We start from the raw sequence: 54,610 nt of genomic DNA, 5'->3' as shown, positions 1-54,610 counted from the left end.
CCTGTTGGATACAGAAATCATCTCCTTGATGTTGCCTAACTTTTTTCAAAATGTCCTTTACAAAGGGTACAGATTAATGAATCCACCGCCTTTTTTATATGCTAGTATTTCACGCTTTCATTTGTTGATTTTCTTCAAATGATTGAAAATCACGCCAAATCTCATTCATCTTTTGTCTACCAACACCAACCATCGGATTAAACTGAATCGCAGCTTTCTGACGTACAGTGTGAACATTTTGAATTGCTTGTTGTAAATGTTTTTCAACCGAATTAGATGTTTTATTAGCTTGTTTTACGATTGAATATCCAGCGACAGTACCTTGCGCCATCGCGATTTTCCCGCTTTCAATTCCGGTAATATTTCCAGCAACAAATAAACCTGGAAGAGGGGTATCCATTTCTTCTGAATGAAGCGGGACATGCCCACCAAGTTCAGGGATGTAATGGAACGGACAACCTGCTACAGCGGCAAGCTCAGCAAGTGGATATAAACCTCCGGCTATACAAACGAAGTCAGCCTCATATATCATTTCTGATCCATTAATAATATTTCCTTTAGAATCAATGTTAGCAACACGTACACCTTCAACTTGATCTGTACCGATAATTTCAAGTGCAGCTTTTCGGAGATGAAGTGGTGTTCCATTTATTTTCATTCCGCTATTTGGATAGAAGGTTAATCCAGCTTTTCGAATCCAATCATATTTCATAAAACGGCTACCGATACGCAGAAAAACAGAAGGAGCGAGGTGAGCTGCGTTTAAAAGGGAGTTCAAAACTTCTTCTGGTTCACCAGCTTTTTGGCTTAACTCACTTTTTTCAGGAAGTACAATATGTTCTACTTTAATTCCAGCTAATTGTAATTCATTTAAAATGGCGAAAGACAAAATGTTAGCGCCAATTATGATTCCTTTTTTCCCAACTTGAACGCGGTGAACATTTGTCATAACTTGAGCTGCTCCAATTGACATAACTCCTGGAAGTGTCCATCCAGGAAGGGGAATGGAATACTCAGCAGCCCCAGTAGCAATTAGTACGAACGGTGCTTCTAGCGTACCGATATTTGTATGCACGAACCAAGACCTCTCATCTTCATCTAAGTTATATACGGAAACACCGCACCGAATATCGACTGAAAGGGATTTTGCTTCTTCATGAAGGCGCTTTGATTCTTCTATTCCGTTCCACCATTCCCCAGTAGGCTCTTGATGCAACTGTCCTAACAATCTCCCGCCCGGCTTCATAAATTCATCAATAACAAGTACGTTAAGTCCAAAACGTGCACAAGAGATGGAAGCTGATAATCCTGCTGGTCCTGCACCAATAATAATTACATCGATCATCGCTTTTTCACCATCTCTCTCACGATATTTGGATGCTGTTTTCCGCTTTCAACAACCATATCGTTTTCAACTACAGTTAAGCAAGCTCGTACATTCGTTTGATTGTTTACAGTCACACGGCATTCAGAACAATGTCCGATATTACAATAAATACCTCGCGGAGTTCCGCTATCTTCATGCACTCTTAACGTTCTTATTCCGTTTGCAAGTAAAGCGGCCGCTATCGTTTCATGTTCATATGCTTCGTATTGTTGACCGTTAAATTGAAAAGTGATGTGCTGATTATTATTTAAACTACCTAAAATAGGGTGATTTGTAATTCTACTCATGATTTTCACCTACCGCTCCAAAAGTAACTGCACGCACGGGTGGCTGATATTTTAATGGAATTTCATTGGGAGTTATGTCAGGGTTTGTACTTTCAATCATTCGATCTATCATCATTCTACATGTGCGACCACCACAAAATCCCATGCCAGCACGTGTTCTTAGTTTTAATTCTCTTGCCGAGCATTTATATTCAGCAATTGTCGATTGAAGTTGTCCGTATGTAACTTCTTCACAACGACAAACAATTAAGTTCTCTTTATTCGTCATATGTATTCCTCCTCTAGTTCGGTTTACATAAATTATTATGCAAAAACTATGCCAATATAGAGGAGGAGAGGGATTATTGTAACCCCAGTCTTTTTAAACGGTTATATAAAGTGGCCCTTGTTACGCCAAGGTGTTTCGCACATTCTAATTTATTACCATCTAAAATGCGTAAAGCTCTTTCAATTACCTTTTTCTCGTGCTCATCCATTTCTTCTTGTAAAGAAAGAATCGTATTATTGTTGCTGAGTAATAGGGATTGAGCTGTATGATTGTCTAAAGTTTCATTTGTATGAAATGGTAAATATTCTTGTTTAATAATGCCGTCTGTCGCAAATACGACGAGTCTTTCAACTACGTTTCGGAGCTCGCGAATATTACCAGGCCAATTGTAATGAAGTAGTTCATGCATAATATTTGAAGGTAAGTCTCGAATAGGCCTGTTATAGTTTATTGAAAAATCGTTTAAAAAGTAGTACGTCAATTCGATAATATCCTCTCGTCTTTCGCGCAGCGGTGGAATAAGCAAGCTAACTACATTTAAGCGATAGTATAAATCTTCTCGGAAAGTTCCTTTTCTCATTTCTTCTTGTAAATCACGGTTTGTAGCAGCGATAATGCGGAAATCAATATTGATTTCTTTTTCTCCACCAACTCGGTAATACTTTCGTTCTTGCAGTACACGTAAAAGCTTCACTTGCATATCGAGCGGCATTTCGCCTATTTCATCGAGGAATAAAGTACCGCCTTGTGCAAGTTCTATTTTACCTTTCTTACCTTTACTATTTGCACCAGAAAACGCCCCGCGCTCGTAACCAAATAATTCACTTTCAAATAACGCTTCAGGAATTGCACCGCAGTTAATTGAAATAAAAGGGGCATTCGCTGTCTCACTTGCTTCATGAATTGCTTTCGCAAACACTTCTTTTCCAACTCCGCTTTCTCCGAGTATTAAAACCGTGGATTTCACTGAACAAACCTTTCTAGCTAATTGAATCGTTCTTTGTATAACAGGGCTTTTTCCATTCATCGCAAGGAAAGGATCGGATGTATCTTTATATTTTGCTACTTCTTGTTCTAAACGGTGCATTTCATGCGACATATTAAATAGTTTTTCATTTAATACGACTTGATTTGTAACATCCGTTTCTGAAACGACTGCTCCAATAATTTTATCGTTGCAATAAACTGGGTTTGAATTAATTAATACGAACAAATCTGGACGTGGCTGATGGAACTGAGCAATTATGCTTTTTCCGTCATGTAATGATTGCAGAATTTCTAAATCTTTATAATCAAAAAAACGGGTGATGGGTTGTCCGATAATTTCATTATGGTTCACTGAAAAAATCTTTTCCGCGCCATCTGTCCACGTACGAACGCATTCTTTCTCATCAATGACGGTAACAGAAGAATCAGTCGTTTGAATAACAGTGTTATAAAAAGCTAGTAGTTCATTGTAATACTTATAAAGAAATGGAATCATTTGCTGAGCAGTTATACAGCATAAAGGCTCTTGATTTTCTTTAATGATGACAACGGCTAGTTCATGAGAAAATGCGTCGATTAAAGTAGTGAAAGAGTCATCTTCATATATAACTGCGCACCTCCATTCCTCAGTAGGTGAATGGAGGTAATAAAATTTTTCACCTACCTGTTTCATGCGCTTAACGATACTTGTACAATCAATTGATAAAATTTTTATAAACTCTTTTATTGTTGGAAATGAAAATGTCATAGTGTCCTCCTGGTATGTATAAAAATTTAGACAGTGATAAAGAAATAATACACCTATTTACGATAAATTTAAAATATTTTTACAAATAAAAATTATTTCATATAAATAGTTCTGTATGTAGAGTTGGCACACCAATTGCATAAATAAAAAGTGAGAGATTTAGGAGAAAGGAGGAGTGCTATATATGAGGCACTGTGACGTTTTAATAATAGGCGGTGGAATTATAGGATGTTCTATCGCTTATTACACTTCAAAATACGGAAGAGACGTAACAATCATTGAAAAAGGGGAATTTGTCAGTGGGACGTCTTCACGGTGTGACGGGAACATTTTGGCGATTGATAAAGACCCAGGGTTTGATAGTCAAATGTCGTTAGTAAGTCAAAAATTAGTAACAGAATTAAGTGAAGAGTTGGAGCATTCATTTGAATATAGGGCACCAGGAAGCATTCTCGTTTGCGAATCAGACGAAGAGATGGAAGCAGCACAGCAATGGGTGAATCGTCAAAAAGCAGTGGGTTTACCGTTTCGAATGCTAGATAGGCAAGATATAAGAGAAGAATCACCATTTTTTGCAGATGATTTATTAGGTGGTTTAGAATGCGCAACTGATTCGACTGTAAATCCATATCTTCTTGCTTTTTCACTTCTTGCAGAGTCGAAAAAATTTGGTACAAAAGCTTTTAATCATACAGAAGTTAAAGAAATGAAAAGAGATATAGACGGCTCCTTTATTGTAGAAACGACAAATGGAACGTTTACTGCGAAGCAAGTTGTGAACGCAGCCGGTGTGTGGGCTCCTAAAATCGGACAGATGTTAGATGTGAATATTCCAATCGAACCGAGAAAAGGGCATATTATTGTAGCTTCAAGGCAACAGCACGTAGGTTCTCGTAAAGTAATGGAATTTGGTTATTTAATTTCTAAGTTTGGTGGAAAACGAAAAGTGGATGCTTTAACTGAAAAGTACGGGGTGGCACTTGTATTTGAACCGACAGAAAGCCAAAATTTTTTAATTGGTAGTAGTAGAGAGTTTGTAGGCTTTCATACGAGGATAAATAACGAGGTTATTAAATGTATTGCGAACAGAGCGATTCGTTTTTATCCGAAAATGGCAGATATGATGGTGATTCGCTCATATGCTGGATTACGCCCGTGGACAGAAGATCATTTGCCGATCATTTCACGAGTGGAACATATTCCGAATTATTTTATTGCAGCAGGACATGAAGGTGATGGAATTAGTCTTGCAGCAGTAACTGGGAAAGTAATTGAAGAGTTATTAAATGACAAAGAAACAATCATTCCTATTGAACAACTTCGTTTGAGTCGTTTTACAGAAAGGGTGTTAAACGGATGAGGTCACAAAGAGTCTTTACGACGATTGATACACATACGGGCGGGAATCCAACGAGGACATTAATTAGCGGACTTCCTAAGTTAATTGGAGAGACGATGGCAGAGAAGATGTTACATATGAAAAAGGAGTATGACTGGATTCGTAAATTGTTAATGAATGAGCCACGTGGTCATGATGTAATGTCAGGGGCACTATTAACAGATCCGTGTCATCCTGAAGCTGATATAGGTGTTATATACATAGAGACGGGTGGATATTTGCCGATGTGTGGCCACGATACAATTGGTGTATGTACAGCTTTAGTTGAATCAGGTTTAATTCCAGTAGTTGAACCGATTACTTCCTTAAAGCTAGATACGCCAGCTGGCTTAGTTGAAGTAGATATTTCTGTTCAAGATGGGAAAGCGAAAGAAGTCTCTTTCTGTAACATACCAGCTTTTTTACTGAAAAATATTTCTGTACACGTCGAAGAAGTTGGAACTGTAGAGGCTGATATTGCGTATGGAGGTAATTTTTATGCCATTATCGATGCGAAGGCAGTTGGTCTAGAGCTAGTGCCAGAAAATGCTTCTACAATCATTGATAAGGCGATTCATATTAGAAATACAATTAATGAGAAATTTGAAATCATTCATCCAGAGTATTCGTTTATTAGAGGATTAACACATATTGAATTTTACACAGATCCTACTCATGAAAGTGCGCATGTGAAAAATACAGTTGTTGTTCCACCAGGGGGAATTGATCGATCTCCATGTGGTACAGGAACATCAGCGAAGTTAGCTGTATTATACGCTCATAAAAAAATTGACATCGATGAAGAATTTGTTCATGAGAGTATTGTGGGTTCTCTATTTAAAGGGTGTGTCATGAATACAACATATGTCGAAAATATTGAAGCTGTAGTAACGAAAATTACGGGATCAGCTTGGCTTATGGGCATGCATAGATTTTTTTACAATGAAAAGGATCCACTTAAAGAAGGCTTTTTGCTAATTCCGCCGATGGAACATGAAACGGAGGATGTAAAATGAACATTCAAAAAATGTACACAGCAGTAGACGTACACGTAGCTGGCGAAGCATTTCGTGTAATTAAAGACCTACCATGCAAATACTACTACAGTTTGGAGCAATTAAATGAACAATTTTCAGGCGATTTAGCAGAAGAAATGAAACTCTTATTAAATGAACCACGTGGTTTTATCGGCTTAAATGGATGTATTGTCGTTCCTTCTATTCATAATGAAGTGGATGCAGCTGTATTATTTTTTAATCATGAAGGATCCATTCCTCTTCATTATGGAGGTATTGTCGCGGTAATAACGATGTTACTAGAAAGTGGATATTTAAAAAAGAGAGAGTCTAATCAATACAAAATTGAAACGCTATCTGGAATATTTTCAGTCCATGCCTATGTAGAGGATGATGAAGTTATATCTGTCTCGTTTGAAAGCAAACTATGCTATATGATTGAGGAAAATTTAAAGGTTGGTAATATAAGTTACGCTCTCATACAAGCAGATAAAGTATATGCAGTTGTAGACAAGGATACGTATTCGCCAGAAATCTGTATTGAAAACATCTCTGAACTAAAAAAATGGGGTGAAGCTACACTTCAAGCTATACAAAAACAGTCACTTATAAAAAGACTTATTTTAGTAGATTCTACGCAAAAAGAAAAGAACCATATAAAGTCGATTACATTTCATGAAGATAACTTTATAGTACGTTCGCCAGGTTTTGTTTCTACTATTGTGTCCTATGTTCATGCTTTATTTAAAAATGATTATATAACGGATAAACCTTTTAAAAACGAAAGTATATTTAAGAGTTTTATAACAGTAGAAAAAGTGAAGAAAGAAGAACTAGGATACATTTTTCGATTTGAAAGTAGAGGGTTTATTACAGGAATGCAGACGTTTCTATTAGACCCTACAGATCCGTTTCAAACAGGTTTCTTATTAAAATAAAATGTTAAAGGGAGAGATAAAGATGCAAAAAATTAAAGGGGCATTTCCAGTATTAATAACACCGATGGATGAATTTCAAGAGATTGATTGGAAAGGTGTAAAACAAAACGTAAACTACTTTATTGAGCAAAAAGTAGCTGGAATTATTATTAATGGAAGTACGGGAGAATTTGTTAGTTTATCAAAGGAAGAACGATTTAACATGGTAGAAACAGTATTAAAAGAAGTTGATGGCCGTATTCCAGTCATTGTTGGAACTGCTGCGGAGACGACGAAAGAAACGATTGAATATACGAAACATGCAGAAGCGCACGGAGCAGATTGTGCATTAATAATAAACTCGTATTATTGTAAACCGAAAGAAGAGGAAATCTATTTTCATTTTAAAGAAATCTCAAACGCTGTAAATATACCAATTATGCTATACAATAATCCATTTACTTCTGGTGTTGATATGAGTACAGAGCTAATGCTCCGTATTGGAAAAGAATGTGAAAATATTACACATATTAAAGAATCTAGCGGAGATATTCGAAAAGCGAGAGATTTAGTAAGACAAGGCGAAGGTGCTTTCCAAGTCTTCTGCGGATCTGAAGATTTAGTTATGGAATCTTATTTAGTTGGTGCAACAGGATGGGTTTCAGTAGCAGGAAATATCGTCCCAGGACTTGTTACGAAAATGTATGAGCATTTTCAAAATGGTGAATTAGAAAAAGCGTGGGAAATGAATGATGCTATTTTACCTCTTTGCGAGTTTCTTGAAGGATCAGGGAAATATGTACAAATTGTTAAACGCTCAATGGAATTACATGGGCAAGTCGGAGGACCTTCACGTTATCCGAGATTAGGATTAACGATAGAAGAAGATCAAAAGCTTCAAACTATTTTACTAGAAATTGCAGCTCATGCAGCTGTTTAAATAAGGAGGAGAGCATATATGTTAACGACAAATATTGAGCTGAAACCAAAAGTGAAAGCGTTTTTAAATGAAGAAATTAAAATGTTTATTAATGGTGAATTTGTTCCTTCTATTAGTGGGAAGACGTTTGAAACTTACAATCCGGCGACAGAAGATGTTCTAGCCGTCGTATGTGAAGCGCAAGAAGAAGACATTGATGCCGCAGTAAAAGCTGCAAGACTTGCTTTTGAAACAGGCCCTTGGGCGGAAATGACTACTGCTGAAAGAGCACATCTTATTTATAAACTAGCGGACTTAATTGAAGAGCATAGAGAAGAATTAGCACAGCTAGAAGCTTTAGATAATGGAAAACCATATCAAGTAGCAATTGATGATGATATTGCAGCGACTGTAGAAAATTACCGCTATTACGCGGGATGGGCTACAAAAATTATCGGGCAAACAATTCCAATTTCAAAAGATTATTTAAATTACACACGCCATGAACCTGTTGGCGTTGTAGGTCAAATTATTCCGTGGAATTTTCCACTCGTTATGTCTTCTTGGAAAATGGGAGCCGCTCTTGCGACAGGTTGTACGATTGTATTAAAACCAGCAGAGCAAACACCGTTATCTTTATTATATACAGCGAAGCTTTTTAAAGAAGCAGGTTTTCCAAACGGTGTCGTAAACTTTGTACCAGGTTTCGGCCCTGAAGCAGGATCGGCAATTGTAAACCATCATGATGTAGATAAAGTAGCTTTCACAGGTTCAACAGTTACAGGGAAATATATTATGCGTCAATCTGCAGAAACAATTAAACATGTAACATTAGAACTTGGTGGTAAGTCACCAAACATCATTTTAGAAGACGCTGACTTAGAAGAAGCGATTAACGGTGCGTTCCAAGGAATTATGTATAATCATGGTCAAAATTGTAGCGCAGGATCTCGAGTTTTCGTTCATCGGAAACATTATGAAACAGTCGTAAATGAACTTGTGAAAATGGCAAATAACGTGAAGCTAGGGGCAGGTATGGAGGCGGAAACCGAAATGGGACCGCTCGTATCTAAAAAACAACAAGAGCGTGTGCTAAATTACATTGAACAAGGAAAAGCTGAAGGTGCTACTGTTGCAGCTGGTGGTAAACGTGCATTTGAAAAAGGTTATTTTGTACAGCCAACAGTATTCACAAATGTTACAGACGATATGACAATCGTTAAGGAAGAAATTTTCGGACCAGTTGTCGTTGTACTCCCGTTCGATTCGACAGAAGAAGTAATTGAAAGAGCAAATCGCTCGTCTTACGGGCTTGCTGCGGGCGTATGGACACAAAATATTAAAACCGGACATCAAGTTGCCAATAAATTAAAGGCAGGAACAGTGTGGATTAATGATTATAACTTAGAGAATGCTGCTGCACCATTTGGTGGATATAAGCAATCTGGTATCGGACGTGAATTAGGTTCATACGCCCTTGATAACTATACAGAAGTGAAAAGTGTTTGGGTAAATATAAAGTAATAGAGAGTCTAACTATTAATAAATAGAGGGATGAAATAATGAGAGATGCGGACAACTGGAAGGTTTAATAATAGTTGTCCGTTTTCTTATATATAAAATTGCTTTTTCAAAAGAATGATAAGGGGGATTTGGATGGAGCAGTTAGTAGAATGGTTAGTAGGGCAAGTTTGGAGTATTGGCTTAGTTGTTTTCGCATTAGGAGCAGGAGTGTATTTCACAATTGCAACTCGTTTTTTACAAATTCGCTATTTTAAGGAGATGATTAAACTATTATTTGAAGGGAAGAGTTCGGAGACTGGGATATCATCCTTTCAAGCATTTTGTTTGGCGTTATCAGGTAGGGTTGGAATTGGTAATATCGCAGGAGTAGCGACAGCTATCGCTTTCGGCGGACCTGGAGCTGTATTTTGGATGTGGGTAATGGCTCTTTTAGGAGCAGCTAGTGCATTTGTTGAATCAACATTAGCACAAGTATATAAAAGTAAAGTAGGCAATGAATACCGTGGTGGTACGCCATATTTCATTGAGAAAGGCTTGGAAATGAAATGGTTTGCGGTCATTGTAGCGGTCGTTGTAACACTATCATATGGCGTTTTATTACCAGGTATTCAATCGAGTAGTATCGCAGTTGGATTTGAAAATTCTAATGGTATTAGCAAATATATAACTGGTATATTGTTAGTCGTATTATTAGCAGCTATCATTTTTGGTGGCGTAAAGAGAATTGCGGGCGTTTCTCAAATGCTAGTTCCATTTATGGCAATTGGTTATGTAATTGTTACATGTATCGTATTAATTGCGAATGTAACGGAAATTCCAAGTATGTTTGCTTTAATTTTCTCAAGTGCTTTTGGTGTAAATGAAATGTTTGGCGGCATCGTCGGCGCAGCTATTGCATGGGGAGTAAAGCGTGCTGTATTTTCAAACGTCGCTGGTGTTGGGGAAGCGACATATAGCTCCGCTGCTGCTGAAGTATCACATCCTGCAAAACAAGGGCTAGTTCAAGCGTTTTCTGTATATATTGATACCATTGTAGTATGTACAGCGACAGCTCTTATGATATTAATAACAGGTATGTATAATGTAATACCTGAAGGGAAAAGCGCTATTGTAAAGAATATAGGGAATGTAGATGCAGGTCCAATCTATACACAACAAGCAGTTGAAACTGTTATGACAGGATTTGGTCCAATATTTATTTCAATCGCAATCTTCTTCTTTGCATTTACAACTTTACTCGCGTACTACTATATCGCTGAAACGACACTCACTTATTTAGATCGTGACCTCAAATATAGCTGGTTAAAACCAGTTTTGAAAATTGGGTTTTTAATTATGGTTTACATCGGTAGCGTAGAATCAGCGTCGCTATTATGGAACCTTGGAGATTTAGGAATCGGTAGTATGGCATGGTTAAACTTAATCGCGATTCTATTATTAAGTAAAACGGCATTAAAAGTGTTAAAAGACTATGAAACGCAGAAAAAAGAAGGGAAAGATCCAGTGTTTGATCCTAAAAATGTGGGAATTGAAGGTTTAACATTTTGGGAAGAAAGAAGTAAAGAGGTTGAAAGGAAAAATTCTAAAGAAAAAGTGTCAGTAGATAATGGGCTGAAACTGTAGAGGTGCAAATTTAAAAGTGAAATAAACTGAAAATTCGTTCTATTTTTCAAAGTAAATATTTGTATATGTCCTTCATTTTATCTCATACTAAAGTAAGTGTGAATAAAATGAATGGAGGATATACGATGGAAAATCAACAATATGGCTCTATAAATGATGTATTACTTGATTATAAAGAAGGTATAGGGAATTTTACGCAACAAATCCCTGAAATTGCAGAAACATATAACGCTTTTACACAAGCATGTTTTCAGGAGGGTACATTAACTAAAAGAGAAAAGCAGCTCATTGCATTAGGGATTAGTTTAGCAACACAAGACGAATATTGTACGATTTATCATACGAAGGGCTGTATTGACCAAGGATGTTCTGATAAAGAAATTTTAGAAGCTTGTGGTGTTTCAGCCGCGTTTGCTGGGGGAGCTGCAATGAGTCAGGCAGTAACCTTAGTACAAGAATGTCTGGTGGAATTGAAACATCAAAGTCATTAAACAAGAAAAAGCCCTCCTTAAAATATTCTTTTAAGGGGGACTTTCTAGTTTAGTCTAATTTTTTTGAAAGAGTTTCAATTGTTTCATATAGTCGATAGCTTTTGTTTTATTACTCTGTTTAGAAACATAGTGTGCCTCGTTTAAATCTCTATAAAAACTATTAAATATTTCTTCAGAAAGTATGCCGTCAGAGATAGCTTTTTTTACTGCACAGTGTGGTTCATTTGTATGCGAACAATTAGAAAATTTACATTTCCGAGATATACCCGCAATATCTTCATATCCAAAATCAAAGTTACCTTTATGTTCTATCAAGTCAAATCCCATTTTACTAATAATTATTCCCTCCGATTTTGAAAGAGTTTTTTAGAATCATACATACAAATTCTATCGTTTTTAAGTTGTGTTTATTTTAATATTATATATTTTTATAAATCGATGTCTCTATATTAGGGAGAAGTGTGTATATGCTCTTACCAATTAAAGATTCTAATTCTTTCTTAATTGCATAGAATCCCTTCCAATGTAAAGAAGTATGAGAGGTTGTGCCATGACGTAAACCAACTGAAATCAATCTTTTTTCAAGAGTAGTAAAGCCTTCCGCATCAGCAAGTGCGTCACAAAGGGTAATCACCTTATTGTATAAGTCGTAGTCACTGTTTTCATTCAATATTTCAATTAATCGGCTTTCCATATAATCAGGAACAATGCTCCACTCTGCCGCGATATCTAAATGCTCATTTTTGCAAGGAAATGAATGCGTCACACATATAATGGCGTTTCCTGTATACCCTAAATCATTCATATACATATAACCATCATAGGAATGAATAACAGATTTAGTAAAACCTTTATATCTTCCTATGTCATGCAGGAGGGCAGCGTTGTATGCTATATCAGCATCTAGGTCGTACCCATTATTAATAAGTTCAACAACTATCTTTTCAGTTGCAAGGGCAACATTACATGAATGATCGAACCACGGACCTGGGTTTTGTTCATATGCCCACTGGAGTAATTCTCTTGCATATGTCCTATCTAATATATATTTCATATAGGTATCCTTTCTCTAAAAAATCATATATTTAATAATTTCATCTTAGAATTTCATTATTCCTTCTTTAAAAGTTGTTACAATGAAACAAAAGGGGGAAAAGGAATGCCAAGTATAGTAATAGAAGAAATTAAACGACTTGATGAAGACATTGAAGAGCTTTCTGAACTGTTGAAAACTGTAGTAAATGATGGGGCGTCAATTGGTTTTTTACCTCCACTGGAACAAAAAGAAGCAACAAATTATTGGCAAACTGTATTAGCACCAGAAGTGATATTGTATGTTGCTAAAATAAACAATGAAGTGGCAGGGAGTATTCAATTACATTTAGTTACAAAGCCTAATGGGATACATAGAGCTGAAATTTGCAAGTTAATGACTCATCCAAACTTTAGACGTAATGGTATTGGACGTTTACTCATGCAAAAAGCAGAGGAGCGAGCAAAACAAGAAAAACGGTCTCTTTTAGTACTAGATACGAGAGAAGGAGACCCTTCCAATAGATTGTATAAATCATTAGACTATCAAGAAGTTGGAAAAATACCTGAATATGCAATTTCTCCGAATGGTGAGTTAGATGCAACGGTAATTTATTATAAAATGATTTAGTTTTTTATTTGAAAAGAGGGATATTTTCAAACCACAAATTTGTTATTAGGTCTGAGTATTGATTTGTAAAAAGATTGATAAACCCCTGTATAATAGGGGTTTTCTTTTCATTCATTAACCTCATATTAAATGTTCAATTTGAGGGCCAATTTGTATAAGGTTTTAACAGGTTTTTTAGAGTTATTATTTAAATAGGGATTTTGAAGTATTTTGGTGAATATTAAATGTTAATCTAAAAGATGGAGGTTGCTGTGATGTTGAAACTGTTTCAATATAACTGGCAAGTTCGTGATGAATGGTTTACATTGTGCGAAGACATGCCGGATGAAGAACTATTAAAGAAACGGGTCGGTGGGTTCGGCAGTATCCTACATACTTTATTTCACATTGTAGATGTGGAATATATGTGGATCTTAGGTTTGCGAGGTGAGCCAGTTCCTGAGGAGCCATTGTTTGAAGAGTATGCCAGCTTGCAAAAAGTAAAAAATCTCTCAGCTCAATATCACGAGAAAGTGAAGCCATTTGTGACATCTTGGACAAATGAAATGGATTCTCGGAAACTTTCAGAAACTGATTTCAATGAAGAAACGATTAGCTCTAGAGACGCCCCAATCAGGCGCCGAGTCATTGAATGTACACACGGAGAGATAATACGTCATGTCATTGTCCATGAAATCCACCATATCGGCCAGTTATCTATATGGGCACGTGAAATAGGAAAGGAGCCTGTTTCCGCAAATCTGAGAGGAAGAGGGCTATTCGATAATTAGACTACCTTTGCCAATTTCGTAATTTATTTGTAAACGAATGGTTTAATTGAGTATATTTAACACCGTCTATATTTTTCTAGCGGTGTTATTTGAATGTATCAATAAACTTTATTTAATATACTAATTGAATTTGAGAAAGTTTTTAGAGGGTTCTTTTAGTAATGCCCTTCCACTTATAATGGTTGTAGAGAAGATGACTAGGCAACTATAGTTATTTTCGTTTCATTTTTGGGAAGGGGATGAAAGAATGAAAAAGACAAGTTTACAAAAGATGAAAAAGATTATGTTAAGTGGTGGGATATTACTTACGGGATTATTAACATTTGGATTTTCAGAAAAGGCTTCAGCTCATGGGTATGTAGAATCACCAGCGAGCCGATCTTTTTTATGTAAGCAAGGGGTAAATGTAAATTGCGGTCCAGTTCAATATGAACCACAAAGTGTAGAAGGAATAGGCGGCTTTCCGCAATTAGGACCTTCTGATGGACAAATTGCAGGTGCTGGTCATTTTCCTGCTTTAGACGCTCAATCAGTGGATAGGTGGAAGAAAGTTACGTTAAACGGCGGGACGAATACATTCAAGTGGAAATTAACGGCTCCTCATAGTACGAAAGAATGGAAATACTACATTACAAAGAAGGATTGGAATCCAAATATGCCTTTAACAAGGTCTAGTTTAGATTTAGTGCCGTTCTATGTGAAAAATGATGGCGGAGTTAGACCGGGGACAACAGTAATGCATGAAGCAAATGTACCAACTGATCGTAGTGGCTACCATCTTATTTTAGCTGTTTGGGAGATTGCGGACACTGGAAATGCGTTTTATCAAGTTATTGATGTGAACCTTGTGAATAATGGTTTAAATTCCAATTTTGCGTTTAACAATGTAGTGCAAGTTCCTACACTATTTTAAATTAAATATACATTTTGATCATCTAATTCATTTTAGATGATCTTTTTTATGAAAAATATAGAAGAAAGTACAATTATTTATAAAAAATTCGGCTTTAAATATTGTCATATTTGCTTCTTTAAGATATCCTTTTCATGAAGAGGTGGAAAACATGGAAAAAGTACTAGTTTTCGGGCATAAAAACCCAGATACAGATGCAATTTGTTCTGCGATTGCTTATGCAGAATTGAAAAAAGAATTAGGAATGAATGCTGAGCCTGTACGTTTAGGCGAAATCAGCGGTGAAACTCAATTTGCGTTAGACTTTTTTAAAGTAGAAGGACCGCGTTTTGTTGAGACAGTAGCAAACGAAGTGGACAACGTTATTTTAGTTGACCATAACGAGCGTCAACAAAGTGCTAACGATATCGAATCTGTTCGTGTATTAGAAGTTATTGACCATCACCGTATTGCTAACTTTGAAACAAGCGATCCTATTTACTACCGTTGTGAGCCAGTTGGATGTACAGCTACAATCTTAAACAAAATGTACAAAGAAAATGGTGTTACAATTCGTAAAGAAGTTGCTGGTTTAATGTTATCTGCAATCATTTCAGATTCTTTACTATTCAAATCTCCAACTTGCACAGAACAAGACGTAGCAGCAGCTCGTGAATTAGCGGAAATCGCTGGTGTAGATGCAGATAGCTACGGCTTAGAAATGTTAAAAGCTGGTGCTGATTTAAGCGGAAAAACAATGGAGCAATTAATCTCTCTTGACGCTAAAGAATTCCAAATGGGTAACGCGAAAGTTGAAATCGCACAAGTAAACGCTGTTGATACAAACGACGTTCTTGTACACCAAGTAGAACTTGAAAAAGTTATCACTACAGTAGTAGAAGAAAAAGGTTTGGACCTATTCTTATTCGTTGTAACTGATATCTTAACTAACGATTCTGTTGGTCTTGCGATTGGTAAAGCAACAAACGTTGTTGAGAAAGCTTACAACGTAACATTACAAAACAACACAGCTACTTTAAAAGGTGTTGTATCTCGTAAAAAACAAATTGTTCCTGTATTAACAGAAACATTCCAAGCTTAATATTATTGAGTATGGATAAAAGAAAGGACAAGTAGTCATATTGGCTACTTGTCCTTTTTATTATAAAATTACAGAAGAGCCTATTGGATGGAAATAAAAAAGGATAGCAATAGCTATCCTTCTTATCATTTATTCATAAGATCGTTTCTTATTTATATAAAATGTGATAATAGCTGCAATAATGAAAATAGGTATTGCGTACGCTTGCCCAACAAAGAATTTCCAACCTACAGTATTATAGCCCTCAGATGCTGGAATGATAATCGCGATGATACAAACAATAATATAAGCTAATAATGCTGGGAGTATATTTTTCATAGTTATTCACCTCCTTTTCATACTATATTTATATATTGTATTATTGAATAGGTATTGGGAGATTAAGTGTACTTGATTTTACGAAATCTTTACAAATTCACTAAAGGATGAGGAGTCTCCATGATGTATGAAAGTGACTTTAGTACGGTGTGTTTATGTAATAATACATATGCTTAATAGACTGTTCTGAAATAAATTAAACCAAATATAGGAGATAATGTAATTTTATCTTTCGAGATAAGTATATAGTATTCTGTAAAAAAATGTACTGGAAAATTGATATTTCATAAGAAATATAGAAGTGAGGTAAGAAATAACGATGAAAAGGTTATGCATAATTCCATGCGGAAAGAAGAAAATTTGGGATAATTACCCAGAGCGTGGAGAGGAAGAGGCAAAAGATGTATATATTAGTCCATTCGGAAAAGCATGTCAGGCGTATGCAACTGAGTTTTTCGAGAATTGGGTTATATTATCAGCAAAGCATGGATTCTTAAGACCAAATGATATCGTACAAGAAAACTATGATCTTGCATTTGATTCAAAGAGTAATGAGATTATTAGCATAGAACAATTAAAACAACAGATGGTTGATAAAGATTTACTTCAGTTTGAAGAGATCGTCTTACTTGCGGGAAAGAAGCATAAAAAAGTAGTGACGAAGCTATATCCAGAAGAAATCATTACATATCCATTAGAAGGGTGTAAAGGAATTGGGTATATGTTGCAGAGATTGAAGGGGGCTGTGGAAGCGCAGAAGGAAGTATAGGGATAAATTAGTAATATAGATTCAAATTATTCCAAATTAATACATTTAAAATAGACTAGTAAACAAGCATTTTTACCCTTTTAAACATAGAATATGATGAATTCTATTTTATATTAGGGGAGAGTCATATTCATGTGTAATAATTGTGGTTGTAGACGCAGAGATTGTAATAGATTTTGGGATGATTTAATGTTTGGAAGATGTAGACGCAGAGATTGTGATGATTGTGGTTGTAGACGTAAACGTGACTGTGATTGTAATGATTGCCGTCGCAATCGTAAACGTGACGACGATGATGATAAATGTCGTAAGTGGTAATATTTTAAAAAGAGTACTTTGAAGTAAGTACTCTTTTTGTGTATAAACCTTTTAAATTCCATCTTGAACAGATTTTTTTCAATTTCCCATGAATCCTGTTTTATAATCTTTAAAGCTACATTAGTACCATTAGATTCCTTATAAAAGATATATCCGTGGTTTGATTTAACGTAAGTTAAAGGTTCGCCAATGCAATCTTTAGAACAAGATGTGTTGATAAGTTCAATTAAGGATAGTTCGCTAGGATTGGTTTTACTAGCATCTATAAGTGTATCAAGGTTCGTTTTACGAAAACCTTGTAAGTTTACATCGAAATTCTTTTCTATTTCTCCAGTAACGCTAGTATTCATTACTTCAACTGAATTTTTCTTTTCTAGAAGAAAACCATTTCCATAAAGGAATTTTGTATATCCAAGCCATGCGATTAAAAATAGTATAAAAAACATACCAGTTGTTTTAAGTTTTCGAAGCCGTTTACTTACGATTGATTCTGAATATTTCATTCAGCCTAATCCTCCAATGTTTTTATTTTAAAGTATGCGTGGGTATATATATTTAGAAGGAGATGAAAGTTAGAGAGTTACTGATTCAAAAAAAGAAAGCATCTGAAGTTAGGTGCTTTCTTTTTGAATACTGTCCGCTATCTGTTAGTTACTTGTTTCATAAGCGGTCTTATTTCTTTAACAGGTGGTTTTTTATCATAGGCATCAACGTAAGAAAAGTAATAATTTAAGTTTCTAAGAAGTCCCTTTCCTATTTTTGCGCTTAAGAAGGGGAATACTTGTCCAGTATAATCATCGAGAGATTTACAATAGTATTTTTCATCTAAGTATATGCTGTATTTACATGTTAGTTCTACTAATGAGTTACCTTCATCATCAAATACTTCTTTAGAATCAATAATGTCTATTAATGCGAATTTTTCATTCAGATAAACTTTCTTCTTTTTCTCGTGCTTATTTGTGAGAATAAATACGAGACCAATTGCGTTAATCAAACTATTTCCTCCTATAAAAAACGGATATTAATAAAATATATCGATATACGTTAAATGTAAAGAGGAGTGGTGAAATATCATTGATAGAAAACTAAATAAGCCGATTTGTTTTTTCAAATCGGCTTATTTTTATTGAAATACTTGCGGAAATTGTTTTACGATTGCGTTTGTTATCATGTCGGCGATTTCTAATGCTTCTTTTTCAATTTTATCGTATAGTTTTACACTGGCATCATAATCTTTATTTAGGAAGGCAAGTGCTTCCGCTTTCGTTAACGCTAAATGCTCATAAAACATTTTTCTAAATTCTTCTTTTTCTATATATGGATTGATACTAGTTAGAAACTCAACAATTTCGTCTCCATTAGCGTACCATTTCTTTTCTATAGCGGCCGCTGCGTTTTGATCACCAGCTTTTGCGGCTTTAACAAGATCAGCAGCGATTGTTAAGTGGTCTTTAATTAATGCACTATATTTTTTTACTGCATTTTCTCCGTAGAATGGTTCAAGTGATAGCCCCATGTGTGTTGCATTTTGTAGAAGACGTCCAACGGTAACGTTTACGTCGGGCAAGTTAAAGATGATGCCTATAATGGCTAATCGTGTCCAAGCAACGTGTTGTTCCCATAAAGAACGCATATATCCTTTTAGAAAGTTTTCGTTTTTACTAACTCGGTAATTTCGTACAAATGAATCGAAGTTTCCATTAGTGATATGATAAGGGGAGTAATACGATTGCCAATAAGTATACATAAATAGTTACACTCCTTTGAACATGTATATCTCACAATATGATAAACGTTATTTTTAAGTTACGTGTCCAAGAGTTTTTTTGAGAGTTGGAAAAGGAGAAAGTTGAAGGGGAATAAAAAACACGCTTATGATATATATGAATAAAAAGAATTCTAAAATAATAGAGGTCCTGCAAGGGAAATTGCAGGACCTCAAAAGGGTATTGCCGAGATGTCGGACTCGACTACGTAATATTAACATAAAATTCTTTCAAAAAAACCTGGTAAATGTGTCCAAATGAGAAGGGTGCTTTTTAATAAAGTTAAAGGGATCTGCTTCCCGCGGCAGATCCCTTTAACTAGATAATGTTGATGAGCAAAAACTCATCTAGAGTACTTTTATAGTAACAAATGAAATTCACTTTGTGTATTGAGAAAAAATGAATTGCTTGTATGAATGTAGCGGATTTATATTTTGCTTTTTGGAATTACAATCATTTGTGGAGAGCGGAATAGGGTTCTAAAATGGAGAAAAGACTTTTCAGCCAGGCTACGATACATTGCAATATGTAAGTATAAAAAAAGACCTGCTAATTTAAGCAGGTCAACATAAGGGGTTTATCTAACAGATTATTATATATGGTAACAACTGTATTGTAGTAAGTCTATAAGTTATATGTTGAGAAAATTTGTTTGAATGATATATATTTGGCACATGTATTAACGTTTAAAAAGTTGAGAAAGGAAATTCATAAACCTGCTATAAGAAAATAAGGGCTGATACTTATAAAATGATTCATATTTCCACGCATCATTATTAGAGAATTGGAGTTGTTTATTTAATGCTTTAGGTTTGTTGGAATTATTGTAACGACTCTTCATAATTTAACCTCCTCAAATTCATATGTATACGATTAGTAGTATTCTAGGAAGGTAAATTAAATGAATATTTATTTTGAAATTCTTTCTTCTTGTGTACTAGATTTGTTTTTTTATGTTGGAAAACGTAGGAAGCAAATAGAACTCAAATACTTATAAAATTCAAAGTGGCGAGAATCAGTTTGATGATATAATGGGAATAGATGAAAGATAAAGAAAAGCAGGTGACTCTTTTTTGTTTACAAAAGCACAAGAACTTTTAGCGTCTTATTTCGGTTATTCGTCATTCCGAAGAGGACAAGATGAAACAATTAAAAATGTATTAGATGGGAAAGATACAGTCTGTATTATGCCTACGGGTGGTGGTAAGTCAATTTGTTATCAAATTCCTGCATTAGTATTCGAAGGAACGACATTAGTTATTTCACCTTTGATTTCACTTATGAAAGACCAAGTAGATACATTAGTACAAAACGGTATTTCAGCTACTTATATTAATAGTTCTATTTCTATTACAGAAGCAAATCAACGAATTCAATTAGCGAAACAAGGCCATTATAAGTTACTTTATGTGGCGCCTGAGCGTCTTGATTCAATGGAATTTGTTGATCAACTTATCGATATGAAAATCCCGATGATTGCAATTGATGAGGCGCACTGTATTTCGCAGTGGGGACATGATTTCCGTCCTAGTTATTTACATATACATCGCATATTAGATTATCTTCCAGAGAAGCCGCTCGTATTAGCGTTAACTGCTACGGCAACACCACAAGTTCGTGAAGATATTTGCAACACGCTTGGAATTAATCAAGAAAACACGATTATGACAACGTTTGAGCGCGAGAACTTATCATTCTCTGTCATTAAAGGACAGGATCGTAATGCTTATTTAGCGGATTATATTCGTCAAAATCAGAAGGAATCTGGGATTATATATGCAGCTACAAGAAAAGTTGTCGATCAGTTATATGAAGATTTAGGGAAAGCAGGAGTTTCTGTATCGAAATATCATGCTGGTATGAGCGACCACGATCGAAATGAACAGCAAGAACTCTTTTTACGAGATGAAATAAGTGTTATGGTGGCAACATCTGCATTTGGAATGGGTATAGATAAATCGAATATACGTTACGTTATCCATTATCAACTTCCAAAAAATATGGAAAGTTACTATCAAGAAGCAGGACGTGCTGGTCGTGATGGATTAGATAGTGAATGTATTTTGTTATATTCTTCTCAAGATGTGCAAGTACAACGCTTTTTAATCGATCAATCAACTGGAGAATCACGTTTTTCAAATGAGCTTGAAAAACTCCAAAATATGACCGATTACTGTCATACAGAACAATGTTTACAATCATTTATTTTGCAATACTTCGGAGAAGAGCCGAAGGAAGATTGTGGTCGCTGCGGTAATTGTACGGATGACCGTGAAAGTATCGATGTGACGAGAGAATCCCAAATGGTACTATCTTGTATGATTAGGACGAACCAACGATTCGGAAAGCAAATGATTGCACAAGTATTAACTGGATCTAAAAATAAGAAAGTCATTGAATTTAATTTTCATACTTTGCCAACGTACGGTCTTTTATCAAACCGTAGTGTAAAAGAAGTCAGTGAGTTTATTGAGTTTTTAATTTCAGATGAGTTAATTGCAGTTGAACATGGTACGTATCCAACATTAAAAGTAACGGAAAAAGGAAAAGAAGTATTACTTGGTAAAGAGAATGTTTTACGCAAAGAACGAGTAGAAACGAGACAAATTGTTCAAGACCATCCTTTATTTGAAGTGCTTCGTGAAGTGCGTAAAGAAATTGCACAAGGAGAAGGTGTACCACCGTTCGTTATTTTCTCTGACCAAACGTTAAAAGATATGTGTGCGAAAATGCCACAAAGTGACTCTGAACTCCTAACTGTAAAAGGAATCGGAGAACACAAACTTGTGAAGTACGGGTCTCACTTCTTACAAGCAGTTCAGCACTTTATTGAGGATAACCCAAACTATGCGGAAACAATTAAGACTGAAGTTGTTTCAGAGAGTAAAAAATCAGGAAAAGCGTCAGCGAATTCTCATTTAGAAACGTATGAAATGTATAAACAAGGCATTGATCTAGATGAAATTGCTAAAGAACGTAGCTTATCAAGACAAACAATTGAAAATCATTTAATTCGCTGCTTTGAAGATGGAATGGAAGTAGACTGGAACAGTTTTGTTCCTGCAGAATATGAATCACTGATTGAAACTGCCGTGCAAAATGCAGAGGGTGGTCTGAAATCGATTAAGGACCAACTTCCAAATGAAGTGAGTTACTTTATGATTCGTGCTTATTTACAAATTAGAAAGTAGAGACATATAAAGGGGATAGGGATTTATGCATCACGTTTTCGTGTATGGCACGTTAAGAAAAGAGCAAACGAATGCTCATTTTATGCAAGGTGCAATATGCATCGCAGACGAAGCATGGACGTATGGTAAATTATTTGATACATACGAAGGGTATCCTGCGATGATTTGTTCAAATGAGGACAAAGTATACGGAGAAGTTTATGAAGTAAATGATGATGTTCTGCAAAAGTTAGATGAACTTGAAGAATACACAGGTAATGCAGAGAGTGATTTATATGACCGAATCACCGAAACGATTTATTTAGGTGATAGAGAAATACGTGCATTTGTGTATATTGCTCAAGATAAAGAGATGCTAAAGAAAGTCATCATTTCTGGTGATTGGGTGGAGTATCAACAAGGAAAATAAAAGCAGCTATAGAGCAGATAGTGGAATCGATCATTATCTGCTTTTCATATTGGTAATTTCAAAATTCTTATTATTTTGATAAATCATAAATATAGAGAAATAAAAATGGTTTTTTTCATGGGTGTCAGAAATTTAGTTTCTCACCTGTAGCAGAAAAATCTAGTGCAGAAGGAGAATAATAATGAACGAATTAAATGTGAAGGAATTTTACCAAAAACAATTCGAACTGTCGAATTACGATATCAATACAGAAAGCTGGTTAGAGCAGGTTGCTAAAGAAGTTCAAGAACAAGTTGGTCATCCATTTCAAGCGATGTTAGAACTAGGAGCAGGAAATGGTAGATTTGCAAGGGCGATGTCTAGGTTACAAGTGAAAATGACTACGGTTGAACTTGTACCAGAGTTAGTTATGTTTGCAAAAGAACATTCTACTAATAATATAGATATTCATTGCGCTGATTTTTATAAAATTAACTTTGAAGAAAAGTTTGATGTTGTTAGTTATTTAGACGGTTTTGGTGTAGGAACAGATGATGAGCAATTGATTCTATTAAAACGGATTAAAAATTGGATGAAGGATGATGGATGTGCACTTATTGATATTTATCAACCATTGTATTGGAAAAAAATAAGTGGACAAGAAATGTCCTTAAGTGCAGCTATGCGAAAATACGAATATGATAGTATAAATGAAAGAATGTTAGATCATTGGTGGGACCCTAATTATCCAAATGATGTAGTAACACAGTCTTTACGATGTTATACGGTAGATGAGATTAGCAATCTATGTGCTGAAGCGGGTTTAAGTATTATGGGATTCTTCCCTGGGGGAGCATATGATTTTGAAAAACGAAAATATAAAGAATTGGCAACATTAAATGAATGTTTGGCATATCGAATTAAAGTAAGGAAGAGTAGGGATTAATCTCTACTCTTTTTTAATTTAGAAAATTCTTACTAAAACTATTGACTTTATGAATGGATTTTTAATACAATTATATTTCGACTGAAAAAATTGGAACGGACAGGAGGGAATCATCAAATGAACAACATTTTTGACGAAGAGTTACAAAAAATGAAAGATACTTTAAGTACGATGGATGATCAATTAGAACAGCTTGAAAAAATCCCGGTTTATTATGGAGAAAATTTTAAAGAGCAAATTCTTGAAAGTATGAGGGAGTCTAATAGACAAAGCTTACGTATTGGTGTACATGAGCCGTATTTTGGAAGATTAGACTTTCAGGAGGATGGCAAGGAAGACGTAATGCCGATTTACATCGGTAAAGTAGGTGTTTCAGATAAAGATACGATGAAACCAATTGTAATTGATTGGCGTGCACCTGTCGCAAGTATGTTTTATTCATTTACCGGTGGTGAAGAATTAGCATTTTATCATTCACCAGACGGATTAGTAGAAGGCGATGTTTATTTAAAACGAAACATTTCGATTCGAAAGAGAGAACTAGAACGTGTTGTTGATACATATGTGAAAGGAAATGAAGATGTCTCACATGCTGATGATTTTCTTCTATATCGATTAGGTGAGAATAAAGATAACAAATTGAAAGATATCGTTTCGACTATACAATCGGAGCAAAATGATATTATTCGTGCGGAAAGAAACTTACCGTTATTAATTCAAGGGGTTGCAGGGAGCGGAAAAACAACGATCGCTTTACATCGCCTTGCTTTTTTAATTTATGAATATCGTGAACAACTTGAAGCGGAGAGAATGATCGTATTCGCTCCAAACAGTTTGTTTTTAGACTATATTTCAAGTGTACTTCCTGAGTTAGGTGTAGGAAATATTAGTCAAACAACGTTTCCAGATTGGGCATTACGTACGTTAGATGGTTCGGTGAAACTGAAGCAGACAGAAGAAAAATTGAAAGAAGCTTTCTCAATTAATCGCGATGAAAAAAAGGTTATGCTAGGTAAATTGAAAGGCACGCTGGAATTTAAGTCGTTTATTGAAGAAAGAATGATTCAATTTGAAAAAGATTTAGTGCCAACAAAAGATTTTGAGGCATGGGATAAAGCTGTTATTCCAGTGGAAGACGTTAAAAAATGGATGCAGGTTGAATATAAACACTATCCATTAAAGAAAAGAAGAGAACGTTTAGTCGGCCGTATGAAGCGCTGGATTGAAATTGAGCTTAAAAAGTTTGGAGAAACGAACGAGAAAAAATTACTAAAAAAAGAAGCAACAAAGAGATTGAACACATATATGAATTTTTGGCCGAAAATGAGCCCGCTTTCACTATATAGTTCAATGATAAAGAGTAAAGAAATACTCGAAGTATTACCTGAAGAACTTGTTCAAGAAACAGAAAAGAATTGTCGTAAAAAAGAAGTGTATGTAGAAGACTTACCAGCTTTAATTTACATACAACATCGCATAACAGGAATTGAAATTGGACAAAAGTTCCATCACGTCGTTATTGATGAAGCGCAAGATTTCTCGCCATTCCAAGTATATGTATTAAAAGAAATTACACTAGGTAATTCTTTCACTATATTAGGTGATTTATCTCAAGCGATTTATGATTATCAAGGAATTGAAGACTGGGGTGCTTTTAAGGAAGTATTCCAGGAAACAGGTTATTATGAATTGACGAGAAGTTATCGTTCTACAAAAGAAATTATTGAATTCGCGAATGAAATAATTAAAAATGCAGAGATTCCAGTGGGACTGGCAACTCCAGTTTTCCGTAGCGGTGAAGACGTGAAAGTAATTCCAGCAGAGGACCAATTTACTGAAGTTTTAAAGACATTACAGCATTTGCAAACTGAAGATGTGAAAACAATCGCGGTAATTGGAAGAACAGATGATGAATGCCGTGATATATATGAGAAGTTAACAAATGCAGGGTTGACTGTTAATGTCATTGAAGCAGATCAAAGCAAATATGAAGGTGGTATTTCGGTAGTACCTGTATATTTGGCGAAAGGTTTAGAATTTGATGCCGTACTTCTAATCGACGTTGATGAGGAACATTACAAAAATACAAAACATGATGCGAAATTATTGTATGTCGGATGTACGAGATCGCTTCATGATTTATGGATTTTCCATAGTGGGGAAGCGTCGCCATTAATTAAGGGGATAAAATAAATAAAAAAGAGGATTTTCTAGTAATAAACAGAAAAACCTCTTTTTTCTATATAAGGATATAGGGGGAATGGATATGATTACAAAAGTAATAACAAAAAGAAATTGGGAAATCGCAAAAACAACTAGAGAGATTAATGAAGCCTCACTTAAAGAAGAGGGGTTCATTCATTGTTCATTATTAGACCAAGCTTTAAAAGTTGCGGAAACACATTTCAGTCATGAAGAAGATGTATTATTACTTACAATTGATCCATCCCTAGTAAAAGCAGAAATAAAATATGAACTTGCTTCTAACGGTCAAGAATACCCGCATGTATATGGAGTAATCAATTTTGGGGCAATTGTAGGTGTTGCTCCATTTCTTAAAGAAAAGGGAGATTTTTTATTACCAGAGGGACAAAGTTAAGAGTGTTATAGGTATTTAAGTTAGCTAGAAAAGCACAAATCATATCGTTTGTGCTTTTTATTGTCTATTTTTTGAAAAATCATTGTTTTTGTCACACTAATACTGTACGATACATAGTATAAAACACATACTGTATGACATATAGTAATGGAAATGAGGTGGGTGAATGGATACTTTATTAAATTCATTAATTACTGAGCTAAGGAGAGGGACATTGACATTAGCGGTTTTAAGTCAACTAAGAACGCCGCAATATGGATATTCGCTTGTCCAATTATTGGAGCAATCAGGAATCATGATAGATCAAAGTACTTTATATCCACTACTTCGCCGATTAGAAAAGCAGGAGCTAGTGACGAGTAGTTGGGATAAAACTGAGAGTAGACCTCGTAAGTACTATGTTTTAAGTGAATATGGATTAAATATATTTTTGCAGTTGAAAAAGGAATGGATAAAGGATTCAAAAGAACTTTATAACTTATTAAAGGAGGAGGACGAGAATGAGTTTGATTGATATGTACGTCCAAGAAGTTGCGAAGAGATTACCTGAAAAAAATCGTGAAGATATTACGCTTGAGCTACGGTCGACAATAGAGGATATGTTACCTGATGAGTACAATGAGGAAGATGTAAAGAGTGTCCTTGAAAAATTGGGGAGCCCAGTTTCATTGGCTAATGGGTATTTGGATAGACCGATGCATTTAATTGGACCACGTTATTTTGATGTGTATACGACATTATTAAAAATGATCATACCAATTGCAGCTGTTATCGCACTCATTGCAATGATTGCAGAAAATTTTATAGGCTATACTGGTGATCAAGCAGTATTAAATGTTATTTTACAATTGATAGGTAAAGGCATTGGGGAAATTGTCGAAGTAGGCCTCCATGTATTTTTCTGGTTGACACTTGTATTTGCTATTTTAGAAAGAACAGATAAAGACAAAGGTACGCAACCGTTGACGACAAGTTTAAAAAAATGGACTCCTGATGATTTGAAAAATATCTCGTATGTTCCAAAGAAAAAGTCGATCTCAAAGTTTGAAGTTTTTGGAGGTTTGATGTGGACAGCAGTTTGGGCTACCCTTTACTTTTATGCGAATCATCTTGTTGGCGTATATAATGGTGCAGCAGATGGACTGAAATTTGTCGCACCAACTTTCAATCAAGATGTTTTACTTCAGTATTGGCCAATCGTTGTAATTATGATCGTTTTCGAAGTAGCTATATCTCTTTATAAGTTAGTACAGGGACAATGGACGACAAGGTTGGCAATTGGGAATGCAATCCTACAGTTAGCTGCAACAATAGTATTCATTGTAATCGTAGTAAATCCTCATTTATTTAACGAAGGATTCATTACGTATGTGGCAAATGTGTTTGCAATTTCTCCAGAGGAATTTAAAACGTGGTTAATTGGTGGAGGGATAATTATCTTCATATTATCTGCGGTACTAAATGCAATTGATGGTTTTCGAAAATCTAGAATTCGGTTGTAGAAATAAGTTTGAATTATTATTAGGTAGATCAGTTGAAAGAAAGGTACAGAGAAAGATCATTATGAAAGGAAGAAAACAATGATAAGGGAAGCAATGAAAAAAGATGTAACATTTATTTTAGATATTTATAATGATGCAATCCTTAATTCAACAGCTGTATATGCGTACAAACCTGTAACCCTTGAAAATAGAATAGATTGGTATGAACAAAAAAAGGCTGATTGCTATCCAATTTTAGTCTACGAGCTAGATAATAAAGTAGTAGGATTTGCGACATTTGGCCCCTTTAGGGCATGGCCTGCCTATAAATATTCAGTTGAACATTCTGTGTATGTTGATAAGGAATATAGAAAAAATGGAGTTGGGTCCTCTTTAATGGAAGAATTAATTACAATTGCAAAAGAAAGAGAATATATGACCTTAATTGCTGGAATTGATGCGGAAAATGAAAAAAGCATTGCAATGCATAAAAACTTCGGATTTGTTTATTCGGGAACAATAAAAAAGGCTGGTTATAAGTTCAATGGATGGCTAGATTTAGCTTTTTATCAATTGGAGCTTAATGGTCCTAAAAATCCTACTGAAGAATAGCTGTATCTATTACTGTAAAAATAATTTTAAAAAGAAATTGTATATATTTCAAAAGATAGTATGAAGAAATCTCATGCTATCTTTTTCTTATTGTATTCATGATTATCATTTAACAAAAAAGGATTCTTATATTCTATATCGAATTTTGAGAAGATGATAAAACGATATAAGAAGAGGGATGAATATGCAGGCTGTCATTAGAAAAATAAAAGAAATACAAATTGGTCAAGTTGGAATACTTGTTTATTCAACAAAGAATGGAAATATAGTTGCTACCCATAACAATGAGCTATACGTTCCTTTAGCATCAGCAGCAAAAGTGGCAATTGGATTTACAGTAGCAAAGATGGTAAAGGATAAACTAATTAGTTGGAGTGATACACTTCATCACATTAAGTATAATCCAAATGAGGATAGTGCGCAGTTATATCCTCACTTACAAGACAGAGCTACATTAACACTTAGTAAAGCGGTTGAAGTGATGATAGGATGTCACGACAGCTATATTGCAAAGTCAATTGTTATGCACTGCGGAGGATGGGAAACTGTCAGAGAAAATATTTTAACGTACTTTTCAAAGATTCATATACAGGAAAACCCTAGAGATGAGCAAAATGTCGGAGAGTTAAATCAAGTTCTTTCACTTTTAGTACATATTTTTCAAGGGTATAAAGCAGAACCAGAATTATGGGAACCCATTATTAGTGGAATGGTAAGACAACAAGGTGATTATGAAGGGATACCGTATTATCATTTAGCTCATATGACAGGTGGTTTATCCACCGCTACAATAAATATTGGTATAATAGGAATGTTTCATGAATTTCCGTTTCTTTATGTAATTGGGGGAAGAGATTTACCTAATCGATTTGATAATAAAGAGGTTGATGAAACAATTCTAGAAGCTTTGAAGTGCTTATATAAAGAATATAAGATGACAAGTCAACCAAACGTTGTAACCGATAATTGAATAAAAACGTTATTTTAATAGCAGGGAGGGGAATAGTGCACCTAAAGGAGTATACCGTTTACAAAAGTGAATCGCTCATATGTATCGGGACTATAAAGGAATGCGCTCAGCATATGGGAGTGTCTGGTGATTTCTAACATAAAAAGAGAGCACAAAGGCTCTCCTTAATGGTTTTGTGATTCGCCAGTAAAACGAAAAGCTGCAAGTACTTCAATACATTAGAAATTTTGTGAACATGAAGGACAAGGTCCACCAGTAGGTTGGAATACAACATTATCAACAAAAGCTGTTGCACCTTCTCCACCTGTAGCAATATTTTGGAAAGCAACACATGCTGTAGTCACACCAGGAGGTATACACACAACAAGAATATAATGTTGGAAAAGAGATTGCGGTTGATTCCCAACAGGTATAATATGTGGAATATTTAATGAACCAAGAGTTGTAGCGAGAGGAGGACATCCGTGTCCAAGTTCTGGAAAAGATACAGAAGCTATAAGAAATGCATTATCCCTTACATCCGCAGCGAAAGAAAGTGTAAAACAACAACCTTCGCCAACATCAACCGATTGATTAATACTTCCACCTGGTTCAATTGACGCAGCTAAGAGACTAAGTGTCCCATTTGAAAGAATACGACCACTATGGGCATTTGGAAAACCTACCTCTGTAACATCCCCAGTTTGATTCCAACCAGGAACTGGATCGGTTATTATTGGTAGCTCATCAAATCCAGGGTTGTCAAGAACATTAGTACATGGACAACACCCTACTGCTGTTGGTCCTGTTGGTCCTGTTGGTCCTGTTGGTCCTGTTGGTCCTGTCGGTCCTGTCGGTCCTGTTGGACCCGTTGGACCAATTTCAGGTGGAGGTAAAGGGGGACCAAAACATTCGCACGGAATATGAAATTTCTTTTTAAATTTACTCATTTTTACACCATCCTTATCATTCATCCACTTACACTTTATAGTTTATGAACTAGCTAACACGCAAGTATAAGGAAAAAGCCTTTAAAAATAAAAATAAGCATATGCCCTTATGTCACAGGTATAAATCTATTCCATTAATTGCTAGTTATATCGTCATAAGTTATGCAAGAACAGGGTATGTATCAATGCCGGGGTTAATTAGTTTTTCATGTTTTGTTACATATGGTGGATTTGTATGGATTAGTCTATTGAAATGAAGAAATAAAAATATGTAAATATTATAAGAATTGAAAGGAAGAAGTACATATGAAACGTATAGAGAACGGTACTCGCACTGAAGGCGAATACATAAAAAATAAAGTAATTCAATATAACATGTCCACCTTAACAGATGAAGTAAAGCAACCAATGGAACAAGTAAGTTTCGTAGTGAAAGATGAGGAAGGGAAAATCTTTGGCGGGGTAACAGGAACGATGTATTTTTATCACCTTCATATCGATTTTTTATGGGTAGATGAATCAGTTCGTCATGGTGGATATGGAAGCCAATTATTACATAAAATCGAAGAAATCGCGAAAGAAAAAGGATGTAGACTAATATTACTAGATTCATTTAGTTTCCAAGCACCAGATTTTTATAAAAAGCATGGTTATCGAGAGTTTGGGATTGTTGAAGATCATCCTAAAGGTCATAGTCAGCATTTTTTAGAAAAAAGACTTTAATATAATTATATTATGTTTACTAGGAGAACGAAAAATGTACACTTATAAATCTCACCACGAACAGTCTATCTCTGCACAACAAATAAAAATGCTTTACGATTCTGTAGGTTGGTGGCCAGAAAGAAAAGAAATCGATATTGAAAAAATGTTAAAGAATAGCATAGCAATTGGGGTATGGAAAGAAAATGAGTTAATTGGGTTTGCTAGAGTCGTTTCAGATGGTGTTTTTCGAGCGTACATAGAAGATGTTGTCGTACATGAAAGTGTAAGAAATAAAGGCATTGGAGAGAATATGCTTACAATGTTACTGAAAGAGATATCTCATATTGATATTGTTAGTCTATTTTGCGGAGAGAAACTAATAAAGTTTTATGGTGAACAGCAATTTCAAGCGACGAAGCAAATTGTAATGCACCGCAATCAAATTGTGAAAGAATAAGAGGTGTCAGTAAGAATGAATGCAACAAGAGCGTACTGTTTATCGAAAAGAAAAGCGACAGAAGATTCTCCAGATGGCTGGAGTGCAACTTGTATGAGGATCAATAATAAAATATTTGCGATAGTGAACCATGAAGAGGGTGAAAAAGCTGCGATTACATTGAAATGTGATCCAGAACTTGCCTTGCGAATAAGAGAAGATTATCCGGAAACAATTATTCCTGGATATCATATGAATAAAAAACATTGGAATACTGTGTATATACATAAGGATGTAGAACAAGAACAAATTAATAAAATGATTGATTGGTCGTATGATTTAGTACTACAATCATTTTCAAAGAAAAAGCAGCAAGAGTTATTAGATTAAATAAAAAGTGAAGTCGACCATAAATAGCTAGTAAAATGATTATATTTTACTAGCTATTTACAGTTATAAATTATAAAATAGGGGATTTTGAAATGAATACGAAACGAAATAGATTACTATATGCAGTGTTTACTATAGTTGTTATTATTTTAGGTCTTAGTTCAAGAAAGTTTGCTTTTGCATTACCTGATTTATTAAATGACTACTTAGGTGATGCGTTATGGGCATTAATGATTTTCACTGGATTTGGGTTTTTGTTTCCTAAAATAGAAACGAAGAAATTAGCTTTTAATAGTTTGATATTTTGCTACGGGATTGAAATTAGCCAATTGTACCATGCGGAATGGATAGATAGCATTCGTGCAACGACTTTAGGTGGACTCGTATTAGGTTACGGATTTTTATGGAGTGATTTAGTGGCTTACACAATTGGTGTTGGAGTAGGAATACTTTTTGAGTTTATGTTACGGAAGAAATAAGGGATTTTAAAAAGGGGTCATTTATGAAAAAAATAATATTAATTGGTTCTGGTGGTTCAGGAAAATCTACATTAGCAAGGCAGTTAGGAAATAAACTAAAAATACAGGTGTATCATCTTGATGCGTTATTTTGGAAACCGAATTGGGTAGGTGTTCCGAGGGAGGAACACAGAACAGTTCAAAATGACTTAATTAAAGAAGAAAAGTGGATTATTGATGGGAATTATGGTGGGACAATTGACATAAGAATTAACGCAGCTGATACAATCGTTTTTCTGGATATTCATAGGACGATATGTGTTTATCGTGCTTTTAAAAGAATTGTGCAATATAGGAATAAAACAAGGCCGGATATGGGCGCTGGATGTGAAGAGAGGTTTGACTTGCAATTTTTTAAATGGATATGGGAATATCCTAAGTCAAAAAGACCTGCAATTGTAAAAAGACTAGATCAATTAAAAAAGGATAAAAGAGTTATTATTTTAAAAACTCCAAATGAGGTTCAACGATTCTTAAAGGAAGTGCAGTAAGTATAAATTGGTGCATTAAAAGAATTAAATTATGTTCTATTTTGAATTGGAGGGATAATATTGAATGAAATCATTCGCTCGATTGATTCTTATATGGTAAAAATCCCAGCAGGGGAGATAGTATTAAGAGACGATCGAATTAAAAGAGAATGGAAAGCACAAATTAAGCCGTTTCTTCTTGCACAATATACTGTAACGATGGAATTATATTATACTGTTATAAATGAATCATCAAATTCTTTTCTAGGCAATCATAAACCCGCTGTTAATACTTCTTGGAATGATGTGATTATATTTTGTAATTTACTTTCAAAAAAAGCGGGATTAAAAGAATATTATTCTATTAGTGATGGCGGTCAAAAGGTTAGTTGTAATGTAGAGTCCAACGGCTACCGATTACCTTCTGAGGCAGAGTGGCAATATGCATGTAAAGCAGGGACTACTGGGTATACATATGGAGAACTTGATAAGATAGCTTGGTATAATAAAAACTCGGATGGGAAAATTCATGAGGTCGGTAAAAAAGAACCGAATGCATGGGGAGTATATGATATGTTAGGGAACGTTTGGGAATGGTGTTATGATTTGTATGATGAAAAGGTATATGGATCGTACCGAATTTTTCGAGGCGGTAGCTGGGCTGAAGAAGCGAGAGGGTGCGGTGCTACTTGTCGCCGCCGTAGCCATCCTACATTTCATATAGATGATCTTGGGTTTAGGCTTGCTAGGTCAATTTAGCAGGAAAATGATACATATAACTCCGTAAAGAGTATGGAAAGTATCCATATTCTTTACAACATAGAAATTTTAAAATTTAAGGAGTGTTTTGAATGGCACGTGTTTTATTCATTAACACTGGATCAGAAGGACATATAAATCCAACATTACATGTTGTAGAAGAACTGATTTCTCGCGGTGAAGAGGTAGTTTATTTTTCAATAGAGGCTTTCAGGGAGCGTATTGAGAAGACAGGTGCTACTGTACGAACGATTGATGATCAAAAATTTATACAAGCATTTCTTTCCGGTGGTCGAAATTATTTACAGGAAAGAATAAACGGCCTTCTACATACAACGGATGTTGTAATACCTAGTGTTCTAGAACAAATTGAAGGTGAACATTTTGATTATATTATTCATGATTCGATGTTTGGCTGTGGCCGCTTAATTGCCCAAATTCTTAATCTTCCAGCCATAAATTCATGCACATCTTTTGCACAAGATGAAAAATCATTTAAACAAATGTTAGACCATCTTTCTAAAAATATCCCACTGGAAGTTCAGGATAGAATACATAATGATTTTGAAAACTTAACTAATGGAATTACAGAAAAATATGGTGTTGATATAAACTCACCGTATGAAGTTTTCTGTAATCCAGCTTCACTTACTATTGTGTATACAATTAAGGAGTTCCAACCTTTTGGGGATACATTTAATGAAACATTCAAATTTGTGGGTCCATCTATCTCTACACAAGTGAAAAATGAAGGTTTTGATTACACTTCAATTGAAGAAAAAAGCCTGATTTACATTTCATTAGGTACTGTTTTTAATGAAGCGCTTGATTTTTATAAACTTTGTATGAAAGCGTTCGAGAATAGTAAGCATAGAATTGTTATGTCTATTGGCAACAAAACGGAAATAAGTGATTTAGGTAATATCCCTAAAAACTTCATTGTGAAAAACTATGTACCACAAACTGAACTTCTCAAATATACGAAACTATTTATTACACACGGCGGTATGAACAGTACGCATGAAGGGATATATAACGGTGTTCCAATCGTTGTAATTCCGCAAAGTGCAGATCAGCCAGTAATCGCAAAGCAAGTGGAGAGTCTTGGGGCAGGAGTTAAATTGCAAATGCAAGGATTAACTGTGGATCAACTAAGTGAAAGTGTAGAAATAGTATTAAATAATCCGTCATGTAAAGAAGCTGCTTTGAATTTGAAGGAGTCTCTCCGAAAATCAGGTGGGTATAAGCAAGCGGCTGATGAAATTTTTAAATTTACAGGCTGTTATTAAAACTATACATGTGAAAGGGTGTCTATATTAAATGATATAGACACTTTTATGTTATATGAAGCGAGGAATTGATGAAATGGAAAGAATGAAAATACTAGATGTAAATTTTGCTGACATGACAGCTACACCATTTTTTCAAGTGGAGGCGAAAAATAGGATTAGATTCGATATAGAATTATTTGAGGGTAATTTGAGAGGATTAAGAGGGATTTTGACTGAACTTTTTAAAAGTCCTGATACAATTGATGTTTCATTTATTTCCGGTTACATAACATATGGTAAAAGTAAGAGAATAAATGAGAAAACAAAAATTGGAAGGTTCATGAAGATTAAGAATTGGGCAGAAACGAAAGTAGACGTTGATGATCTTGAAAGTACAATCATATTTACTACGATTAAAGGTACACATGAAGATGAAGTATATAAGTATTGCAAGTATGTCGTTAATGGTGGTCAGCAAGCGTATATTTCTTTTTATAACGATACTTATTTATTGTATATAAGTACAGACGTTATTGACATTGTTTCACCAGATACAAGTTTAATAGAAAAGTTAAAACTTCAATACAGTGAAGAATATGATAAGTTTTATGAAACTATATTGACGGATTCGGAAATGTTTACAAGTGATAAGTAATTTCAAAGTATTGATAGAAAGATATATGGAAACTGGAGATGGCACGTTGTTTTAAAATAATGTGATCTCACATTGCCATGCGTTTTAAGTTAACGATGAAGGGTTTCAAGACGACTTGGTGCAATTCATCCATATATATACCTAAAATTTTTCATTACAAGTACTACAATTTCTATTGCTCACTTTTACTTTATAAATTTAGGATGTAGTTTTACGTGTTAGTAGTAATTCCACTGTTTCTGCACAACTTCTGCACACATTTAGGTGATTTCTATGTCATGATATATTCCATAAGTGAAATATTTCACAAGAAATGAAATGTTTCTTTACGACGGTGTATGCATATTTACGCATACACGAAATAAGATTGACTCTTGTTATTCTTTTACATCAAAGCCCACATTACACTACGAAGTATAACAAGAAGGGGACAGGAACATGAATAATCGATTTTTAAAACAACTACAAAACTTGAAAATGAACAAAAAAAGTATAGGAGCTGTTGCATTAACAGCTGGAATTATCAGCACGACACTTATTCCTCAAAATGCATACGCGCACGGCTTTGTTGAAAAGCCTGGTAGCCGTTCAGCTTTATGTAGTCCAACTTATGGTGCTCTAAATGTAAACTGCGGAAGTGTTATGTATGAACCACAAAGTTTAGAAGCTTCAAAAGGATTCCCACAAGGTGGCCCAGTTGATGGGCAAATCGCTTCTGCAGGTGGAAAATTTGGCGGTATTTTAGATCAACAAACAGCAAATCGTTGGTTTAAAAATACAATCACTGGTGGGGAAAATACATTTACTTGGAAGTATACAGCACCTCACTTAACAAGCAAATGGCACTACTATATTACAAAAAAAGGATGGAATCCAAATAAAGCACTAACAAGAGCAGACTTTGAGCCAATTGGCACTGTACAACATGATGGTTCTGCAGCTTCAAATAATTTAACTCATAAAATCAATGTACCTACTGACCGTAGTGGATATCATGTGATTTTAGCTGTATGGGATGTAGCTGATACAGCAAATGCGTTCTATAATGTAATTGATGTGAATCTCATCAATAATGTGAAACCAGACACAGAAGCGCCAAGTATTCCAAATGGAATTCAGGCGCAAAAAGTAACAGCGAATAGTATAGAACTAACATGGAACGTTTCTACGGATAATGTAGGAGTAAAAGGGTACCAAATCTTCCGTAACGGAGAGATGATTGACACAGTACCAGGCACTTATTTTATTGATAAGAAATTACAACCAAGCACAGAATACACTTATACTGTAAAAGCAATTGACGCAGCTGGCAATGTATCGAAAGAAAGTACAGCGCTTACAGTGAAAACAACAGTTGAAGCTCCTGATACAGAAGCACCAACACAACCAAAAGGATTACATAGCATGGGAACAACAGCGTCAAGTGTGGATCTAATGTGGAGCCCATCTGATGATAACGTTGGAGTAGACTATTACGATATTTATAGAGAAATAGAAGGAACAATGAAAAAAATTGCAACATCCAATACGACTTCTTATATGGATAAAAATTTACTCGCTAATACTACTTATAAATATGCAGTGAAAGCAGTGGATGTAGTTGGAAATGAATCCGTACAAAGTGATACGTTCACAATTACTACAAAAACTGAAAGCGCTTCATATGAAGCGTGGGATGCAAAGAAAGCATATAAAAAGGAAGATAGAGTTTTACACGAGGGAAAAGTGTATGAAGCAGTCCAGAATTATGAAGGACATGGGGATCCAAACTGGATTTTTGCTTTATCCTTATGGAAAACAGTGTAAGCTTTACCTCAAAATGAAATGAAAGATGATGGGCTTTGATGCAAAAAAAGGAAGTTTGAGAGTTAACTTTGCTGCTTATAAAAAAGACGACGTATTCAGCGTCGTCTTTTTGTATTAATCTAGAATATTCATCAAAAAGACTTTCAAACGAATAAGCTACAGAAAGGTTACTATACGAATACATAATGTAGAATCATATAGTAACCTTTCTATTATGATAACACTTTCGTCATAAGAATATGTGGAATTCCATCTTCCATAAATACGTCGGAAGAAGTTTGATAGCCTAATTTTTCATAAAACCCTTCAGCTTGTGTTTGACCGTGTAGTTTCACTTTGTTTGCTTCTTTGTTACGAGCAATCTCTTCTAACTTTTGAATGATTACTTTGCCTAATCCGTATTTGCGATAGTCTTTTAAAATACAAATCCTTTCTAGTTTACCCATTCCGTCAACGAATCGTATACGGCCAGTTCCTACAGGAAGTTCATTATAATAAACTAATATATGTTTGCATGCCTCGCCAATTTGGTCATATGTATCGAATTCATCTTCAAGTGGGACACCTTGTTCTTTTACAAAGACTTCTTTTCGAATGTGAAAGGCAGTTTCTAAATCTGTAAGTTCTGTTATGAGTTTGGATTGCAAATTGTTCAGCCCTTTCTAGTGTGATATGAATGTGTTTTCATAGTATATCATACTGTAATGCTATAAAAGAAAAAACTGACTTGCAAAAGTCAGCCTTTAAAATGCTTAATATTCTTTTATACCGTTTTTTGTTCCGATGATCGCTTTGCTCGTCATATTGATAAATAATCCTGTTTCAACTACACCGGTAATCATCTTTAACTCTGTATGTGTATCATTTGGATTCAATATTTTGTTTGGAAAAATACAATCAATAATTAAATTGCCGTTATCAGTTATAAATGGTCCGCCATCTTTCATACGTAAACGCGTTTCGCATCCTAAAGATTGAATTCTCTTTTCAGTTTGCTTCCAAGAGAAGGGGATGATTTCAATAGGAAGTGGAAAGGTACCTAAATGTGAAACGAGTTTGGATTCATCTGCAATAATAATAAGTTCTTTAGAGGAGGTGGCAACAATCTTTTCGCGAAGTAATGCACCACCACCACCTTTTATTAATTGTAAATCATTATTGATTTCATCTGCTCCATCAATTGTGAGATCGAGTATATCGGCTTCATTTAAAGAGATTAGCGGAATGGATAATTGTTTTGCTAATACTTCAGTTTCTTTTGATGTCGGTGCAGCTTGAATAGATAACCCTTCTTGTACACGGTGACCTAACTTTTGTATCGTCCAATATACGGTTGAACCCGTACCAAGTCCAATCGTCATACCATCTCTTACAAAGCCAGCAGCATATTCGCCTGCAAGCTGTTTTAAATTCATCATTTTACTCCGCTGGGCGTGGTCCAGCATCTAAACCGGAATTTTCAACTGTAAGTATAGGGCGAACGGTAATATCTTTATGTACACGCATTTGGCACGATAATCGTAAGTGGTCTTCAATTCCTTTTTCCGTAATAGCTTGTTTTTCATCATTTGTCGCCTCACAAAAATCACCTGCAATGACTTCAACTCTACAAGTTGTACATCTTGCTTTGCCACCGCAACGATGAAGAATGTGTACACCGTTATCTTCAAGTGCTAATACTAATTTCGTTCCTTCTTTAATATCGAAAGTTCCGGTACCTTCAACTGTTAATTTTGGCAAATTGATTCCTCCTCATGTAAAATGCTATATAACATATTTATGACCCGTATTCATGAACATAAACATAAAATTAATTATAAGCCCCGTAACTTTTTTATTTGTTCAATCGTTTATTAAGTAAGCGCTGAAAAGGAGTGGTTATTTTGTGCACAAAAGTAACTCAGGTTTTAAAGGATCATATCGATATGAATCATTCAAATATAAATTTTTTAATTACACATTATGCAGAGGTAAAAAGATACTGTACGTTTTTGACGAAAAACAAATGGGATGGGGAAGACCTTGCCCAAGAAGCAATTTGCAAAGTTCTTCAAAAGTATAGTGAGAAGGAAATTTGTATAACGCTTCTGTATAAAATTGCTCGAAATCAATGGTTAGATCAAATGAAATCAAAATCCGTTCAAGAAAAGTTAGAACAGCAAAATACATTTGAAGAACCACATGGGAAAATTGCAGATTTGCATGAAATGGTAGGGAAAGTATTGTCTTCGTTAAATGTGCAACAATCCGTAATTTTATTATTGAAGGATGTTTTTCAGTATAGTATCGCGGATATTGCTAAAGTATGTTCGGTATCAGAAGGCGCAGTGAAAGCATCTTTATTTAGGAGTAGAAATAGGCTGAAAACTGTAAATGAAGAAGGCATTGAAATAGTGGAGTACACGGAAGATGTTGAAATCGTTGTAACTTCTATTCGAGAAGAAAGACCTGAATTGTTGACGAAACTTCTCCCAACAATAGATTTCACTAAGTTACCATCAATACAACCAGTGTTATTCTTCAGTATGAAACAATCTTCTTCTTACAGTTGTATGCTTAATGCGGCATAAAACAGATGGAGGGATTTATAATGAGTGTAATTCCTTACGTAATAGAACAAACGAAATTAGGAGAACGCTCCTATGATATATATTCAAGATTATTAAAAGACCGAATTATTATGATTGGTTCAGAAATTAACGATCAAGTTGCAAGCAGTGTAGTAGCACAATTATTGTTTTTAGAAGCGGAAGATGCAGAAAAAGATATATTCCTGTATATCAATAGTCCGGGTGGTTCAACGACAGCGGGATTTGCAATATTAGATACGATGAACCTTATTAAACCAGATGTGCAAACACTTTGTATGGGCTTTGCGGCATCATTTGGTGCGCTTTTACTATTAGCTGGCGCAAAAGGAAAAAGATTTGCGCTCCCTAACAGTGAAATCATGATTCATCAACCGCTCGGCGGTGTAAAAGGGCAAGCAACGGAGATTGAAATTACAGCAAAAAGAATATTAAAGTTAAAATATGATATTAACAAAATTATATCTGATCGAACAGGGCAACCAGTAGAAAAGGTAGCTCATGATACAGAAAGAGATTATTTTATGACGGCAGTAGAAGCGAAGGAATATGGAATTGTTGATGCAGTTGTTGAGAAAAAATAACGTAAAACAGGCTAGAGAATATACTAAATTCTCTAGCCTGTTTTTGTCATTCTTTATTCTTTTATCCATTCATCAACTAAAGCTTGATTCTTTTTTATCCATTTTCGAGCAGCTTCTTCTGGATCTTTCGTTTTATTTAACATGACCATTAACGTACCAAGTTGTTCATCGTTCATTTTCCATTGATCAAAGTATTTCACAATATCCGGATGATCTTTTTCGAAACCTTTACGAACTGAGTAATAAATGTCATCTTTTTCACCATATACTTTCTTAGGGTCTTTTAAATATTTTAAGTCAAATTCTGAAAAGCCCCAATGAGGATTCCAAAGCGTAACAGCAATTGGTTTCTTTTTCGTATATGCCTTCTTTAGTTCGCTCATCATCGCAGCTTCTGAAGATTGGACAAGTTTTAGTTTTATATCATATTCCTTCATTGCTTTATTCGTTAAATTCATTAGGCTACTACCAGGTTCAATCCCAACAATTTTATTATCTAGCTCATCTTTATGTGCATTTAAATCTTCAATACTGTTAACGTTTTTCACATAAGAAGGGACGACTAAACCAAGCCCAGTACCTTCATACCATTTTGATTTTAAGACGAAGTCATCTTTGTAACGGGCATTTAATGGTTTATCCGTAACAGGAAGCCATACTTCTAGATTCGCATCAACATCACCACGTGCGACGCCAGTCCATATCGCAGCTTTTTCTAAATACATGAGTTCAACTTTATAGCCTTTTTCTTCTAATAAAACTTTCCACATATTTGCGGTTGCAATATTTTCTTTCCAACTTGTTACACCAAGTTTAATTTTTCCTTTCGAATTTGCATTTGTTGCATTACAAGAAGTGAAAATCATACTAATAAATAGTAACAGACTTATAATCCATATTTTTTTTCGCATTCAAAACCTCCTGTGAAGCTTTTGCTTTTTATAAATTAATCTATAAGTGAACCTTCTTATTATGAACGGAAACAAGAATTTTTAAAGAAATCTTATATATGTCATTTTTATGTAATATTTCTCTGTAAAATCGCAACACTATGTAAATAGATGGGTAGAAAAGGAGTAGTGACATGGATAATACAAAGGTACGTGTTGAAAATGTAACAAAAGTCTTTGGGAAACATCCGCAACGAGCGCTTACCTTATTAAAAGAAGGAAAAAGCAAATCGGAAATTTTAAAGGAGACAGGAATGAACGTTGGTGTGAAAAAGGCAACGTTTGAAGTATACACTGGAGAAATTTTCGTTATTATGGGTTTGTCTGGTAGTGGGAAATCAACGCTAGTTCGAATGCTAAATCAATTAATCAAACCGACAGCCGGGCATATATACATAGATGGTGAAGACATCGCAACGATGGGAAAAGAAGAATTGCGAAGAGTAAGAAGGACGAAAATGAGTATGGTTTTTCAGAAGTTTGCTTTATTTCCACATCGTACGGTAATACAAAACGTTGCGTACGGGTTAGAAATTCAAGGAGTTCCAGTAGAGGAACGAGAAAATAAGGCGTTAGAATCGCTACAGTTAGTAGGACTCGATCATCATAAAGATAATTACCCTAGTCAACTTAGTGGTGGTATGCAGCAGCGTGTTGGAATTGCAAGGGCACTAACGAATAATCCAGATGTATTACTAATGGACGAGTCATTTAGTGCATTAGATCCACTAATTCGAAAAGAAATGCAAGATGAATTGTTAGAGTTACAAGATAAAATGGAAAAAACAATTATTTTTATTACACATGATTTAGATGAAGCTCTTCGAATTGGTGATCGTATCGCATTAATGAAAGATGGAGAAATTGTCCAAATTGGAACACCGGAAGAAATTATGATGAGCCCTGCAAATGAATTTGTAGAGAAATTCGTGGCGGATGTGAATTTAGGAAAAGTAATTACGGCAGAATCTATTTTAAAAAGACCAGAAACGTTATTAATCGATCGTGGGCCGCGTGTAGCTCTGCAAATTATGAGAAATGCAGGTGTTTCTACGGTATATGTTGTGAACAAAAAGTATGAGTTTTTAGGTATTTTAACAGCGGATGATGCAAGTAAAGCAATGAAAAAACAATGGCCAATTGCTGATTTATTACTTAATGATATTCCACACGTTTATCTAGATACATTACTGGAAGAAACGTATGCAAAAATGGCGGAGATGAAATATCCATTACCCGTAATTGATGAAAAGAAAAGGTTGAGAGGAATTATTAAACGTGAAAGTGTCATTCAAGCTCTTGCAGGTAACATTGAGGAAGAGGTGAAAGACGATGAATAATATTCCGCGCATTCCATTAGGCGAATGGGTCGATTCATTTGTTGCAAGTTTATATGAGCACTTTGAAGGCTTGTTCCGAGGATTCTCCTATATTATCGGTGGATTTGTTGATTTACTCACTAATTTTTTAACAATAATACCAGCCATAGTGATGATTATCATCTTATGTTTCCTCATTTGGTACACAACGAGGAAATTATCTTTAGTCATTTTTACGCTCATCGGATTATTATTTATTTTAAATATTAACTACTGGGCACAAACGATGCAAACATTAGCGCTCGTACTTACGTCAGTTATTATTTCAATTATTATCGGAATTCCCATTGGCATTTTAGCATCTCAAAATGAACGTTTCTCAAAATTTTTAAAACCGACATTAGATTTTATGCAAACAATGCCGGCATTCGTCTATCTCATTCCCGCGATAACATTTTTTGGAGTAGGCGTCGTACCAGGCATTATTGCTTCCGTTATTTTTGCTATGCCACCGACAATCAGATTTACAGACTTAGGAATTAGACAAGTTCCAGAAGATTTAATTGAAGCTGCGAATGCGTTTGGCTCTACCGCATCACAAAAATTATTTAAAGTACAATTACCGCTCGCAACCGGAACGATCATGGCTGGCGTGAATCAAAGTATTATGCTTTCGTTATCAATGGTTGTAACAGCTTCACTTGTAGGAGCGCCAGGACTTGGCGTCGATGTATATCGCTCTGTAACACAAGTAAATATCGGAATGGGATTTGAAGCTGGACTAGCTATCGTCGTGATTGCGATTATATTAGACCGAATTACGCAAGGGTTTTATACAAAAAGAAAATAATTCAAAAAACACACTTTATACTAAAAAGTGTGTTTTTTGAATTCGAATTACATCCGAACAATAACAGAACCTCCAGCTGGTGCACAAACTTGGTTTTGCTGTTGTTCCATTGATTTTATTAATTGATTATTTTCTTCGATTAATGAGATTAATTTAGCTAATTGGCTTTCAAGGCTTGCGATACGCTGCATCATGTATTGCGAATCATAATGCAGTGTATTCCTTACTGGATGGGGGAGTAAGCATATTGTTGATTTATATTTGGATTCCAATGAGGATACATTTGAATCGTTCCTCCTTCAATAAATTACTGATCTTTCTTATAGTAAATGCCTATGTATATGTAATGGTGACTTAAAAATTCTTTCAAACGAAGAGGATTATGTTGGGGGAATGGAAAAGTAATAAAGTACATTTTCTGGAAATTTTCAAGCGGAATAGCAAATATAATAGGAGACAGCAACGTTCATGTAAATGGATATTATATGGGGAGAAATTATGAGAGGAGATGCTATTTTGGCTAATAATAAAAAAAGAAATGATGCTATGACAATTGGTGTCGCTATAGGTGTTGTAATCGGTGTAATTCCTGGTGTATTTAATGATAATATAGCAATCGGAATAGCGATTGGGATTGCAGTTGGAATGGGGATTACGCTTTTGAAGAAATAATGAGTTGTAAATTATTTTAATGTGAAAATTCTCATTTCAAGAGATTGAATTTTTGGAATATAAAACCTATTTTTCCTTTTTTTATGATATTATATATGCAAAGGATGGTGATGGATATGCCAATAAACAATCAAGTAGAACAAAACTGCTTCATTTGTGAAAAACATAAAGGGAACATTACAGTTCCAGGTGGAGCTATTTACGAAGATGAACTCATTTACGTTGGACATGTCCATTGGGATGCAGAAGAAACATATCTTGGTTATGTAATGATTGATATAAAGAGACATGTACCTGTTCTCGCTGAATTAACTGAAGATGAGGCAAAGGCATTCGGACTGATAACAAGTAGAGTAAGTAAAGCGCTTAAAGAAAGCAAAGGTGCAGAACATATTTACAGTTTCGTTTCAGGTAATGGTGTACCACATTTGCATATGCACATTATTCCGCGTTATCCAAATACACCAAAAGAGTTTTGGTCACCGACTGAAGTAGCAAATTGGACTGGTGCACCACATGGAGATTCAGAGAAAATTAAAAAACTATGCGAAAGAATACGAAAGTATATGGTAAATGAGTATGCATACAACAAATAATACACAATATTCATGGGTTGGAAGTAGGGAAATGTGTTTAGACGAAGTTTCAGTAAAGCAATATGGTGATATCGTACTTGGTAAATACGGCGGGAATATAAGTGCCGGAGCAAAAAAGAATGAAGACGGTGCGTTAGTTTGGTCAAATGGTGATTGGGAATTCGCTGTTATATTAGATGGACATAATAGTGCAGAAAGTGTTGAATTGGTAGTACATACAATCGAAAAAGAATATGAAAATATAAAAGCGATTATGAAAGAATCAATTGAAACCGTATTTCAATCTGTTGAAAATTATATACTTACAATATTTCAATCCCCCTCATTTAAAGAAAAGTGCGAAAGGGTAAAAGGTGAAACTGCTTGCTTACTATGCGTAAGAAAAGAAAATTACATATGGTGGCTTTCCATAGGTGATTGCTTAGTTTATGTATTTCATGATGAATTACATAAATTAGGACAATATACATTGAATCAACGCCACTTTTACGAATGGATTGGAAATGTAAACACATTTGATTTACCTGTTCCTTGCTATTCTTCAGGAATTCATGAACTACGTACTGGTAACAATCGAATTGTAATGGTGACAGATGGGGTATTAGAATGTGGGGAACGCCGTTATGAAACACCATTAAATCTATATAACGATATGAATGAAAAAAATATAGAGCTTAAAGAAAATGTTCACAATGTTTTAGAACACGTTCATCATCAATTTGGGCGAGATAGTGCGACAATAATTAGTTGGGATGTTGAAAACAAAGAGGATTCTACGTATCCGAGTGATCAGCCGGATAAAAGGTAAAAGGAGGAGACATCACTGCTTTTAGTTAAAGGAATTTTATTAATAGTATGGATTATATTTTTAGTTGTTTTGGAAAAAGTAGTGAGAAAAAAATTAAATATACCGAAACAAACTGATTGGAATAGTAAATATGTAAACACCTCTCATAAATGGGGCACTAGGGTTCTTATCATTTGTTATATAATTGTTACGATGATATGTGCCACTTTAAATCCTATTTATATTAGTAATTTACCCATTTTATTTTTAATAACTTTATACTGCTTTCAATCATATATGGAATGGAAATTTGATAAAGAATCAAGGGAATATGTCATTTCTTTAGGAACGGTTCCATTATTAATAATAACAGGAATTATGCTTAATCTTTTCTTTTATAGCTATTGGATTTAATCATATGTGGAATGAATGGAGAGACAAAATGAAAATGCCTAAATTACGCGTTGAAGCAATGATTTTAAATGAAGATCATTCTAAAGTACTTGTTCAATGTGATGAGAACCAATCATTTTATCGTTTTCCAGGTGGCTCTATTGAATTTGGTGAAACAGCAAAAGAAGCAATAATTCGAGAGTTACTGGAAGAATACGATTTGAAAGTTGATGTTCAAGAGTTAGCAATTGTAAGTGAGCATATTTTTGAGTGGAAGAACGAAAAAGGACATCACTGTACATTGCTACATTGGGGAACTGTTGAAGAGATAATTACAAATGAAATAAGACATAAAGAACATGCGGATATTATATTAATATGGAAAAGTATAGAAGAATTAAAATCGAAGCCAACATACCCTGAAGGGATTGTAAGTTATTTAGAAGAGAATAACCGTAAAATAGTCCACTTTATTTCTAAAAATAAATAAAGTAATAGGAGGGATAACAATGGATACCTCTACAATTTTGATTATTATTATTGGACTGGGTATAGGTGGTTACTTTTTAGAACAGTTTTTAAGAAGAAAATTGAATATGGAGAAAAGAGGCTTATTTGGATATAAGCATGTGAATAGTTTACATGTAAAATTAGAAATAGGGCTTATTATTATTTATGTAATAGGTAGTTGTTATTATATGTTTAAATTTGAAAACTCTAAAATGGCTTATGTCATGTTCACTTATTTAGGAATATCATGGACTTTAAGAGCAGGGATGGAATGGAAGTATGATAGAGAATCAAAAGAATATATTCTTTCGATAACGGGATTGGTTGCATTTATATTGATGCTCTCAATACTATTTTATTTCGTTCCACCTGCAACATAAAACTTTAATAGTAGAATTTAAGAGATATAAGATCAATTAGGTTGGATTTAAACGTAATTTTAAAATGGGCTCATGAAAAATGTAAAGAGCAATCACTTATAATAATAGGTATTGATGGTTGTGGCGGTGCAGGAAAAAGTACGTTAGCTAGTAAAATAAAAAGTAAATTTTCCACTGTAACGATTGTTCATATGGATGATTTTTATTTACCATGTGCACAAATTGTAAATGAACATCCTACGAATAAATCAATTGGTGCAGATTTTGATTGGAAACGCCTTTTACAAGAAGTTTTAGATTCGATTAGTAATGGCGTTGAAGGCTGTTTTAAACGTTATGATTGGGAAACGGATTCTTTAGCGGAAGCTCATATTGTCCCTGCAAACGGAATTGTTATTATAGAAGGTGTATATGCAACACGTCAGGAGCTGGCTGAAGTGTATGATTTGAAAATATGGGTGAATTGCCCTCGTGAAACACGGATAAAAAGAGGGATTGCTAGAGACGGGGAAACAGCGCGTGATATGTGGGAAAACAATTGGATGGTTGCTGAAGATATGTATGTAGAAAGTCATAAGCCACATGAATTGGCAGATTTTATTATTGAAGGCACAAATAATGAGATAACTAATAAATAAGAAACCATTTACTGCTAAATGGTTTCTTATTTAATTTATGCATTTATTTTTGTTACAATGGATGTAATGAAATTTGTTTTATCCTCTGCATATTGATGTTTATCATTAGGATTAGCTCGTGAAAGTTGAATCTTTAACTGTTCATACTGTATACGAGAAGTTTTGTTGTCTATTAAGTAATCTCTGAATTGTAATTGTTCTATTAAATATTTGTTCCTTTGTTCATACATATGAATTTAATGAGTTCGTGGTTCGCCTTTATTAAAATAGTATCTTTCAGGCAGTACATCCTTTCTGTATTTATAGTTTAGTAGTTCTAACTTTTTAATACATTTTAAACCGTTCTTATAATCTTCTAGTTCAATTGCTATATCAATAATTGGCTTTGCACTTAAATATGGAATTGAAGTACTTCCAATATGGTGTATTGCTAAAATATGTTCGCCAATTTGTTCCTCAATGAATTGTTTCTCTTTTATAAACTCAATTTCCCATTCTTCAGTCCACGGAACTAAAAATACTTTTCCATACGGTAAACCTAACATTTAATTAGCACCTCTTTCAAAATGGTTATCAATAAAGGTAATTACATTTTCTTAAAGCTTTTCAAAACAAGGTACTCCCACAATCTCCAAGGAAGAATCTTCTTCGCAAAAATCATAAATTTTACACCTTTTCCAATTGGGTATCGTAATGTAGTACGCCTTGCTTCAGCAATTTCTACGATTTTATTGGCAACATCCATCGGATTACCAAGTGTATCGTTGCCATTGTTTATATGCTTTTGTATTTTATCTATATATTCTTTGTAAGGAGAGGTTGTATCAGATTGGTTTTCAGCTAATTGTTTACCAACTTCCCATATGTTCGTGTTATAAGAACCTGGTTCAAGTAAGGCAACATCTATTCCGAAAGGTTTTACTTCTAAACGAAGTGATTCACTCCAGCCTTCTAATGCATATTTTGAAGAAACATAAGGAGATAGACCAGGGAATCCGACTTGACCGCTAATACTGCTTATATTAATGATTTTTCCACTTTTTTGTTCTCTCATATATGGTAAAACAAGCTGAGTGATCGATATAGCTCCGAAAAGGTTCGTTTCAAATTGTTTACGATATTCCTCTACTGGAATTTCTTCTACAAAGCCCCCATTTGCATATCCTGCATTGTTTATGAGTAGGTCAACTCTATTAATTTCTTTTAAAAACAATTGGAAATTATGTATAGAATTTTGATCTGTTATATCTAATTGTTGAACTTTTATGTTTTGTTGTAATTTGAGTTTAGTAGCTTGAGCTAGTAAGTCTACTTGTTTCTCAAGATTGCGCATTGTAGCGATAACTAAATAATCTTTTTTTGCGAGTTCAAGTGTCGTTAATAGCCCGAATCCACTTGATGCTCCTGTAATAATCGCGATTTTTTTATTCATTGGTCGCTCGCTTTCTTTTTCTTTTATCATAACGAGTTATAGGAATAAAATCTATTAATCATGCATGTTGTTTTAATAAGATTATATGATAAAGTGCTTTTGTTTTTTCATTTATATATGTATTGGAATGATTTTAAAAAGGGAATTGTGTAGACTCAGCGTATATAGAGAAGTAAGTATTGTCTTAAAATAAATCTTTTTAATGGGGGGGAAGCAAAGTGTTCCATGTTAAAGATGTTTTAGCAGATCAGTTATTAGCAAATGCGAATGATCCGAGTTGGTATATTCCATTTTCAGATGCAGTGAAGGATTTATCTGAGAGAGAAGCTTTCTGGAAACCGAATGAAGAGAGTAATAGTATAGCTGAAATTGTACAACATTTACTGTATTGGAATACGACATGGCAAACAAGGTACAAAGAATCAAATGTTAATGCTGTGCCCGCTATTGGTGATAATAACAAAAGTTTTATGCTTTCAGATAATCAAACATTTGAAGAGTTAAGAGAAAAACTATTAGAGAAACTGTTACAATGGCAAAGTCTCATAAATGAAGACAAGGTTGAAAGTGATGTAATTGGATTTCCTGTATGTGCGAAGTGGTGGGAAGTATTAGCTAATGTAACGACTCATAACGCGTATCACATTGGTCAAATTATTTACATTCGGAAATTACAGAAGAGTTTTGATAATGAATAAGATAATAATTCTCAAATTAGGTGAACAAAAGTGGACAAAACGAGACAGATGTCTCATTTTGTCCACTTTTTTATTATGAAAGAAAAGAGAAAACCTATTAAATCAGGGATTAGAATTTGGCACAGTACTTGCAATATAAAAGATGAACAAGAAAATAGGAGGGCTGGACATGTTAAAAACAACTGAAAGTAAAGGGAATGAAATTACGAAAGAACAAGCTCGTTGGATGTATGAAAAAATGTTAGAGATTCGTAAGTTTGAAGACAAGGTGCATGAATTGTTCGCGCAAGGCGTTCTGCCAGGTTTCGTTCATTTATACGCTGGTGAAGAAGCAGTAGCAGTTGGTGTATGTGCCCACTTAACAGATAGTGACAGTATTACAAGTACGCATAGAGGTCACGGCCATTGTATCGCAAAAGGTTGTGATTTAAATGGCATGATGGCCGAACTTTTTGGGAAAGCGACAGGGTTATGTAAAGGTAAAGGTGGTTCAATGCATATTGCCGATTTAGATAAAGGAATGCTTGGTGCAAATGGGATTGTAGGCGGAGGTTTTCCACTTGCTTGCGGTTCAGCATTAACAGCTAAATATAAAGGAACGAAAGATGTAAGTGTTTGCTTCTTCGGTGACGGAGCAAATAATGAAGGAACATTCCATGAAGGGGTTAATTTAGCAGCGATTTGGAAGTTACCAGTTATTTTTATCGCAGAAAATAACGGTTACGGTGAAGCAACAACATTTGAATATGCGTCAAGTTGTGATTCCATTGCAGATCGAGCGAAAGCTTACAATATTCCAGGTGTTCAAGTAGATGGAAAAGATTTACTTGCAGTGTATAAAGCGGCGGAAGAAGCAGTAGAACGTGCGCGTAATGGCGGTGGTCCAACAATAATTGAATGTATGACATATCGTAATTACGGTCATTTCGAAGGTGAAGCGCAAACATATAAAACTTCAGAAGAAAAAGAAGAACATTTAAATGAAAAAGATGCGATTGTGAATTTCCGTAAGCATTTAATTCATGAAGCTTTATTAACAGAATCTGAACTTGTGGATATGGAAAAGGCAGTAGATGAAGCAGTGCAACAATCAATTGAATTTAGTGAAAATAGTCCATATCCGGAAGATGAAGAATTATTAAAAGATGTATACGTTTCTTACAAATAAGAGGAGGGTGAAAAATAATGACTAGAACAGTAAGTATGTCAACTGCAATTAATGAAGCGATGAAAATATCAATGCGTCGTGATGAAAATGTAATTTTAATCGGAGAAGATGTTGCAGGCGGTGCACAAGTGGATCACTTGCAAGATGATGAAGCATGGGGCGGTGTACTCGGTGTTACGAAAGGACTTGTACAAGAATTTGGTCGAAATCGTATTTTAGATACTCCAATTTCAGAAGCGGGTTATATGGGAGCGGCGATGGCAGCTGCTGCAACAGGTTTACGCCCGATAGCTGAATTAATGTTTAATGATTTTATCGGTAGTTGTCTTGATCAGGTATTAAACCAAGGTGCAAAGTTCCGCTATATGTTCGGTGGAAAAGCGAAAGTGCCAGTTACAGTACGTACGATGCACGGTGCTGGATTTAGCGCAGCGGCACAGCATTCACAAAGTTTATATGCGTTATTTACGAGCATTCCAGGTATAAAAGTTGTCGTTCCTTCCACTCCTTATGACGCAAAAGGCTTATTATTAGCGGCAATTGAAGATGACGATCCAGTAATCTTCTTTGAAGATAAAACACTTTACAATATGAAAGGCGAAGTACCAGAAGGGTACTATACAATTCCTTTAGGAAAAGCAGATATTAAACGTGAAGGTTCTGATGTAACAATCGTTGCAATTGGAAAACAAGTTCATATAGCACTTGCAGCTGCAAAGCAATTATCGGAAAAAGGACTCGAAGTAGAAGTAATCGATCCACGTTCTTTATCACCACTGGATGAAGATACGATTTTAGCATCTGTTGAAAAAACGAATCGCCTGATTGTTATTGACGAAGCAAATCCAAGATGTAGTATCGCAACAGATATTGCGGCAATTGTAGCGGATAAAGGATTCGATTTGTTAGATGCACCTATTAAACGAATTACAGCACCACATACACCAGTTCCGTTTTCGCCACCACTTGAAAAGTTATATTTACCAACGCCGGAGAAAGTAATTGAAACTGTATCAGAAATGATCGGAGACCAATCTTTATTACGTGTGTAATGAAACGATGAGAAGGGAGAGAGAAACATGGCTGTAGAAGTTGTAATGCCGAAGTTAGGTATGGCGATGAAAGAAGGTATTATTACGAGCTGGAATATTAAAGCAGGTGATAATGTAGAAAAAGGTGAACTAATTGCTAGTATTAACTCGGAAAAAATCGAAACTGAAATAGAAGCACCAGCTGATGGAACTGTTCTTGATATAGCTGTAAGTGAAGATGAGGGAGTGCCGCCGGGTACTGTAATTTGCTACATCGGTAAACCGGACGAAAAAGTAGAAGTTCATGAAAACATACATGTTGTAGAAGAAAGAGCATCTAATCCAGAACCTAAAAAGGTACAACATCCAGAACCATATGCGATAGATGTGACGAAGCAAAGAGTTAAAATATCTCCAGTAGCAAAGAAAATTGCAAAAACTGAAAATCTCGATATTAGATCATTAATTGGTACAGGACCTGGCGGAAGAATTACAAAGGTAGATGTATTAAAGGCGCTTGAAGAAAGGGTAGCAATTCCAGAAGTACTTGAACAAGAAGAAAGTAAAGTCATTCCTATTACTGGTATGCGAAAAGCAATTGCGAACCGTATGCATGCAAGCTTACAAAATAGTGCGCAATTAACATTAACGATGAAAGTAGATGTTACAGATTTAGTTGCTTTACATAAAGAAATAGCGGAAGTTGTACAAAAACGATACGATAACAAACTAACTATTACTGATTTCGTTTCTCGTGCTGTTGTATTAGCGCTTAGAGAGCATAAAGAAATGAACAGCGCGTATATAAATGATGCCATTCATCAATTTGAACATGTTCATTTAGGTATGGCGGTCGCGTTAGAAAAAGGATTAGTCGTTCCAGCTATTCGCTTTGCTAATAATCTATCTTTAGTAGAGTTATCTAAAGAGATTAAAAATGTGGCACAAAAGGCACGAGCAGGCAGTTTAAGTAGTGATGATATGCAAGGGACAACATTTACAATTAGTAATTTAGGTAGCTTCGGTATTGAATATTTTACGCCAGTATTAAATACACCTGAAACTGGTATTTTAGGTGTAGGTGCAATTGAACATGTTCCTGTATATAAAGGGAAAAAATTAAGAAAAGGAAGTATGTTACCTTTAAGTTTAACATTCGATCATCGTGTACTAGACGGTGCACCAGCAGCTGCATTTTTACGCACAATTAAAGAGTATTTAGAAGAGCCTGTAACAATTCTTTTATAAAGAGAAGGTGAGAAAATGAGTAATTTAGTTGTTATTGGGGGCGGACCTGCTGGTTATGTAGCGGCAATTACCGCGGCTCAAAATGGAAAAGATGTCACTCTTATTGATGAAGCTGATCTTGGCGGGACTTGTTTAAATGTCGGTTGTATGCCTACGAAATCATTGTTAGAAAGTGCGGAAGTGCATGACATTGTGAGAAAAGCGAATAATTATGGAGTTACACTTAACGAAGGAAGTATATCAATTGATTGGAAGCAAATACAGGCGAGGAAATCACAAATCGTAACGCAGCTCGTCCAAGGAATCCAATATTTAATGAAGAAAAATAAAATAAAAGTTATACAAGGTAAAGCGAAATTTGAAACGGATCACCGTGTGCGAGTTACACATGGTGATAAAGAAGATGTAGTAGTTGGAGACCAGTTTATTATAGCGGCAGGATCAGAACCAACTGAATTACCTTTTGCTCCATTTGATGGGAAGTGGATTTTAAATAGTAGTCATGCAATGTCCCTAGAAAATATACCAAAATCATTATTCATCGTTGGTGGTGGTGTAATAGGTTGCGAGTTTGCAAGCATTTATAGTCGTCTTGGAACAAAAGTTACGATTGTTGAAATGGCATCGCAATTATTACCTGGTGAAGATGAAGATATCGCACAAATTTTAAGGGAGAAACTAGAAAATGATGGCGTAAAAATATTTACAGGAGCGGCTTTAAAAGGATTAAATAATTATAAGAAGCAGGCTTCATTTGAATATGAAGGAAGTATCCAAGAAGCCAACCCGGAATTTGTTCTCGTTTCTGTAGGTCGAAAACCACGTGTACAAGAATTAGCTTTAGAAAAAGCAGGCATTCAATTTCCGAATAAAGGAATTTCTGTGAATGAACATATGCAAACAAATAGATCACATATTTACGCAGCGGGTGATGTGATTGGTGGAATACAGCTTGCTCACGTTGCCTTCCATGAAGGAACGACAGCGGCATTACACGCGAGCGGAGAAGATGTGAAAGTAAACTATCATGCTGTACCTCGCTGTATTTATACAGCTCCAGAAATTGCTAGTGTCGGTTTAACAGAAAAAGGAGCAAGAGAGCAATACGGTGACATCCTCATCGGAGAATTCGCATTTACAGCGAACGGAAAAGCGCTTATTATTGGAGAACAAACGGGGAAAGTAAAAGTTATTGTGGAACCTAAATATCAAGAAATTGTAGGGATTTCTATTATCGGTCCTCGTGCAACCGAACTAATCGGACAAGGAACGGTGATGATTCATACAGAAGTAACCGCTGATATAATGAGAGATTATATTGCAGCACATCCAACTTTATCTGAAGCAATCCATGAGGCATTATTGCAGGCGATAGGACATGCTGTACATGCTTGAAGGTAAAAAGACCAGTCTAATATGATATTATCCCCTTTAGGTAGACAGTGTAAAAAAGACCATATACACACATGGATGTTACACTATTACTTGGAGGGG

The 54,610-nt window shown here is 35.0% G+C and carries 62 protein-coding genes and 3 pseudogenes; 47 read left to right on the top strand and 18 right to left on the bottom strand.

Translation table 11 applies throughout. The features are described from left to right. Window positions 1-109: 109 nt before the first annotated feature. From SB773_RS26040 to SB773_RS26025, 4 genes are all read right to left on the bottom strand, one after another. Window positions 110-1,345, bottom strand: a complete 1,236-nt coding sequence (locus tag SB773_RS26040) for an NAD(P)/FAD-dependent oxidoreductase (protein ID WP_131247508.1) — start codon at window positions 1,343-1,345, stop codon at window positions 110-112. Beyond that, the gene (locus tag SB773_RS26035; RefSeq protein ID WP_215576385.1) at window positions 1,342-1,674 is read right to left on the bottom strand and encodes a (2Fe-2S)-binding protein; all 333 of its coding nucleotides are present in this window, start codon (window positions 1,672-1,674) and stop codon (window positions 1,342-1,344) included. The genes SB773_RS26040 and SB773_RS26035 overlap by 4 nt, the downstream gene beginning before the upstream one ends. Then, the gene (locus SB773_RS26030) at window positions 1,667-1,942 is read right to left on the bottom strand and encodes a (2Fe-2S)-binding protein (protein WP_131247506.1); all 276 of its coding nucleotides are present in this window, start codon (window positions 1,940-1,942) and stop codon (window positions 1,667-1,669) included. The genes SB773_RS26035 and SB773_RS26030 overlap by 8 nt, the downstream gene beginning before the upstream one ends. Window positions 1,943-2,015: 73 nt before the next feature. Further along, window positions 2,016-3,677, bottom strand: a complete 1,662-nt coding sequence (locus tag SB773_RS26025) for a sigma-54 interaction domain-containing protein (protein WP_410592981.1) — start codon at window positions 3,675-3,677, stop codon at window positions 2,016-2,018. 184 nt (window positions 3,678-3,861) lie between these two features. On the opposite strand from SB773_RS26025, the gene SB773_RS26020 reads away from it, so the two are divergent. The 7 genes from SB773_RS26020 to SB773_RS25990 all read left to right on the top strand — a co-directional run bounded on the left by SB773_RS26020 (window position 3,862) and on the right by SB773_RS25990 (window position 11,545). After that, window positions 3,862-5,037 carry an NAD(P)/FAD-dependent oxidoreductase gene (locus tag SB773_RS26020; RefSeq protein ID WP_131247504.1) on the top strand — a complete coding sequence of 392 codons (1,176 nt, stop codon included), beginning with the start codon at window positions 3,862-3,864 and terminating at the stop codon, window positions 5,035-5,037. Continuing rightward, the gene (locus SB773_RS26015) at window positions 5,034-6,071 is read left to right on the top strand and encodes a proline racemase family protein (RefSeq protein WP_113734873.1); all 1,038 of its coding nucleotides are present in this window, start codon (window positions 5,034-5,036) and stop codon (window positions 6,069-6,071) included. The genes SB773_RS26020 and SB773_RS26015 overlap by 4 nt, the downstream gene beginning before the upstream one ends. Beyond that, window positions 6,068-7,009, top strand: coding sequence for a proline racemase family protein (locus SB773_RS26010; RefSeq protein WP_410592978.1), 942 nt, complete (start codon window positions 6,068-6,070; stop codon window positions 7,007-7,009). The genes SB773_RS26015 and SB773_RS26010 overlap by 4 nt, the downstream gene beginning before the upstream one ends. A gap of 22 nt (window positions 7,010-7,031) precedes the next feature. Further along, a complete protein-coding gene (gene dapA, locus SB773_RS26005) occupies window positions 7,032-7,928 on the top strand; it encodes a 4-hydroxy-tetrahydrodipicolinate synthase (RefSeq protein WP_060751365.1) in 897 nt (298 codons plus the stop codon). An 18-nt stretch (window positions 7,929-7,946) separates the two neighbouring features. Continuing rightward, window positions 7,947-9,431 carry an aldehyde dehydrogenase family protein gene (locus SB773_RS26000; protein ID WP_410592975.1) on the top strand — a complete coding sequence of 495 codons (1,485 nt, stop codon included), beginning with the start codon at window positions 7,947-7,949 and terminating at the stop codon, window positions 9,429-9,431. A 132-nt stretch (window positions 9,432-9,563) separates the two neighbouring features. Continuing rightward, entirely contained in the window at window positions 9,564-11,054 is a 1,491-nt protein-coding gene (locus tag SB773_RS25995) for an alanine/glycine:cation symporter family protein (protein ID WP_410592973.1), read from the top strand. A 125-nt stretch (window positions 11,055-11,179) separates the two neighbouring features. Then, window positions 11,180-11,545 (top strand): carboxymuconolactone decarboxylase family protein, encoded by a 366-nt coding sequence (locus SB773_RS25990; protein WP_002085063.1) that lies wholly within the window; start codon window positions 11,180-11,182, stop codon window positions 11,543-11,545. Between the two features lie 54 nt (window positions 11,546-11,599). On the opposite strand, the gene SB773_RS25985 is transcribed toward SB773_RS25990, so the two are convergent. After that, window positions 11,600-11,872 carry a P-loop NTPase family protein gene (locus SB773_RS25985; protein WP_002012986.1) on the bottom strand — a complete coding sequence of 91 codons (273 nt, stop codon included), beginning with the start codon at window positions 11,870-11,872 and terminating at the stop codon, window positions 11,600-11,602. 91 nt (window positions 11,873-11,963) lie between these two features. Then, window positions 11,964-12,599, bottom strand: coding sequence for an HD domain-containing protein (locus SB773_RS25980; RefSeq protein ID WP_060751367.1), 636 nt, complete (start codon window positions 12,597-12,599; stop codon window positions 11,964-11,966). Window positions 12,600-12,704: 105 nt separating this feature from the next. On the opposite strand from SB773_RS25980, the gene SB773_RS25975 reads away from it, so the two are divergent. From SB773_RS25975 to ppaC, 4 genes are all read left to right on the top strand, one after another. After that, window positions 12,705-13,208 (top strand): GNAT family N-acetyltransferase, encoded by a 504-nt coding sequence (locus SB773_RS25975; RefSeq protein WP_215576381.1) that lies wholly within the window; start codon window positions 12,705-12,707, stop codon window positions 13,206-13,208. Window positions 13,209-13,462: 254 nt separating this feature from the next. After that, complete coding sequence (locus tag SB773_RS25970) at window positions 13,463-13,978, top strand: DinB family protein (RefSeq protein WP_215576380.1); 516 nt, start codon at window positions 13,463-13,465, stop codon at window positions 13,976-13,978. 247 nt (window positions 13,979-14,225) lie between these two features. After that, window positions 14,226-14,891 carry a lytic polysaccharide monooxygenase gene (locus SB773_RS25965; RefSeq protein WP_131247497.1) on the top strand — a complete coding sequence of 222 codons (666 nt, stop codon included), beginning with the start codon at window positions 14,226-14,228 and terminating at the stop codon, window positions 14,889-14,891. A gap of 151 nt (window positions 14,892-15,042) precedes the next feature. Next, complete coding sequence (gene ppaC / locus SB773_RS25960) at window positions 15,043-15,972, top strand: manganese-dependent inorganic pyrophosphatase (RefSeq protein WP_060751371.1); 930 nt, start codon at window positions 15,043-15,045, stop codon at window positions 15,970-15,972. Between the two features lie 129 nt (window positions 15,973-16,101). On the opposite strand, the gene SB773_RS25955 is transcribed toward ppaC, so the two are convergent. Further along, window positions 16,102-16,290: a DUF4017 family protein gene (locus SB773_RS25955; RefSeq protein ID WP_002012993.1), complete on the bottom strand. Its 189-nt coding sequence runs from the start codon at window positions 16,288-16,290 to the stop codon at window positions 16,102-16,104. A 319-nt stretch (window positions 16,291-16,609) separates the two neighbouring features. Between SB773_RS25955 and SB773_RS25950 the strand changes: the two genes are divergently transcribed. Further along, window positions 16,610-17,059 (top strand): DUF6884 domain-containing protein, encoded by a 450-nt coding sequence (locus tag SB773_RS25950; protein WP_410592968.1) that lies wholly within the window; start codon window positions 16,610-16,612, stop codon window positions 17,057-17,059. A gap of 132 nt (window positions 17,060-17,191) precedes the next feature. Further along, on the top strand, window positions 17,192-17,377 hold the full coding sequence (locus tag SB773_RS25945) for a hypothetical protein (RefSeq protein ID WP_235705867.1): 186 nt from the start codon (window positions 17,192-17,194) through the stop codon (window positions 17,375-17,377). 51 nt (window positions 17,378-17,428) lie between these two features. Here SB773_RS25945 and SB773_RS25940 read toward each other — a convergent pair. From SB773_RS25940 to SB773_RS25930, 3 genes and pseudogenes are all read right to left on the bottom strand, one after another. After that, window positions 17,429-17,880, bottom strand: a pseudogene (locus SB773_RS25940) (hypothetical protein). A gap of 137 nt (window positions 17,881-18,017) precedes the next feature. Beyond that, window positions 18,018-18,374, bottom strand: a complete 357-nt coding sequence (locus SB773_RS25935; protein WP_000606233.1) for a hypothetical protein — start codon at window positions 18,372-18,374, stop codon at window positions 18,018-18,020. A gap of 129 nt (window positions 18,375-18,503) precedes the next feature. Next, entirely contained in the window at window positions 18,504-19,127 is a 624-nt protein-coding gene (locus SB773_RS25930; protein WP_410592965.1) for an acetylglutamate kinase, read from the bottom strand. 1,092 nt (window positions 19,128-20,219) lie between these two features. Between SB773_RS25930 and recQ the strand changes: the two genes are divergently transcribed. The 9 genes from recQ to SB773_RS25885 all read left to right on the top strand — a co-directional run bounded on the left by recQ (window position 20,220) and on the right by SB773_RS25885 (window position 29,333). Next, entirely contained in the window at window positions 20,220-22,337 is a 2,118-nt protein-coding gene (gene recQ, locus SB773_RS25925; RefSeq protein WP_002013002.1) for a DNA helicase RecQ, read from the top strand. A 25-nt stretch (window positions 22,338-22,362) separates the two neighbouring features. Further along, entirely contained in the window at window positions 22,363-22,746 is a 384-nt protein-coding gene (locus SB773_RS25920) for a gamma-glutamylcyclotransferase family protein (protein ID WP_002032638.1), read from the top strand. A gap of 181 nt (window positions 22,747-22,927) precedes the next feature. Beyond that, window positions 22,928-23,671 carry a class I SAM-dependent methyltransferase gene (locus SB773_RS25915; protein WP_044438961.1) on the top strand — a complete coding sequence of 248 codons (744 nt, stop codon included), beginning with the start codon at window positions 22,928-22,930 and terminating at the stop codon, window positions 23,669-23,671. A gap of 117 nt (window positions 23,672-23,788) precedes the next feature. Further along, on the top strand, window positions 23,789-25,864 hold the full coding sequence (locus SB773_RS25910) for a HelD family protein (RefSeq protein WP_410592962.1): 2,076 nt from the start codon (window positions 23,789-23,791) through the stop codon (window positions 25,862-25,864). Between the two features lie 73 nt (window positions 25,865-25,937). Continuing rightward, on the top strand, window positions 25,938-26,270 hold the full coding sequence (locus SB773_RS25905) for a DUF952 domain-containing protein (protein ID WP_131247486.1): 333 nt from the start codon (window positions 25,938-25,940) through the stop codon (window positions 26,268-26,270). 166 nt (window positions 26,271-26,436) lie between these two features. Then, window positions 26,437-26,784, top strand: coding sequence for a PadR family transcriptional regulator (locus SB773_RS25900; protein WP_002013008.1), 348 nt, complete (start codon window positions 26,437-26,439; stop codon window positions 26,782-26,784). Then, complete coding sequence (locus SB773_RS25895) at window positions 26,771-27,772, top strand: HAAS signaling domain-containing protein (RefSeq protein ID WP_410592959.1); 1,002 nt, start codon at window positions 26,771-26,773, stop codon at window positions 27,770-27,772. Before SB773_RS25900 ends, SB773_RS25895 begins: the two co-directional genes overlap by 14 nt. 78 nt (window positions 27,773-27,850) lie before the next feature. After that, window positions 27,851-28,363 (top strand): GNAT family N-acetyltransferase, encoded by a 513-nt coding sequence (locus SB773_RS25890; RefSeq protein ID WP_410592958.1) that lies wholly within the window; start codon window positions 27,851-27,853, stop codon window positions 28,361-28,363. A 184-nt stretch (window positions 28,364-28,547) separates the two neighbouring features. Further along, window positions 28,548-29,333, top strand: a complete 786-nt coding sequence (locus SB773_RS25885; RefSeq protein WP_410592957.1) for a serine hydrolase — start codon at window positions 28,548-28,550, stop codon at window positions 29,331-29,333. 218 nt (window positions 29,334-29,551) lie between these two features. On the opposite strand, the gene SB773_RS25880 is transcribed toward SB773_RS25885, so the two are convergent. After that, window positions 29,552-30,262 (bottom strand): collagen-like protein, encoded by a 711-nt coding sequence (locus tag SB773_RS25880; protein ID WP_341074526.1) that lies wholly within the window; start codon window positions 30,260-30,262, stop codon window positions 29,552-29,554. A gap of 306 nt (window positions 30,263-30,568) precedes the next feature. Between SB773_RS25880 and SB773_RS25875 the strand changes: the two genes are divergently transcribed. The 9 genes from SB773_RS25875 (at window position 30,569) to SB773_RS25835 (ending at window position 37,272) form a co-directional block, all read left to right on the top strand. After that, window positions 30,569-30,985, top strand: coding sequence for a GNAT family N-acetyltransferase (locus SB773_RS25875; RefSeq protein WP_016120345.1), 417 nt, complete (start codon window positions 30,569-30,571; stop codon window positions 30,983-30,985). Window positions 30,986-31,019: 34 nt separating this feature from the next. After that, window positions 31,020-31,424 (top strand): GNAT family N-acetyltransferase, encoded by a 405-nt coding sequence (locus SB773_RS25870; protein WP_410592956.1) that lies wholly within the window; start codon window positions 31,020-31,022, stop codon window positions 31,422-31,424. A gap of 15 nt (window positions 31,425-31,439) precedes the next feature. Next, the gene (locus SB773_RS25865) at window positions 31,440-31,793 is read left to right on the top strand and encodes an MmcQ/YjbR family DNA-binding protein (protein ID WP_113770865.1); all 354 of its coding nucleotides are present in this window, start codon (window positions 31,440-31,442) and stop codon (window positions 31,791-31,793) included. A 92-nt stretch (window positions 31,794-31,885) separates the two neighbouring features. After that, window positions 31,886-32,272 carry a ribosomal maturation YjgA family protein gene (locus tag SB773_RS25860; RefSeq protein ID WP_113770866.1) on the top strand — a complete coding sequence of 129 codons (387 nt, stop codon included), beginning with the start codon at window positions 31,886-31,888 and terminating at the stop codon, window positions 32,270-32,272. A gap of 23 nt (window positions 32,273-32,295) precedes the next feature. Beyond that, complete coding sequence (locus SB773_RS25855; protein ID WP_113770867.1) at window positions 32,296-32,802, top strand: DNA topology modulation protein; 507 nt, start codon at window positions 32,296-32,298, stop codon at window positions 32,800-32,802. Window positions 32,803-32,862: 60 nt separating this feature from the next. Next, window positions 32,863-33,540 (top strand): formylglycine-generating enzyme family protein, encoded by a 678-nt coding sequence (locus tag SB773_RS25850; protein WP_410592955.1) that lies wholly within the window; start codon window positions 32,863-32,865, stop codon window positions 33,538-33,540. 92 nt (window positions 33,541-33,632) lie between these two features. Next, window positions 33,633-34,829 (top strand): macrolide family glycosyltransferase, encoded by a 1,197-nt coding sequence (locus tag SB773_RS25845; protein WP_410592954.1) that lies wholly within the window; start codon window positions 33,633-33,635, stop codon window positions 34,827-34,829. A gap of 76 nt (window positions 34,830-34,905) precedes the next feature. Next, on the top strand, window positions 34,906-35,466 hold the full coding sequence (locus SB773_RS25840) for a phosphatase (RefSeq protein WP_410592991.1): 561 nt from the start codon (window positions 34,906-34,908) through the stop codon (window positions 35,464-35,466). A 438-nt stretch (window positions 35,467-35,904) separates the two neighbouring features. After that, window positions 35,905-37,272 (top strand): lytic polysaccharide monooxygenase, encoded by a 1,368-nt coding sequence (locus SB773_RS25835; protein ID WP_410592953.1) that lies wholly within the window; start codon window positions 35,905-35,907, stop codon window positions 37,270-37,272. A gap of 212 nt (window positions 37,273-37,484) precedes the next feature. On the opposite strand, the gene SB773_RS25830 is transcribed toward SB773_RS25835, so the two are convergent. The 3 genes from SB773_RS25830 to SB773_RS25820 all read right to left on the bottom strand — a co-directional run bounded on the left by SB773_RS25830 (window position 37,485) and on the right by SB773_RS25820 (window position 39,012). Continuing rightward, window positions 37,485-37,919, bottom strand: a complete 435-nt coding sequence (locus SB773_RS25830) for a GNAT family N-acetyltransferase (RefSeq protein ID WP_002189834.1) — start codon at window positions 37,917-37,919, stop codon at window positions 37,485-37,487. Window positions 37,920-38,024: 105 nt separating this feature from the next. Next, entirely contained in the window at window positions 38,025-38,687 is a 663-nt protein-coding gene (rpiA, locus tag SB773_RS25825) for a ribose 5-phosphate isomerase A (protein WP_410592989.1), read from the bottom strand. Window positions 38,688-38,691: 4 nt separating this feature from the next. Continuing rightward, entirely contained in the window at window positions 38,692-39,012 is a 321-nt protein-coding gene (locus tag SB773_RS25820) for a 2Fe-2S iron-sulfur cluster-binding protein (RefSeq protein WP_001125405.1), read from the bottom strand. A 143-nt stretch (window positions 39,013-39,155) separates the two neighbouring features. On the opposite strand from SB773_RS25820, the gene SB773_RS25815 reads away from it, so the two are divergent. Further along, window positions 39,156-39,842: an RNA polymerase subunit sigma-70 gene (locus SB773_RS25815; RefSeq protein ID WP_113734906.1), complete on the top strand. Its 687-nt coding sequence runs from the start codon at window positions 39,156-39,158 to the stop codon at window positions 39,840-39,842. 20 nt (window positions 39,843-39,862) lie between these two features. Then, window positions 39,863-40,444 (top strand): ATP-dependent Clp endopeptidase proteolytic subunit ClpP, encoded by a 582-nt coding sequence (clpP, locus tag SB773_RS25810; RefSeq protein ID WP_410592952.1) that lies wholly within the window; start codon window positions 39,863-39,865, stop codon window positions 40,442-40,444. A 53-nt stretch (window positions 40,445-40,497) separates the two neighbouring features. Here the strand turns inward: clpP and SB773_RS25805 are convergent, their stop codons facing one another. Continuing rightward, the gene (locus SB773_RS25805) at window positions 40,498-41,355 is read right to left on the bottom strand and encodes a glycine betaine ABC transporter substrate-binding protein (RefSeq protein WP_002085124.1); all 858 of its coding nucleotides are present in this window, start codon (window positions 41,353-41,355) and stop codon (window positions 40,498-40,500) included. Window positions 41,356-41,528: 173 nt separating this feature from the next. On the opposite strand from SB773_RS25805, the gene SB773_RS25800 reads away from it, so the two are divergent. Beyond that, window positions 41,529-42,734: a quaternary amine ABC transporter ATP-binding protein gene (locus SB773_RS25800; protein ID WP_002013036.1), complete on the top strand. Its 1,206-nt coding sequence runs from the start codon at window positions 41,529-41,531 to the stop codon at window positions 42,732-42,734. Further along, window positions 42,727-43,563, top strand: a complete 837-nt coding sequence (locus tag SB773_RS25795) for an ABC transporter permease (RefSeq protein ID WP_002127727.1) — start codon at window positions 42,727-42,729, stop codon at window positions 43,561-43,563. The genes SB773_RS25800 and SB773_RS25795 overlap by 8 nt, the downstream gene beginning before the upstream one ends. 47 nt (window positions 43,564-43,610) lie before the next feature. Here the strand turns inward: SB773_RS25795 and SB773_RS25790 are convergent. Continuing rightward, window positions 43,611-43,846 (bottom strand): annotated as a pseudogene (locus SB773_RS25790) (hypothetical protein). Between the two features lie 215 nt (window positions 43,847-44,061). Here SB773_RS25790 and SB773_RS25785 point away from each other — a divergent pair. The 7 genes from SB773_RS25785 (at window position 44,062) to SB773_RS25755 (ending at window position 47,539) form a co-directional block, all read left to right on the top strand. Next, a complete protein-coding gene (locus SB773_RS25785; RefSeq protein WP_002085128.1) occupies window positions 44,062-44,235 on the top strand; it encodes a glycine zipper domain-containing protein in 174 nt (57 codons plus the stop codon). A gap of 104 nt (window positions 44,236-44,339) precedes the next feature. Continuing rightward, entirely contained in the window at window positions 44,340-44,831 is a 492-nt protein-coding gene (locus SB773_RS25780) for an HIT family protein (RefSeq protein ID WP_410592986.1), read from the top strand. Next, entirely contained in the window at window positions 44,809-45,639 is an 831-nt protein-coding gene (locus SB773_RS25775; protein ID WP_410592951.1) for a PP2C family serine/threonine-protein phosphatase, read from the top strand. Before SB773_RS25780 ends, SB773_RS25775 begins: the two co-directional genes overlap by 23 nt. 69 nt (window positions 45,640-45,708) lie before the next feature. Then, window positions 45,709-46,032, top strand: a complete 324-nt coding sequence (locus tag SB773_RS25770) for a DUF4181 domain-containing protein (protein WP_088033605.1) — start codon at window positions 45,709-45,711, stop codon at window positions 46,030-46,032. 28 nt (window positions 46,033-46,060) lie between these two features. After that, a complete protein-coding gene (locus SB773_RS25765; RefSeq protein WP_113734912.1) occupies window positions 46,061-46,501 on the top strand; it encodes an NUDIX domain-containing protein in 441 nt (146 codons plus the stop codon). Between the two features lie 19 nt (window positions 46,502-46,520). Continuing rightward, on the top strand, window positions 46,521-46,901 hold the full coding sequence (locus tag SB773_RS25760) for a DUF4181 domain-containing protein (protein ID WP_088033609.1): 381 nt from the start codon (window positions 46,521-46,523) through the stop codon (window positions 46,899-46,901). A 41-nt stretch (window positions 46,902-46,942) separates the two neighbouring features. After that, entirely contained in the window at window positions 46,943-47,539 is a 597-nt protein-coding gene (locus SB773_RS25755; protein WP_088033611.1) for a uridine kinase family protein, read from the top strand. Between the two features lie 35 nt (window positions 47,540-47,574). Here SB773_RS25755 and SB773_RS25750 read toward each other — a convergent pair. After that, window positions 47,575-48,084 (bottom strand): annotated as a pseudogene (locus tag SB773_RS25750) (GrpB family protein). Window positions 48,085-48,125: 41 nt separating this feature from the next. Beyond that, on the bottom strand, window positions 48,126-48,971 hold the full coding sequence (locus tag SB773_RS25745) for an oxidoreductase (protein ID WP_410592950.1): 846 nt from the start codon (window positions 48,969-48,971) through the stop codon (window positions 48,126-48,128). A gap of 218 nt (window positions 48,972-49,189) precedes the next feature. On the opposite strand from SB773_RS25745, the gene SB773_RS25740 reads away from it, so the two are divergent. From SB773_RS25740 to lpdA, 5 genes are all read left to right on the top strand, one after another. Then, window positions 49,190-49,669 carry a DinB family protein gene (locus SB773_RS25740; RefSeq protein WP_410592949.1) on the top strand — a complete coding sequence of 160 codons (480 nt, stop codon included), beginning with the start codon at window positions 49,190-49,192 and terminating at the stop codon, window positions 49,667-49,669. Between the two features lie 169 nt (window positions 49,670-49,838). After that, the gene (acoA, locus tag SB773_RS25735; protein ID WP_016091510.1) at window positions 49,839-50,837 is read left to right on the top strand and encodes an acetoin:2,6-dichlorophenolindophenol oxidoreductase subunit alpha; all 999 of its coding nucleotides are present in this window, start codon (window positions 49,839-49,841) and stop codon (window positions 50,835-50,837) included. Between the two features lie 17 nt (window positions 50,838-50,854). Then, window positions 50,855-51,889, top strand: coding sequence for an acetoin:2,6-dichlorophenolindophenol oxidoreductase subunit beta (gene acoB / locus SB773_RS25730; protein WP_410592941.1), 1,035 nt, complete (start codon window positions 50,855-50,857; stop codon window positions 51,887-51,889). Window positions 51,890-51,916: 27 nt separating this feature from the next. Continuing rightward, window positions 51,917-53,116: a dihydrolipoamide acetyltransferase family protein gene (locus SB773_RS25725; protein ID WP_410592939.1), complete on the top strand. Its 1,200-nt coding sequence runs from the start codon at window positions 51,917-51,919 to the stop codon at window positions 53,114-53,116. Window positions 53,117-53,131: 15 nt separating this feature from the next. Beyond that, the gene (lpdA, locus tag SB773_RS25720) at window positions 53,132-54,511 is read left to right on the top strand and encodes a dihydrolipoyl dehydrogenase (protein ID WP_410592937.1); all 1,380 of its coding nucleotides are present in this window, start codon (window positions 53,132-53,134) and stop codon (window positions 54,509-54,511) included. The last annotated feature ends 99 nt before the right edge of the window (window positions 54,512-54,610 follow it).

The organism is Bacillus sp. SIMBA_074, from assembly GCF_046534555.1.
In the GTDB taxonomy this organism is placed as follows: Bacteria; Bacillota; Bacilli; order Bacillales; family Bacillaceae_G; genus Bacillus_A; species Bacillus_A mycoides.
The sequence above is the reverse complement of the archived record's forward strand: the minus strand, read 5'-3'. Positions and strand labels throughout refer to the sequence as shown.

Excerpts from the sequence above, each read along its gene's own strand:
- SB773_RS26040 (WP_131247508.1), bottom strand. The coding sequence starts at position 1,345 with ATGATCGATGTAATTATTATTGGTGCAGGACCAGCAGGATTATCAGCT.
- SB773_RS26035 (WP_215576385.1), bottom strand. The coding sequence starts at position 1,674 with ATGAGTAGAATTACAAATCACCCTATTTTAGGTAGTTTAAATAATAAT.
- SB773_RS26030 (WP_131247506.1), bottom strand. The coding sequence starts at position 1,942 with ATGACGAATAAAGAGAACTTAATTGTTTGTCGTTGTGAAGAAGTTACA.
- SB773_RS26025 (WP_410592981.1), bottom strand. The coding sequence starts at position 3,677 with ATGACATTTTCATTTCCAACAATAAAAGAGTTTATAAAAATTTTATCA.
- SB773_RS26020 (WP_131247504.1), top strand. The coding sequence starts at position 3,862 with ATGAGGCACTGTGACGTTTTAATAATAGGCGGTGGAATTATAGGATGT.
- SB773_RS26015 (WP_113734873.1), top strand. The coding sequence starts at position 5,034 with ATGAGGTCACAAAGAGTCTTTACGACGATTGATACACATACGGGCGGG.
- SB773_RS26010 (WP_410592978.1), top strand. The coding sequence starts at position 6,068 with ATGAACATTCAAAAAATGTACACAGCAGTAGACGTACACGTAGCTGGC.
- dapA (WP_060751365.1), top strand. The coding sequence starts at position 7,032 with ATGCAAAAAATTAAAGGGGCATTTCCAGTATTAATAACACCGATGGAT.
- SB773_RS26000 (WP_410592975.1), top strand. The coding sequence starts at position 7,947 with ATGTTAACGACAAATATTGAGCTGAAACCAAAAGTGAAAGCGTTTTTA.
- SB773_RS25995 (WP_410592973.1), top strand. The coding sequence starts at position 9,564 with ATGGAGCAGTTAGTAGAATGGTTAGTAGGGCAAGTTTGGAGTATTGGC.
- SB773_RS25990 (WP_002085063.1), top strand. The coding sequence starts at position 11,180 with ATGGAAAATCAACAATATGGCTCTATAAATGATGTATTACTTGATTAT.
- SB773_RS25985 (WP_002012986.1), bottom strand. The coding sequence starts at position 11,872 with ATGGGATTTGACTTGATAGAACATAAAGGTAACTTTGATTTTGGATAT.
- SB773_RS25980 (WP_060751367.1), bottom strand. The coding sequence starts at position 12,599 with ATGAAATATATATTAGATAGGACATATGCAAGAGAATTACTCCAGTGG.
- SB773_RS25975 (WP_215576381.1), top strand. The coding sequence starts at position 12,705 with ATGCCAAGTATAGTAATAGAAGAAATTAAACGACTTGATGAAGACATT.
- SB773_RS25970 (WP_215576380.1), top strand. The coding sequence starts at position 13,463 with ATGTTGAAACTGTTTCAATATAACTGGCAAGTTCGTGATGAATGGTTT.
- SB773_RS25965 (WP_131247497.1), top strand. The coding sequence starts at position 14,226 with ATGAAAAAGACAAGTTTACAAAAGATGAAAAAGATTATGTTAAGTGGT.
- ppaC (WP_060751371.1), top strand. The coding sequence starts at position 15,043 with ATGGAAAAAGTACTAGTTTTCGGGCATAAAAACCCAGATACAGATGCA.
- SB773_RS25955 (WP_002012993.1), bottom strand. The coding sequence starts at position 16,290 with ATGAAAAATATACTCCCAGCATTATTAGCTTATATTATTGTTTGTATC.
- SB773_RS25950 (WP_410592968.1), top strand. The coding sequence starts at position 16,610 with ATGAAAAGGTTATGCATAATTCCATGCGGAAAGAAGAAAATTTGGGAT.
- SB773_RS25945 (WP_235705867.1), top strand. The coding sequence starts at position 17,192 with ATGTGTAATAATTGTGGTTGTAGACGCAGAGATTGTAATAGATTTTGG.
- SB773_RS25930 (WP_410592965.1), bottom strand. The coding sequence starts at position 19,127 with ATGTATACTTATTGGCAATCGTATTACTCCCCTTATCATATCACTAAT.
- SB773_RS25920 (WP_002032638.1), top strand. The coding sequence starts at position 22,363 with ATGCATCACGTTTTCGTGTATGGCACGTTAAGAAAAGAGCAAACGAAT.
- SB773_RS25915 (WP_044438961.1), top strand. The coding sequence starts at position 22,928 with ATGAACGAATTAAATGTGAAGGAATTTTACCAAAAACAATTCGAACTG.
- SB773_RS25910 (WP_410592962.1), top strand. The coding sequence starts at position 23,789 with ATGAACAACATTTTTGACGAAGAGTTACAAAAAATGAAAGATACTTTA.
- SB773_RS25905 (WP_131247486.1), top strand. The coding sequence starts at position 25,938 with ATGATTACAAAAGTAATAACAAAAAGAAATTGGGAAATCGCAAAAACA.
- SB773_RS25900 (WP_002013008.1), top strand. The coding sequence starts at position 26,437 with ATGGATACTTTATTAAATTCATTAATTACTGAGCTAAGGAGAGGGACA.
- SB773_RS25895 (WP_410592959.1), top strand. The coding sequence starts at position 26,771 with ATGAGTTTGATTGATATGTACGTCCAAGAAGTTGCGAAGAGATTACCT.
- SB773_RS25890 (WP_410592958.1), top strand. The coding sequence starts at position 27,851 with ATGATAAGGGAAGCAATGAAAAAAGATGTAACATTTATTTTAGATATT.
- SB773_RS25885 (WP_410592957.1), top strand. The coding sequence starts at position 28,548 with ATGCAGGCTGTCATTAGAAAAATAAAAGAAATACAAATTGGTCAAGTT.
- SB773_RS25880 (WP_341074526.1), bottom strand. The coding sequence starts at position 30,262 with ATGAGTAAATTTAAAAAGAAATTTCATATTCCGTGCGAATGTTTTGGT.
- SB773_RS25875 (WP_016120345.1), top strand. The coding sequence starts at position 30,569 with ATGAAACGTATAGAGAACGGTACTCGCACTGAAGGCGAATACATAAAA.
- SB773_RS25870 (WP_410592956.1), top strand. The coding sequence starts at position 31,020 with ATGTACACTTATAAATCTCACCACGAACAGTCTATCTCTGCACAACAA.
- SB773_RS25865 (WP_113770865.1), top strand. The coding sequence starts at position 31,440 with ATGAATGCAACAAGAGCGTACTGTTTATCGAAAAGAAAAGCGACAGAA.
- SB773_RS25860 (WP_113770866.1), top strand. The coding sequence starts at position 31,886 with ATGAATACGAAACGAAATAGATTACTATATGCAGTGTTTACTATAGTT.
- SB773_RS25855 (WP_113770867.1), top strand. The coding sequence starts at position 32,296 with ATGAAAAAAATAATATTAATTGGTTCTGGTGGTTCAGGAAAATCTACA.
- SB773_RS25845 (WP_410592954.1), top strand. The coding sequence starts at position 33,633 with ATGGCACGTGTTTTATTCATTAACACTGGATCAGAAGGACATATAAAT.
- SB773_RS25840 (WP_410592991.1), top strand. The coding sequence starts at position 34,906 with ATGGAAAGAATGAAAATACTAGATGTAAATTTTGCTGACATGACAGCT.
- SB773_RS25835 (WP_410592953.1), top strand. The coding sequence starts at position 35,905 with ATGAATAATCGATTTTTAAAACAACTACAAAACTTGAAAATGAACAAA.
- rpiA (WP_410592989.1), bottom strand. The coding sequence starts at position 38,687 with ATGAATTTAAAACAGCTTGCAGGCGAATATGCTGCTGGCTTTGTAAGA.
- clpP (WP_410592952.1), top strand. The coding sequence starts at position 39,863 with ATGAGTGTAATTCCTTACGTAATAGAACAAACGAAATTAGGAGAACGC.
- SB773_RS25805 (WP_002085124.1), bottom strand. The coding sequence starts at position 41,355 with ATGCGAAAAAAAATATGGATTATAAGTCTGTTACTATTTATTAGTATG.
- SB773_RS25800 (WP_002013036.1), top strand. The coding sequence starts at position 41,529 with ATGGATAATACAAAGGTACGTGTTGAAAATGTAACAAAAGTCTTTGGG.
- SB773_RS25795 (WP_002127727.1), top strand. The coding sequence starts at position 42,727 with ATGAATAATATTCCGCGCATTCCATTAGGCGAATGGGTCGATTCATTT.
- SB773_RS25785 (WP_002085128.1), top strand. The coding sequence starts at position 44,062 with ATGAGAGGAGATGCTATTTTGGCTAATAATAAAAAAAGAAATGATGCT.
- SB773_RS25780 (WP_410592986.1), top strand. The coding sequence starts at position 44,340 with ATGGTGATGGATATGCCAATAAACAATCAAGTAGAACAAAACTGCTTC.
- SB773_RS25775 (WP_410592951.1), top strand. The coding sequence starts at position 44,809 with ATGAGTATGCATACAACAAATAATACACAATATTCATGGGTTGGAAGT.
- SB773_RS25765 (WP_113734912.1), top strand. The coding sequence starts at position 46,061 with ATGAAAATGCCTAAATTACGCGTTGAAGCAATGATTTTAAATGAAGAT.
- SB773_RS25760 (WP_088033609.1), top strand. The coding sequence starts at position 46,521 with ATGGATACCTCTACAATTTTGATTATTATTATTGGACTGGGTATAGGT.
- SB773_RS25745 (WP_410592950.1), bottom strand. The coding sequence starts at position 48,971 with ATGAATAAAAAAATCGCGATTATTACAGGAGCATCAAGTGGATTCGGG.
- acoA (WP_016091510.1), top strand. The coding sequence starts at position 49,839 with ATGTTAAAAACAACTGAAAGTAAAGGGAATGAAATTACGAAAGAACAA.
- acoB (WP_410592941.1), top strand. The coding sequence starts at position 50,855 with ATGACTAGAACAGTAAGTATGTCAACTGCAATTAATGAAGCGATGAAA.
- SB773_RS25725 (WP_410592939.1), top strand. The coding sequence starts at position 51,917 with ATGGCTGTAGAAGTTGTAATGCCGAAGTTAGGTATGGCGATGAAAGAA.
- lpdA (WP_410592937.1), top strand. The coding sequence starts at position 53,132 with ATGAGTAATTTAGTTGTTATTGGGGGCGGACCTGCTGGTTATGTAGCG.